Below are 48,780 nucleotides of genomic sequence, written 5' to 3'. Positions count from 1 at the left end.
CCGCGGCGAATCGCCGCGGCCTCATTGCAGCTGGTTTGCGTCGATTTTTTCGACTTGCCCGCACACCTAGCAATTAACCTTTTTCCCTATCGAGCCTATCGCGCGGGAGTCGTTTACGGGCGGCTTCCTAGACTTGCTCATGCGCTAGACCGACCGTGTGATCGAGACCACCGCCCTCGGCGCAGGAGCCGAACGGGCGTGGATCGAAGAGCTGACGCCTGAGGTGCTGGTGGATCCGGTCGCGCGCTTCGTGCAGGTGCATGCGGATTTTTTCGTGCGGCGGGTGATGCCCGCCCTCGAGACGGCCACCAGCCGCATCGCCGCCGCGATCGGCTCTGGTGGCACGCATGGGTCGCCCGGCTCGTCCGGGCCGGCTTCGGCTACCGGGACGTGATGGACATGCCCTGGACGCTCGCGCGGGACTTTTCCGAGGCCGCGGCCCGGCTCGACCGTGAGGCGCAGCTTGCGCAGGCCATCGCGGCCCGAACCGCTCAGGCGGAGGAGAAGGGCTGGAAGGCATGGGTGAGGGAGTTGACCCGTGAAACGTGACTGGGAACTGATCCGCATGATCCTCTTGCGCATCGAGGCCGCACCGGATCTTTCCGGCCGGTACTTTGCCGACCGGTTTCCAGAGTGGCCGGCGGACGCGGTGAATTACCACCTGTGGCTGCTTATCCAGTCCGGGTTGATTGCCGGCCAGTGCAACGCCGATGCGCCGCGCCCAGGGTTCGTTTGTTACGGCGTGGCGCTCACCTGGGCGGGACAGGAGTTCCTCGCCGCTGTCAGAGACGATACGGCATGGAATCGGATCAAGACGCGTCTAGCCGAGCGGGTTGTGGATTTGTCGCTCGATGCGGTGCTTGCTTGCGCGCGGAGAATCGTGGCGGGGGGGTGATGGCGGTCAGCCGAGACGCGCGATGATGTCGAGGAGCCCGAAGACGAGCCAGGCCACGAGACTGATCCCTAGCATCGTGCCGGCCCAGACGCGCGGTGCAGGCGGAAGAAAAGGACTGGAAGCGGTGGGTGGCCAAGGTCAGCGACCAATGATGGCGGCGATGATGCCCAGCAGAGCGCCTCTCGCGGCGCCTGGCAGCGTAAGCCAGACCGCAAGCCAGCCAATGGCGGCTGCCGTCATCGCCCACACGGCCCACGTCTGCCCGCCAACGAACGCGAAGATAACCATCAGCCAGAACAAGCTGCCGAACACCTGAAGTAGGTTTTTACGATCCATGGCCAACAACCTGTCGATCTCGCTCAAGCTCAGTCTACAGGATGACGGCGTGCAGGCCAAGGTCGCCCGCGCGGCTGCCTCCATCGTCGGCCTGCGCCGCGAGGTGGACAAGCTCGCCGATTCCGGCCGTACTGTCAGGGAAAGGCTGGGCGAAGGGATGGATTCGATCTCCCGACAGCTGGCCAGCATGCAGCGCCTGGCGCAGAGCGCGTTCCTGATCTTCCAGGGCGCAGGGCTCGTGGGCGGCATCGCCCGCACGGCCGCCGAATTCGAGTCGCTGGAGGCGGCCATGCGCGTCGTCTTCGGCTCGGCAGAGGCCGCCTCCAGCGAAATGAATCGACTGCGAGCCGAATCCGAGCGCCTGGGCGTGCCGCTGGAGACGCTGGCGCGCTCCTGGCTCGCCTTCGCCGCCGCCGCGCGTGGCACGGCGCTGGAGGGTCAGCAGGCGCGCGAAGTGTTCACGGCGCTTGCCGAAGCCTCCACCGTGCTTGGGCTTTCGCAGGATCAGCTGCAGGGCGCGCTGCTCGCTGTGCAGCAGATGATCAGCAAAGGCACGGTCTCGAGCGAGGAGCTGCGCCAGCAACTGGGCGAACGGCTCTATGGCGCGATGCAAATCGCGGCGCGCTCGCTGGGGATCACCACGGAGGCGTTTTCTGAACTGCTCCAGCGCGGCACGATTCCCAACGGACGCTTCTTACCGGTCTCGCTTAGTTCAATACAGTCGAGCGCAGGCTCTGCGGAGACGGTGCCCAGCATGCTCCGCATGGTCGATGGTATCGCGGCAGAGCTGGGGTCCCTAGCTCTTACAGCAAGGGGCGCGCGAGATAACACGCGCGGGGGCCTGGCTCGGTCGCTACCACGAGGTATCTGTCGCTGACCTCCCTGCGTACGTAGAGGTCGACTCGCCTATAAGCCTCAGCGCGTACGATCTTAGCCTTTCTCGCGCACGAGCAAATCGGCCCATCGTTGCCACCGCGCGTCAACGCGCAGGCTTCGTTTTGGGCCGCAATGCGTCATCCGCGGAAGAGCCTTCAGGAGCCACGCGCTGCCACTTCGAGTGCGCGCAGTTGGGCCGCTACCCGGTCGAGTACGCCATTCACGTACTTGTGGCCCTCCGTGCCACCGAAGGTTTTGGCAAGCTCTACGGCTTCGTTGATCACCACCCGATAAGGGGTCTCGGGATGATGGGCGAGCTCGAAAGCGCCGAGCAACAGGATGCAGTGCTCGATGGGCGAGAGGGCGGACGCCGGCCGGTCGAGGTGGGGCTGGAAGATCGACTCCAGCTCTTTCGCTTCGCGCGCGACGCCGTGAACCAACGCTTCGAACAGCGCGGCGTCAGCGTGAGCGAAATCCTTCTGTGTCCGCATCTGGGACGCGATGGACTCCATGTCATAGCCCGTGAGCTGCCACTGGTACAGAGCCTGAAGGGCATACTCGCGGGCACGTCGGCGTGAAGTCCTCATACAATGCGCCGCAGTAGATTCGCCATTTCGATCGCCACCTGCGCGGCTTCCTTCCCTTTCTGTGCCGTGCGGCGCATCGCCTGGTCTTCGTTGTCGGTGGTGAGCACGCCGTTGGCGATGGGGACTCCGGTATCGAGCTGCACCGACATGATGCCGGACGCGGACTCGTTGGCCACCACCTCGAAATGGTAGGTCTCGCCGCGAATGACCGCGCCGAGGGCGATCAGCGCGTCGTACTTGCCCGTGAGGGCGAGCTTCTGCAGCGCGACCGGGATCTCCAGCGCGCCTGGCACCGTGACGATGAGCACATCCTTCGGCGCAACGCCGCGCTCGCGCAATTCCGCAGTGCAGGCATCGAGCAACCCTTCTGAGACTTCGATGTTGAATCGGCTCATCACGATGCCGACACGAAGCGCCTCTCCTCCCAGCTCCGGAGCGAGTTTTAGGGTATTGTCGTCGCGCGCCATGGCCTTTTCCTGGTCAGTTCCGATCCCCGCGCTCGGGTTGCAAGTAGCCGGTCACTTCGAGCCCGAACCCAACCATGCTGGGCATCTTGCGCGGCGCCGCGAGAAGCCGCATGCGGCCGACGCCCAGGTCCCGCAGGATCTGGGCGCCGATGCCGTAGTTGCGCAGGTCATACTTGACCCGCGGCGGCACGTTCTCTCCGACCGTGCGAGTGCGCTCCAATAGCTCCTGGGAAGATTCGGGACGGTGCAGGAGGACGATGACGCCGGAGCGTGCCGCCGCCACCGCAGCCATGGCCTGGTGGAGTCCCCAGGAATGGGTCGTGCCGCCCACGTCCAGCAGGTCGATGAGGGAGACCGGCTCGTGGACCCGCACCAGCGTCTCCTTGTCGCCTTCGATGCTTCCCTTCACCAGTGCGAGATGGGTCGCCGCGGAGGTTTTGTCGCGATAGACCACCAGCCGGAAGGGGCCGTGCACGGTAGTAAGCGGCCGCTCCAGCAGCCGCTCCACCAAAGTTTCCGTGCTTGCCCGATAATGGATCAGATCGGCGATGGTGCCGATCTTGAGGCCGTGGGTGCGGGCGAACTCGATCAGGTCGGGCAGCCGCGCCATGGAGCCGTCGTCCTTGAGGATCTCGCAGATCACTGCCGCGGGCGTCAGCCCTGCGAGCTGAGCCAGGTCGCAGCCGGCCTCGGTGTGGCCAGCGCGTACGAGCACCCCGCCCCGCTGGGCCATGAGGGGAAAGATGTGGCCCGGCTGAACCAGGTCTTCGGGACGGGCACCGGGGGCTACCGCCACCTGCACGGTACGGGCCCGGTCCGCGGCGGAGATGCCGGTCGTCACCCCCGTCGCCGCCTCGATAGAAACGGTGAAGTTGGTGCCGAGCTGGGAGCGGTTGGCCGCCACCATGAGGGGCAGGTTCAATTGCTTGCAGCGCTCCTCCGTCAGGGTCAGGCAGATGAGGCCGCGGCCGTGCTTGGCCATGAAGTTGATCGCCTCGGGAGTCACGAACTGGGCGGCGAGCACGAGGTCGCCTTCGTTCTCCCGCTCCTCCTCGTCCACCAGGATCACCATCCGGCCCGCGCGGATGTCGGCAATGATGTCTTCGATCGGACTGATGGCCGTTTCGGTCATGGCTGATACGAGTGCAATCGCTCGACGTAGCGCGCGATCAGGTCCACTTCCAGGTTGACCCGCGCGCCCGGGGCCAGGTCCTTGAGCGTCGTGGCTTCCAGGGTGAAGGGGATCAGGTTCACCGTGAACTCGTCGCCTGCCACCTCGTTTACCGTGAGGCTCACGCCGTGCACCGCGATGGAGCCCTTGCGTGCGATGTAGCGGCCGAGGCCCGTCGGCGCGCGCACCGACAGAGTGTGGCACTCGCCGACGCGCTCGAACCGGGTGACGGTCCCCACCCCGTCCACGTGTCCGGTCACCAGGTGACCGCCCAGGCGGTCGTCCAGCCTGAGGGCTTTCTCCAGGTTGACCTCGCCCGGCGCATCCAGGCCGCAGGTACAGGAAAGGGTTTCCCGCGACACATCCACGGTCAGGGTCCCGGGGGCCAAAGCCACCACGGTGAGACAGACGCCGTTCACCGCCACGCTGTCGCCGGTTTTCATGTCGGCAAGATCCAGGTCGCCTGGCGCAATGGAAAGCCGCAGGCCCGCTTCCAGCGGGCTCAAGTGCTTGATGCGCCCTACCGCTTCGACGATGCCGGTAAACATGGGAGAGCCCGACGCAAAGGAAGAAGACTCGCCATTTTATTCCCTGGCCGAAGCCAGACCAACTTCCCCCGGAGCCACCTCGGCCAGCACCCGCAGGTCCTCGCCCACCATCCGCAGGTCCCGCAGCTTGAGCCGCAGCCGCGCGGCGAGATCTTCGAGCGTCGGAAGGCTCGCCACGCCCCGGGCGGCATCCCCGAGCAGGCACGGGGCGAGATAGATCAGGAGCTCGTCCACCAAGGCTTCCCGCAGGAGGGAGCCGTTGAGCTTGGTCCCCGCCTCCACCAGCACCTCGTTGACGCCCCGCCGGCCCAATTCACGGAAAAGCCCCGGGAGATCCACTTTCCCCGAAGCGTTCGGCAGCACGAGGATTTCGGCCCCTTTCGCCCGCAAGCGGTCCATGGCTTCGCGGTCCTCGCGGGCGCAGGCAATCAGGACCGGGCCGCCCGCCAGCACGCGGGCCTGTTGCGGCGTCTCCAGCCGGCTGTCCACCACCACCCGCAAGGGCTGGCGGGGCGTCTCGACGTGGCGCACCGTGAGCCTGGGATCGTCTTCCCGTACGGTGCCGATGCCGGTCAAGATGGCGCAGGAGCGGGCGCGCCAGTGGTGGGCGTCGCGCCGGGCTGCCTCCCCCGTGATCCACTGGCTCCGGCCGTCGGGAAGGGCCGTCCTGCCGTCCAGGCTCGCCGCGATCTTCATCCGCACCCAGGGCCGGCCCCGGGTCATGCGGGAGACGAACCCGATGTTGAGCGAGCGCGCCTCCTCTTCCAGCACGCCGCATTCCACCGCGATCCCTGCCTGCCGCAGGCGCTCCAGGCCCCGCCCGGCCACCCGGGGGTTAGGATCTTCCATGGCGACCACCACGCGTCCCACCGCCGCCGCCACCAGGGCGTCGGCGCAAGGGGGGGTGCGCCCGTGGTGGCTGCAGGGTTCCAGGCTGACGTACGCGGTCGCGCCCCGGGCGCGCTCTCCCGCTTCCCGCAGCGCCAGCGCCTCGGCGTGGGGCTCGCCGGCGCGCGCATGGAACCCTCGGCCGACGATCTCCCCGTCCTTCACGATCAGGCAGCCGACCCGTGGGTTCGGGGTCGTGGTGTAAAGCCCCCGCTCGGCCAGGCGCAGGGCCTCGGCCATGAAGCCGTAGTCCTCGGCGCGGGCCATGACGTCAAGCCCCGCGCTTGGCCCGCGGGCGCCGCACCTCGGCGATCACGTGCTGGAAATCGTCCACGTCCTTGAAGCTGCGATAGACCGAGGCGAACCGGATGTAGGCCACCTTGTCCAGCTTGTAGAGCTCCTCCATCACCATTTCCCCGATCTGCCGGGAGCGGATCTCCCGCATGCCCAGGGACAGGACCCGCTGCACCACGTTCTTGATCGCGGCTTCCACCTTCTCCGCCGGCACCGGACGCTTGTGCAGCGCCCGCATGAAGCCCGTGCGCAGCTTCTCCATGCTGAACTCCGCCCGGTTGCCGTCCGATTTCACCACGGTGGGCATACGCAGCTCCACGGTTTCGTAGGTGGTGAAGCGCTTGTCGCAGCCGAGGCAGCGGCGGCGGCGGCGGATGCTGTAGCCGTCCTCGATCATGCGCGAATCCACGACCTGGGTGTCGGGGCCGCCGCAGAAAGGGCATCTCATGTCAGGAACGAAGGTCAGAAACGAAGCGGGCGGCGCCCGCAAGGGTTCACGGGCCGGGCCTTCATGTTTCGCGCTTCCGCCCGTAGACGGGAAAGCGTTCGCACAGGCGCAGAACCTCTTTCCCCACCCGGGCGATGACCCCTTCATCCTCGGGCGCCTCCAGCACGTCGGCGATCAGGTTGGCGAGGGCTTCGCATTCGATCTCCTCGAAGCCCCGGGTGGTGACCGCCGGCGTGCCGATGCGGATGCCGCTGGTGACGAAGGGCCGCTCCGGGTCGTTGGGGATGGCGTTTTTGTTGACCGTGATGCCGACCCGCTCCAGCGCTTCCTCGGCCTGCTTGCCGGTCACCCCTTTGGGGCGCAGGTCTACCAGGAAGAGGTGGCAGTCGGTGCGCCCGGACACGATGCGGAAGCCCCGCTCCTGGAGCACTTTGGCCATCACCCGGGCGTTGTCGATCACCTGCTCCTGGTACAGCTTGAACTCCTTCGTAGCCGCCTCCTTGAACGCCACCGCCTTGGCGGCGACCACGTGCATCAGCGGCCCGCCCTGAATGCCGGGGAAGATGGCCGCGTTCAGGACCTTGGCGAACTCCGCCTGGGCCAGGATGAGACCGCCCCGAGGGCCCCGCAAGGTCTTGTGGGTGGTGCTGGTCACGAAGTGGGCAATGCCCACGGGACTCGGATAGAAGCCCGCGGCGATGAGCCCCGCGTAGTGGGCGATGTCGGCCAGGAAGTAGGCGTCCACCCGATCGGCGATCTGGCGGAAGCGCTTCCAGTCGATGATCCTGGAGTACGCCGATGCCCCGGCGATGATTATCCGTGGGCGGTGCGCCTCGGCCAGGCGCTCCACTTCGTCGTAGTCGATCTCTTCCGTCTCGGGATGCACGCCGTAGGTCACCGCCCGGAAGGTGCGGCCGCTGAAATTGACCTCCGCCCCGTGACTCAGGTGCCCGCCGTGGGCAAGGGACATGCCGAGGATGGCGTCCCCTGGCTTGAGCATGGCGAGATACACAGCGGCGTTGGCCTGGGAACCCGAGTGGGGCTGCACGTTCGCGTAGCCGGCGTGGAACAGGGTCTTGGCCCGCTCGATGGCGAGCGTCTCGATCACGTCCGCGAACTCGCAGCCACCGTAGTAGCGCTTGCCGGGATAGCCTTCGGCATACTTGTTGGTGAGCACCGACCCCTGGACCGCCAGCACCCGGGGGCTCGCGTAGTTCTCCGAGGCGATCAGCTCGATATGGCTTTCCTGCCGCCCTTCTTCCGCCGCGATGGCCCGGGCGAGCTCGGGGTCGAATTCTTCCAGACTCTGTTGGGAAGCCCACATGGCCCTATCCAGCCATTGCAAAATTGCATATTTTACCATTCGGCCTGCGGTCGAAATCCGCGGCCTCCCTGTTTCCGATCCGCGAAAGAAGGAACCGCCTGATGGGACACTGGCTGAGCCTCGCGCGGCTGATCGACGCGCTGAACGAGCGGGTCGGCCGAGCGGTCCGCTGGCTGGTGCTTGCCACCGCCCTGCTGAGCGCCGCCACCGCCTTCGTCCGCTACGCATTTCACACGAGCTCCAACGCCGCGCTGGAGCTCCAGTGGTACCTGTACGCCCTGATCTTCCTGCTCGCCGCCGGCTATACGCTGAAGCACGACGGCCACGTGCGCATCGACGTCCTGTTCGCCCGGTTCTCCCCCCGGACCCGGGCCTGGATTGACCTCGTCGGCGGGCTTCTCATGCTGCTGCCCATGGCGCTGGCCATCCTGTGGTTCTCCTGGCACTCCTTCGCCCTCTCGTTCCAGATCCGGGAAATGTCCCCCGACGCGGGAGGGCTGCCGCGCTGGCCCATCAAGCTGGCGATCCCGCTGGGATTCGCCTTGCTCGCGCTGCAAAGCGTGGCCGAAGTCATCAAGTGCGCCGCCTACCTGCGGGGGAAAATCCCGGACCCACGCGCGGCCCCTCCCAGCGCCGGCGGGTCCGGGCGGCCGCCTGGGGAGTCCGCCTGATGCCCTTCGAGCTCATGGCCCCGCTCATGTTCGGCGGGCTCGTGGTGCTGCTGCTCACCGGCTATCCAGTGGCCTTCGCCCTGGCGGCCAACGGGCTGCTGTTCGGGCTGATCGGCATCCAACTCGGTTTCTTCAAGCCGGACCTGCTCCAGGCGCTGCCCGAGCGCATCTTCGGCATCATGTCCAACCAGACCCTGCTGGCGATCCCCTTCTTCACCTTCATGGGCCTGATCCTGGAGCGCACCGGCATGGCCGAGGACCTGTTGGACACCATGGGACAGCTCTTCGGCCGGCTGAAGGGCGGCCTTGCCTATGCCGTCGTCATCGTGGGGGCGCTGCTCGCCGCCACCACCGGCGTGGTGGCCGCTTCCGTGATCGCCATGGGGCTCATCTCCCTGCCGGTGATGTTGCGCTACGGCTATTCCCCTGCCCTCGCCTCGGGCGTGATCGCCGCCTCCGGCACCCTGGCCCAGATCATCCCTCCCTCCATCGTGCTCATCGTCATGGCCGACCAGCTCGGCGTGTCCGTGGGGGACATGTACGAGGGGGCGCTGCTGCCGGGGCTCGCCCTGGCGGGCCTGTACCTCACCTACGTGCTGCTGGTCACCCTCCTCAAACCCCGGGCCGCGCCGGCCCTGCCGCCGGAGACCCGCACGGCCCCCGGGCCGGTCCTCGCCCGGCGAGTCCTGGTGTCCCTGGTGCCGCCCCTCACCCTCATTTTCCTGGTGCTCGGCACCATCTTCCTCGGCGTGGCCACCCCCACCGAGGGGGGCGCCATGGGAGCGGTGGGCGCCCTGGCGCTCGCCGTGGCCCGGGGCAAGCTCTCCCTCCCCACGCTCACCCAGGCGATGGATTTCACCGCCCGGCTCACTAGCTTCGTGATCTTCATCTTGATCGGCTCCACCGTGTTCAGCCTGGTCTTCCGGGGCGTGGACGGGGACCTCTGGGTCGAGGGCCTCCTGGGGGATCTCCCCGGCGGCGTGGTGGGCTTCCTGGTGGTGGTCAACGTGATCGTCTTCCTGTTAGCGTTTTTCCTCGACTTTTTCGAGATCGCCTTCATCCTGGTGCCGCTCCTCGCGCCGGTGGCCGAGAAGCTGGGAATCGACCTGGTCTGGTTCGGCGTGCTGCTCTCGGTCAACATGCAGACCTCCTTCATGCACCCGCCCTTCGGCTTCGCCCTGTTCTACCTGCGCAGCGTGGCGCCGAAAGAGGTGAAGACCACCGACATCTATTGGGGCTCGATCCCCTTCGTCCTCATCCAGCTCGTCATGGTGGGCCTGGTGATCGCGTTCCCGGGGCTCGTGCTGGGCCCGGCGGGCCGCTAGGCTTCTGCGGGAACGCGAAGCTGGCGTAGGAAAGTTCCGCCACGTTGAACCACTGGTACTGCTCCTCGCGAAACGCCTTCCACTGGGCGTAGATCCTGGCGAAGACGGGGTTCCTGGCCGCCTCTTCCTCGTAGAGCTCGAAGGCGCTGTTGAGTGCCGCCTTCATCACGTCCTCGGGGAAAGCGCGCAACTGCACCCCCTGCTTGAGCAGTCGCCGGAGAGCCGGAGGATTTTTCGCGTCGTACTCGGCTAGCATGTGCAGGTGGGCTTCCGCGGCCGCTGTCTCGACGGCCTGTTGATAGTCCTTGGGCAGCTTGTCCCATTCCTTGAGGTTCACGTAGAAGGAGACCTGGGGTCCCGGCTCCCACCACCCGGGGTAGTAGTAGAACTTGGCCACCTTGTAGAAGCCGAGCTTCTCGTCGTCGTAGGGTCCGACCCACTCGGTGGCGTCGATGGTGCCCCGCTCCAGGGCTGGATAGACGTCGGCCCCCGCCAGGGTCTGGGGCACCACCCCCAGCCGTGCCATGATCTCGCCGCCGATGCCCGGGATGCGCATCTTTAAGCCCTTCAAGTCCGCCAGGGACTTCACTTCCCTGCGGAACCAGCCCGCCATCTGGGCCCCGGTGCTGCCGCCCGGGAAGTTGATGATGCCGTAATCGCGGAACAGCTCCCGCAACGCCGCGAGCCCGCCACCCCGGTACATCCAGGCGTTCTGTTGCCGGGCGCTCAGCCCGAAGGGCAGACACGTGTCGAAGGCGAAGGCCTTGTTCTTGCCCACGTAGTAGTAGCTCGCCGAGTGGCCGCATTCGACGGTGCCCTGCTGGACGGCGTCCAGCACCTGCAAGCCCGGCACGATCTCGCCCCCGGCGAAGGGCCGGATCTGGAACTTGCCTCCGGTGAGTGCCGCCACTCGCTTGCAGAACGCTTCGGTGGTGCCAAACAAGGTGTCCAGGCTCTTGGGAAAGCTGGAAGCGAGCCGCCAGCGCACCGCGGGCTGGGCCCGGACGATCGCCGGTGCGGCCAGCGCCCCCGCCGCGAGGGTGAGACTTGCGCGTTTCATGAACGAGCGTCGTTTCATCGTTTCCTCCTTGCGGGCGCTCTCGCCCCTCGATCTGTCCCAGCTGGCCGGAGGCCGCCGGCTTACAGGGCCCCCGCTTCCTCGAGCAAGGCGGCGAGGGCCTCCGCCATGCGGCGATAGCCTTCTTCGTTGGGGTGGATGGCGTCCGACTTGAGCCTCGGGGAGTAGAGCACGTCTTTCACCACGTCCTCCTCCAGGGGGATGCGGAATTCCCGGGCGATGTCCCGATAGAAGGGGGGCGGGTCGGCCAGCAGCGCCGGGCGCGGCACCGCCACCAGCACCACGTCGGCGCCCTGGTCGCGGATCAAGCGCACCATGGCCCGCAGGTTCTCCGCCGTCTCCTCTTCCCTCACCTGGCGCAGCATGTCGTTGCCTCCCAGGCACAGGAGCACCAGCCGGGGCTTCACCCCCTCCAGCACCGCGGGAAGCCGCGCCAGGGCGCGGGCGGTGGTCTCCCCCGGCATGCCAGAGCGCACCACTTCCCGCCCGATCAGGCGGCTCAGCACAGCCGGGTAGCTCCGGTCTTCGGGGACACCGGTGCCGAAGGTGAGGCTGTCGCCGAAGGCCAGGACCACGTCCGAGGGAGCCAGGGGCGCAAGGCGGGCGCGCGGCTCGCCGCAGGCCGCAAGGACGATGAGCAACAGCGCCAGGGCGAAAGATGCGCCGACCCCGCGACCACTCGGCACGAAGCTCACTCCCCGGCCACCGTCATGCGCTCGATGAGGACGGTGCCGCACTGCTTGGAGCCGCGCACCACCACGTCGTTGCCCACCGCAACGATGGCGCGGAACATGTCCGCCAGGTTGCCGGCGATGGTGATCTCCTGGACCGGGTAGGCGATTTCTCCCCCCTCGACCCAGAAGCCCGCGGCCCCCCGGGAATAGTCGCCGGTGACCAGGTTGACCCCGTGGCCCAGGAGCTCCGTCACCAGGAGCCCCGTGCCTAGGGTCTTCAGCATCCCGGCGAAGTCGAGGGGCCCGCCCGCGAGGAGAAGGTTGTGGTTGCCCCCCGCGTTGCCGGTGGAGCGCAGTCCCAGCTTGCGGGCCGAGTAGCTGCCGAGGAAGTAGCCCTGGAGCACGCCGTCCTTCACCACGTCCCGGTCCCGGGTCGCCACGCCCTCTTCGTCGAAGGGGGCGCTCGCAAGCCCCCGCTTCAGGTGCGGCCGCTCGCGGATCTGGACGAAGGGGGCGAACACCGGCTCGCCCAGGCGATCCAGGAGGAAGGATGCCCGGCGATAGAGATTGCCTCCGCTCGCCGCCGCCACGAAGTGGGAAAGGAGGCTTGCCGCCACCGGCGCCTCGAACAAGACCGGCGCCTCCCGGGTGGGGAGCCGGCGCGCCCCCAGCCGGGCCACGGCCCGCTCCCCTGCCCGCCGGCCCACCGCCGCCGCTGGCTCCAGGTCCTCCGGGCTGCGGGCGCTGCTGTACCAGTAGTCCCGCTGCATGCCTTCGTCCTGGCCGGCGATCACCGCGCAACTCACCGAGTGGCGGGTTCCCGGGTAGCCTGCCATGAAGCCCAGGCTGTTGGCGTAGATAAACCGGGAGGCCTGGATGGAAACGGTGGCCCCTTCCGAGTTGCGGATCTCCTTGTCCACGGCGAAGGCGGCGTCTTCGCAAGTCTTGGCCAGCTCGATGGCCGACTCCACGGGCAAGGGCCAGGGATGGTACAAGTCCAGGTCGGGGATGTCCCGGGCGAGGAGATCCTCGTCGGCGAGACCCGCGCAGTCGTCGGCGGCGGTATGGCGGGCGATGGCCACCGCCGCCTCCACCGCCTGGCGCACCGCCTCGGGATCCAGGTCGGAAGTGCTGGCATGGCCCCGGCGCTTGTCCAGGAAGACGGTGACACCGAGCCCCTTGTCTCGGCTGTACTCGATGGTCTCCACGTCCCCCATGCGCACGGTCACGGTCTGGCCGTAGCCCACCGAGACCTCCACCTCGCAAGCGCCGGCGCCCTGGCGGCGCGCCGCCTCCAGGGCGTCCCGGGCGATCCCCCGCAACTGCTCCTCGCTGTGGGAAAAGCCGCTTTCGTTCATGGGAGAAGGGCGCTTGGAAAATTCGATATCATATCAGGTCGGAGCGGAGGCCCGGGGCGCTCATGGACCAGGATTTGACCATCAGCAAGACCAGGATGAAGCAGCGCATGCATGAGCTGCAGGCGCTGGGGGAAACCCTCACCCGCCTGAGCGAAGCCCAGCTCGCCCAGCTCGGCCTTCCCGAAACCCTGCTGGAGGCGGTGCAGGAAGCCAGACGCATCCGCTCCTTCGAGGCCCTGCGGCGCCAGATCCAGTACATCGGGCGGCTCATGCGCAGCGTGGACGAAGCTGCGATCCGGGAGCGGCTGGCGGTATGGCAGGGACGCTCCGTTCGCCACACCGCCTGGCTGCACATGGTGGAGCGCTGGCGGCTCCGGCTCATCGAAAACGAGGACCAGGCCCTGACGGAAATCAAGCGGATGTATCCCGCCGCCGACACGGGCCGGCTGCGGACCCTGGCGCGCAACGTCCGGCTGGAGCGGGAAGCGGGCAAGCCGCCGCGGGCGTTCCGCTCCCTGTTCCAGGAGCTCAAGCGGCTGATTCCCGAGCCCGAGGCGAGCGGGGTTCCCCTCGCCAGCGACAAAGGCGATTGAACCTCTTTTCGAGCGAAAAGCCATGACACAAGAACTGGTGATCGGGCTCGTGTCGGTAAGCGACCGGGCTTCCCAGGGGGTGTACCAGGACCAGGGCATCCCGGCCCTGGAGGCGTGGTTTCGCGCCGCCATCAAGAGTCCCCCGTGGCGCACCGTGACCCGCCTCATCCCCGACGAGCAGCCGGTCATCGAAGGGACTCTGCGGGAGCTGGTGGACGAGCAGGGCTGCCACCTGGTCCTCACCACCGGGGGCACGGGGCCCGCGCCCCGGGACGTGACCCCGGAGGCGACCCTGGCGGTGGCCGACCGGGTCATGCCCGGCTTCGGCGAGCAGATGCGCCAGATCAGCCTGAAGTTCGTGCCGACCGCGATCCTTTCCCGCCAGGTGGCGGTGATCCGCAAGGGTTGCCTGATCATCAACCTGCCCGGTCAGCCCAAGTCCATCCAGGAAACCCTGGAAGGACTGAAGGGTTCCGCAGGCGAGGTCATCGTTCCGGGAATCTTCGCCGCCGTGCCCTACTGCATCGACTTGATCGGCGGGCCCTACATCGAGACCCACGAGGAAGTGGTCAAGGCGTTCCGGCCCAAGTCGGCCCGGCGCCCGCCCAGCGGGTAGAAGGCGCTCAGCGCACCTTCATCACCCCCGGAATGCCGTCGAACCGGGCGCCCGTGCCCACCAGTTGGGCGGAGCGCACGGTGTAGACGAAGTTGCGGTGATCCAGGCTGTCCCGGGGCTTGGCCGCGATCTCGGCGTGGGGATAGGCGAAGTAAGGAAGTCCCAGGGCCGCCGGCTGGGGTTTGAGGGACAACCGCTCCCAGTGGTTGAGCACCACCCAGTTCATCTCCCACCCCCCGAAGAAGCGGTTTTTGAGGTCCGCGATACGGGGATCGGTCGCGGGCAGGCCGCTTTCGAAAGCCGCCCGCACCACGTTGGCCGGGTCCACCGGCACCCAGCCCGCCCCCGCCAGGTAAAGCTCGGCCCGCACTTCCTGCCCCTGGCTCACATCCCCGTAGGCCCCCAGGGCGGGAGAGAGCCGGGAACGGTCCAGGGCGATGCCGAAGGCGAGCCGGGCGGGAATGCCGCTCGCGCGGGCCAGGGCCGCTAGCAGGGCGCTCAGGTCGGCGGAGCGGCCGGCGAGTTTCCCGGACTTGAGCATGGCCGCCACGTTCCCCGTACCGCACCCGGGCGCCCGGGGATCGTAGGCCGCATTGGCGATGACCCAGTCGTAGAGGGCCCGGGCCCGCTCCAGGGGGGAACCCGCCCCCTGGGTCGCCTCTTTCGCGAGCTTGCGGGTGCCCTCATCCACCGGGATGAGGCTTGTGCCCGCGAGGAAGGCCCGGGTCTCCGCAGGAAGCGGCCCGGCGCCCGCGGCCTTGCCCAGATCCACCTTCCGGTCCAGGGTCTTCACGATGGTGCTCACCTCGAGAGTGCGGGGACCCGGGCGGGTCCATTCCGCGTAGACCATGGGCACGGCGGTTGCTTTCAAGGGGTCGAAATCGACCTTTTGCGCGTTTCCCGACCAGATCGTGCCCTGATTGCGCTGGTAGATCGAATCTCCCAGCAAGGGGATCGGAATCCACAGGCGGGCGGGCGCTGGGGATTCGGGCAGCTCGATGTGGTAACTCAGCCGGTAGCTGTTCCAGGCCCCCAGGTCGTCCAGGGCCGCCAGGGCCCGGGGCGAAGCCAGCACCGCCGCGGAACCGGCGCCGAGGAGTCTGATAAAATTTCTGCGATTCACGTGCACCTCCCTGTCGCGAACTCCTCCCAAGACCGAGACCCCCGATCCAAGTTTAGCAAGTTTCATTCCCCGTCAAGGGATTCCCGCCATGACCTCCGCCGCCGAAGGACCCCTGCTGGAGTCCATCGAGATCGAAACCGCCCCGCTGCCCCGCTTCGCTGTCGTCTGGATGCACGGGCTAGGGGCCGACGGCCACGACTTCTTGCCCATCGTGGGAGAGCTGGGACTGCCCCCTAAGCCCGGGGTGCGCTTCATCTTTCCCCACGCCCCCCTGCAGCCCGTGACCATCAACGGGGGCTACGTCATGCGGGCCTGGTACGACGTGCTGACCCCGGGCTTCACCCAACGGGAAGACGCGCAAGGCGTGCGCGCCTCCCAGCGGGCCATCGAGGCGCTGATCGCCCGGGAGGTGGGCCGGGGGATCGACCCGGAGCACATCGTGCTGGGAGGATTTTCCCAGGGAGGCGCCATGGCCCTGCACACGGGATTGCGCCATCCCGAGCGCCTCGGTGGGGTCGTGGCCCTGTCCACCTATCTGCCGTTGGCCGAAAGCCTTTCCGCGGAAGCGAGCCCGGCCAACGCCCGCGTCCCCATTTTCATGGCCCACGGGAGCTACGACCCCCTGATCCCCCTCTCCCTGGCCATGGGTTCCCGGGACCGGCTCGTGGCGATGGGCTACCCGGTGGAGTGGCGCGTCTATCCCATGCAGCATTCCGTGTGCATGGAAGAGATCGCCGATATCGGCTCCTGGCTGCGCCGCTGGATGGGAGCGGACTGACCCTCAAGCCCGGCATCTCAGCCTGCCTCGCTATTCACCACCCGGAAGCGGCCTAGGTCGAACTCATCCCCCTGCTCTTCCAGGGCGACGGGGACGAGCAGGCGGGCCTCCCCGTCCAGGCCCATCAGCAACCGTCGCCCAGGCGCGTACAGCCCCCCCTTGAGCACCAGCCGGACCTCGTCCCGGACCGCATCCTCCCCTAGCAGGATGCCCTGCTGGGCTTCCCGGCCCGCCCGGGTCGCCGGGAAAGAGCCCCCTTCCACCGACAGGCTCACCAGCAGCACCCCATGGGCGAGGGTCTCCACCCCCACCTGGGAAGGCCCCCCCCTGCTCAGCCGGCGCACCACCCCCACCCCCCAGCGCTTGGCTCCCTCCGGCTGGAGGGCGAGCAGGGTTCCCACTTGGAGCCGCTCCCCGTCCCTGCGAGCTATTTTGGCGCTGAAGCCGCCGCTGCTGATATTGTCTGCGGTCCAGCGCTGGAGTTTGTCGGCAAGGACCGCTTCGAGCCCGTGCAACGCCTGCAGGATCCGATCGAACCCGGTCACCACCCGCAGGGGCACAGCGGTCCGGTGGCGAGCCTCGCGGCGCAGGGGCGGTTGGGGCGACCAGTGGCGCTCCAAATGCCGCAAAACGTCGATCACCGTGGACGGGTCGAGGGACAAGCCGCCGTCCACCTCGGGCGGAACGCCGCTGCGGGCCACGCTTTCCGCTAGGCGGGGGAGTTGGGACCAGGCCTCCCCCGGGCTGATGAACACCCGATGGGGCTTTTCCCGGGCCGTAGGGCTCACCCGCCCCGGCGGCCCGGGACGTTCCAGATCGAAGTAGTGGACCACGGTAGCACCTTCGTGCCTGGCCAGGCGGAAGTGCTCAGCCAGGTAGCCCGCCAGCCGCTCGGCGATCTCCAGCTTACCGGGGGAGAGGGCATCGGGGGCCGCCAGCCAAAGCATCAGCGCTTTGAGCAGTTCCCGCACGGGCGGGGTGGGTTGGAGAACACCCGGATAGAGTTCCACGGGCGTGTGCAGCAGTCCCCGGCCTTCGCCGAAGAGATAGATCGCCGCAAGCCCTTGCCACACCCCGGGCTCGGGGGCTTGATAGCGCATAAGGGCCCATTTGAGCTGTTGTCCATGGGCGCGAAAACCCCGGGCGAGGGCAAGGGGCAGCAGCGTCGCGTTTTGCGTCACTCGGGCCGAGGAAGCGACCTGGGTGAAAGCCGAACAGTAGGCCTGCGCCAGGGTGGACCAGAACGCGGCGAGGAGGCTTCCCAGGCGGTGCTCCTGGAAAGGCCCCGTGCCCGCCACGGCGAGGAAATCCCAGGTCATTCGCCGCTCCCGGCTCTGGGCCGCCTCGTCCAGGAGGCAATAGCGCTGGAGGCGCTCGCCAGCCCCGAAGCCCTCGGTTTCAGCCACCGAGCGGATCCAGTGGGTGATTTCCTCTAGGGCTCCGAAGGCATCCCGGGACGCCAGCTCCGCCAGGATGCGCCGCGTTTCCTTGAGCTGTGCCATCGGGTGATCGGGCTTGCCGCCGAAGCGTCTCAGCATCTTCGTCTCCCTTATTGAGCTTCCGGTAAATGGTTGACAAACCATTTACCGCAGTCCCTTTCCCCTCTTCCACCGGGAGAGGGGAAAGGGGAAAGGGCCGAGCGTCCGTCAGGTGTTTAGAGGACGCCCGCTACACCGCTTCCCTCAAGGCGGCCCGCCGCCCACGCTCCACGTCCACCTGCGCCAGAACGGCCATGCCCGCCAGGAAAAAAATCCCCATGGAGAGCATGGCGAGCCGGTGGTCGCCCTCCGTGACCCAAGTGATGATTCCGTAGGTAATGGGGCCCAGGATCGCCGACAGTTTGACCGCCAGGCCCCATAAACCGAAGAATTCCGCCCGGCGCGTGGCCGGGCTGAGGTAACCTACTAGGGCCCGTCCCGCCGACTGGGCGCTCCCGAGGCAGAAGCCGGCCAGGTTCGCCACGGCCCAGAAGAAGCTCCGGGTCTCGGCCCACCAGGCGAGCACCGCGGTCGCCAGCCAGCCCAGCAGGATCAGGGTTACGGCCGCCTTGTGGCCGATCCGGTCCTGGACGTAGCCGAAGGCGAAGGCGCCCGCAGCGGCGGTGACGTTCACCACCAGGATCAGGACCAGGGTCTCCTGGGTGCCGAACCCCATGGCCTGCTGGGCGTACACCGCGGCCAGGGCCACCACGGTCTGGATGCCCGCCTGATAAAACACCACGCACAGGAGAAACCAGCCCAAGTCGCGGAAATCCCTCGCCCGGGCGAGGGTCTGGCGAAGCCGGGCGAGGCTGTCCCGGGCGAGGCTCAAGGGGCCCGCCGCCTGGGGTCTCGCCCGCTCCCGCAAGAAGGCGAAGGTGGGAATGCTCGCCAGGGCGAACAAGCCAGCGGTGATCCCCATGGTGACGGGCACGAACTGTTCCGGCGTCTGCCCCCGAGCCTCCGCCCAGGACACGTAGCCCAGGCACGCCCCGAGGCTCGTCAGTCCCCCCAGGTAGCCCAGGGCCCAGCCCCAGCCGGACACTTTGCCGAGGGCCCGGCCCCGGGCCAGCTCGGGAAGAAAGGCGGCGATGAGGTTCTCGCCGCTGCCGAAGAAGAAGTTGCTCAGGATGACGAGGGCGGCGCCGAGGGCGAGATCGCCTCGGCCCACCAGGGCCAGGGCCGCCGTGAAAGCCACACACCCCGCGGTAGTGAGGAGCAGGAGGGGCTTTTTCATCGCCCGGGCATCGGCCAGGGCGCCGATCAGGGGCGCCGTGGCGATGATGAGCGCATAGGAAATTCCGAGGCTCACGGTCCAGGCGAAGCTCCCCCAGGGGGCGTTTTCCGCCACCACGGCCACGAAGTAGGCGTTGAACACCGCGGTGATGACCACCGTGGTGTAGCCGGAGTTGGCGAAGTCGTACATGGCCCAGGCCCAGACCTCGATGGGCCGCACGCCGGGGGCGAGGGTCAGGCCGGGCGGAGAGGCGTCGGGTTCGGGGGTGCGGTTCATGGCGGACCGACGGCGCCCCGCCATTATGGCACAGGGGTGCCGCCCTTCCGCTTCCGGGCCGGGGGAATCAAGACGAAGGTCGCCAGCACCACCAGGGCGAAGCCCACGTAGAGTAGGGTGAACACCCAGGGGGGTGCGTCCCAGTAGAGCACCGCGTGCAGGATCCGGGCGATGAAACCCTTCTCCGTCTCCCGTCCCCGCAGGGCGTCCTCCCAGACGGTGAGGGGGCACAGGACGCCCAGGAGCGCCTCGCTGGCCACGAACAGGATCGCACCCAGGTGGGTGACCCGGAACCAGAAGTGGCGAGCGAGGGCCCAGCCCCGCCAGGCGCCGACCCAGACGAAGGCCAACCCGCCCACCACGAACAGCACGAACAAGACATGGACGACGAGGATGAGGTCGGCGAGCCAGTCCATGGCCGCCCCGCGGGAAAATCAGCCGCCGCGGGCCACCGGCCGGGCGGGATCCGCGCACCACTCGCTCCAGGAGCCGGGATAGAGCCTCGAGCCGGCGAGCCCGGCCACTTCCATGGCGAGCAGGTTGTGGCAAGCGGTCACCCCGGAGCCGCACTGGTGGACCACGGCGCCCGGGTCGGCGCCTCGGAGCAGGGAAGAAAACGCCTGCTTGAGCTCCGCCGCCGGCTTGAAGCGTCCATCGGGGCCGAGGTTCTCCATGAAGTACCGGTTGACGGCGCCGGGAATATGGCCGGCCACGGGATCCAGGGTTTCGTTTTCCCCGCGGAAGCGCTCCGGGCTGCGGGCATCCAGCAGACGCACGGCGGGATCCCCCAGGTGGGCTTCAACGTAGGCCGCGTCCACCGGCGCCGCGCCCGGGCGCTGCACGAAGCGCGCCGGCGGCCGGGCCCTCGATTCGGTGCTCATGGGCTTTCCCTCGGCCACCCATCGGGCGTAGCCCCCGTCCAGCACCGCCACAGCCTCGTGGCCCATCCAGCGCAGCATCCACCATAGCCGGGCGGCGAACGGCCCGGGGCCGCCGTCGTAGGCCACCACCTGCCTCCCCTCGCCCACCCCCAGACGGCCCAGGCGTTGCGCGAACGCCTCCGGGTCCGGCAAGGGATGCCGGCCGTTGCGGCCAGTTTTCGCGCCCGAGAGGTCTCGCTCCAGGTGCAGGTGGATGGCCCCCGGGATATGGCCGGCGGCGTAGGCCCGCTCCCCCGCCGCCGGATCGAGGAGATCATGGCGGCAGTCGAACGCGATCCAGGCGGGATCGTTCAGGTGGCGGGCCAGGGTCTCGGTGGAAACCAGGGTGGTGTAGGGCATCGGCTTTCTCCTGGGCGGGCCGGGTCGCCTTCTACCGCACCGCCCCGCCGCCGGTCCCCGGTGCCTCCCCTTCCGCCGCACCGCCTTCCGTCACCCAGGCGTAGGCCGCGTCGTAATCGTCGAATACCCGGATGTCGGCGTCCACGAACAGCCGCTGCAGCCAGGCGCTCCAGGCGATCCACTGGTTCGAGGTCACGATGGCGATGCGGCCAAAGTCGCGGGCGTGGTCCCGGGAGAACTTCACCTCCTCCCACGCCACGTCCAAGGTATAACGCACCATGTCCCGCAGGTCGAGCAGGAGGTTCGCCTGCCCGTGGAACTTGATCTCGTAGAGCAGGTGCTCCTCGAGCTCCTTGAAGTCGGCCAAGGTGAACTCGCCCAGCACCGCCACGTTGACCAAGCTGTCGGACTGCTCGATGGTGATCATGGGGCATCCCCTCGCATGGGGCCAAGTTTATGGAAGACCTGTCGCACCGGCAAACCTCCGCCGCCTACCGCCTACTTCTTTAGGGCCGGTTCCAGCTCCCGCCGCAGGAACTCGTGCAGATGAATCATGCCGTCCTCCAGCGGCGACTGGTACGGCCCTGCGTCGTCCTGGCCCTGCTCGTACAGGGCCTTGCGCCCCCGGTGCAGGAGGGTGCAGATCTGGGCGTCCTCGGCTGCCGACTCCAGGTAGGCCGCTTGGTGGGCCTCCTTGAGCTCGGTCTCGAAATAGGCCACGTCCTCGGGATAGTAGAATTCCACCACGTTGGTGGTGTGATCGGGCGAGCGCGGAACCAGGGTGCTCACCACCAGGCAGTGGGGATACCATTCCATCATGACGTTGGGGTAGTAGATGGCCCATAGCGTCCCGTACTTGGGCATCTCGCCCCCGGTGTAGCGCAGCAGCGCGTCGCGATAGCGGGCGTATTTGGGCGAGCCGGTCTTCTGCAACTGGTTCTTCACGCCCATGTACTGGATCGACCAGCGCGGCCCGAACTCCCAGCGGAAGTTGCCCGCGTCGACGAAGTCCCGCAGGCCCGGATGGAACGGTTCCACGTGGTAGAGCTCCAGGTAGATTTCGAGAAACGTCTTCCAGTTGAAGGGGCACTCGTCGATCACGGTGCGGTCGTAGACATAGCCGCTGAAGTCGTAATCGGCTGCCGCGCTGAAGCCCTCGAGATCTTCGGCCGGGTCCCGGGACCCGGCGAAAAGCATCCCGTTCCAGCGCTTCAAGGGGGTCTTGGGCAGCGATGCGCAAGGCGTGGGGGCGAATTCCGGCGCCCCCAGCAGCGTTCCGTCCAGGGCGTAGGTCCAGCGGTGCAGGGGGCAGACGATGTGGCGGGCGTGGCCCCGGCCCTCCAGCAACAGGCCCTGGCGGTGGCGACAGACGTTGGACATGAGCTCCACGCCCCGTTCGTTTCGCACCAGCATTTTGGCGTGGCCCATCCACTCCAAGGTGAGGTAATCGCCGGGATTAGGCACCATCAGCTCGTGGCCCACGTACCCGGGGCCCTGGTCGAACAGGAGGCGGCGCTCCAGTTCGAACATCCCCGGATCGAAGTACCAGGCCATGGGTAGGGGTCGGGTGCTCTTGGCGAGTTCGTCCAAGTTGGAGATGTCGCTCATGGGGGACGAATCCTCCGTGGAGAAGACTCGAAAAGCGCCATGGTAACCAAAATGCCCGCCCCTGGCGCGCCTGCCGGGAGCGGCCATCCCGAAGCGCCGTCCGCGGCTTCGTTGACCGGACGATCCCGTGTAGGCTATGTTTGCAACTTCGTGTGAACCTCCCGATGGCTCAGCCCCCCGACCGCCCGGCCGCGACCGAGCCCCCAGTCCAAGGGACGGCGCCAGCCAGCTTCGAAGCGGCCCTCGCCGAGCTGGAAGCGATCGTGGCCCGCATGGAAGAGGGCCAGATATCCCTGGAAGAGTCCTTGGCGGCGTACAAGCGCGGGACCGAGCTGCTGCAGTATTGCCAGGCTCGGCTCAAGGACGCCCAGCAGCAAGTGCGTATGCTGGAAGCCGGCACGCTGCAAGACTTCCAAGTGGACGACTCCCGCTAACCGCCCGCGCCTCGCCCGCGGGTCCGAACGAACTCGAGTTTTGGCCATGCCCGGAACGAACAGCGATTTCCAGTCCTGGGCGCGCAGCCGCCAGGCCCTGGTGGAAGAGGCCTTGAACCGGTTGCTGCCGCCGGCGGAGGTGGCGCCCCAGCGGCTGCACCAGGCCATGCGCTACGCGGTTCTGGGAGGCGGCAAGCGGGTGCGACCGCTCCTGTGCTACGCCGCAGGCGAGGTGAGCGGGGCCGACCTGGAGCGTCTGAGCACCGCTGCGGCTGCCTTGGAGCTGATCCACGTCTATTCGTTGGTGCACGATGACCTGCCCTGTATGGACGACGATGTCCTGCGCCGGGGAAAGCCCACCTGCCACGTGGAGTACGACGAAGCCACCGCCCTCCTCGCGGGCGATAGCCTCCAGAGCTTGGCGTTCCAGCTCCTGGCCGAATACCGAGTGGCCGATTCCCCCCAGACCCAGCTCAAGATGCTGGAGCACCTGGCCCGGGCGGCCGGCTCCCGGGGCATGGCGGGCGGCCAAGCCATCGACCTGGAAGCCACCGGTAAAACCCTGACGCTCCCCGAGCTGGAATTCATGCACATCCACAAGACCGGGGCGCTGATCCGGGCTTCCGTGATCCTGGGAGCGAACTGCGGCCGGGCGCTTTCTTCCAAGGACATGGACCGGCTGGACCACTTCGCCAAGCGCATCGGCCTCGCTTTCCAGGTGGTCGACGACGTGCTCGACGCCCAGTCCACCACCGCCACCCTGGGCAAGACCGCCGGCAAGGACGCCCGCCAGGGCAAGCCCACCTACGTGTCCACGGTGGGGGTGGAGGCCGCCCGGGCCATGGCCCTGGAGCTGAAGCGGGAGGCGGTGGAAAGCCTCGCCCCCTTCGGCGAGCGGGCCCGGCGGCTGCGGGAGATCGCCGAGTACATCGTGGGCCGCGAGTTCTGACCTTTCTCCCATGTTCGAGTTGCTGAAGAGCGTCAACGACCCCAAGGACCTGCGCGCCCTGTCGCGCCAGGATCTCCATGTCCTGGCGCAGGAGCTGCGGGAATATCTGATCCAACTCGTGAGTCGCACCGGCGGCCACCTCTCCTCCAACCTGGGCACAGTGGAGCTCACCATCGCCCTGCATTACGTGTTCGATACGCCCCACGACCGCCTGGTATGGGACGTGGGCCACCAGACCTACGGCCACAAGATCCTGACCGGGCGGCGCACCCTCATGGACCGCCTGCGCATGGAAGGCGGGCCCTCGGGCTTTCCGCGCCGCAGCGAGAGCGTCTACGACACCTTCGGCACCGCCCACTCCAGCACCTCCATCAGCGCCGCCCTGGGCATGGCGGTGGCGGCCCAGCGGGCCGGGGTGAAGCGCCACGTGGTGGCGGTGATCGGCGACGGCGCCATGACGGCGGGCATGGCCTACGAGGCGCTCAACAACGCCGGGGCCATGGACGCCAACCTCCTGGTGATCCTCAACGACAACGAAATGTCCATCTCGGAGAACGTGGGCGCCATGAACCGGTACCTAGTGCGCCTGCTCTCCAGCCGCTTCTACCACCAGGCCAGGGAGGCGGGGCGCAGGATGCTGGAGAAGCTGCCCCCCGTGCTGGAGCTGGCCAAAAAGGCCGAGGAGCACATGAAGGGCATGGTGATGCCCGGTACCCTGTTCGAGGAGCTGGGCTTCAACTACATCGGCCCCATCGACGGCCACGACCTGGACACCCTGATCGAGACCCTGGACAACATCAAGCGCCTGGAGGGTCCCCAGTTCCTGCACATCGTGACCCGCAAGGGAGCCGGCTACAAGCTGGCAGAGGACAATCCTATTCTGTACCACGGGGTGAGCAAATTCGACCCGGCCCAGGGCATCCAGTCGGCCAAAGGCGGGGGATCCCCCACCTACACTCAGGTTTTCGGCGACTGGCTGTGCGACATGGCGGCGGCCGACTCCCGCCTGGTGGCCATCACTCCGGCGATGCGGGAGGGTTCTGGGCTGGTGCGGTTCTCGGAGCTCTTCCCCGACCGCTACTTCGACGTGGGCATCGCCGAGCAGCACGCCGTCACTTTTGCCGCGGGGCTCGCCTGCGAGGGGCTCAAGCCCGTGGTGGCCATCTATTCCACTTTCCTGCAGCGGGCCTACGACCAGTTGATCCACGACGTGGCGATCCAGAACCTGCCAGTGGTCTTCGCCATCGACCGGGGCGGGCTCGTGGGCGGGGATGGGGCCACCCACAACGGGGCCTTCGACCTCACCTACCTGCGCTGCATCCCCAACATGACCGTGATGGCGCCGGCCGACGAAAACGAGTGCCGGCGCATGCTCTACACCGCGTTTCAGATGGACACGCCCACGGCGGTGCGCTACCCGCGGGGCAGCGGCCCGGGCGTGCCGGTGGAAAAGGAGATGCGCAGCCTTCCCATCGGCAAGGGCGAGGTCCGGCGCCGGGGCCGGCGGGTGGCCCTGCTTGCCTTCGGCGCCATGCTGGCGCCCAGCCTGGAGGCAGCCCAGGCGCTGGACGCGACAGCGGCCAACATGCGCTTCGTGAAGCCCCTGGACGAAGCCCTGGTCCTGGAACTGGCCGCCTCCCACGAGCTGCTGGTGACGGTGGAGGAAAACGCCATCGCCGGGGGCGCGGGCAGCGCGGTGCTGGAGTGCCTGGCGCGCCATGGAGTGGGGGTTCCCGTGCTCCAGCTCGGGCTCCCGGACCGATTCATCGACCATGGCAACCCCGCCCAACTGCTCAAAGGCTTGGGTCTCGACGGGGAAGGGATCGTGGCCACCGTGCGGCAGCAATTACCCGAGTAGTTTACTCAGAAATTACCCGGCCGGTATAATATTGCCGTTCTCCTTAGAGAAAGCCCGTTCCATGAACCGCAAAGCCGAATTTCCGTTGATGCCCGATGTCCAGAGCAGCCCGGACTCGCGGCACCTTGCCATCGACCGGGTGGGCATCAAAGGAATCCGCCACCCGGTGCGGGTCGCCGATAAGAGCGGCGGGGTGCAGCACACCGTGGCCACCTTCAACATGTACGTGCACCTGCCCCACAACTTCAAGGGCACCCACATGTCCCGCTTCGTCGAGATTTTGCACGGCCAGGAGCGAGAAATCTCGGTGGAATCCTTCGAGTCTATGCTGCGCAGGATGGTGCGCCGGCTGGAGGCGGAAGCCGGCCATATCGAGATGAGCTTTCCCTACTTCATCAACAAGTCCGCGCCCGTCTCCGGGGTGCAGAGCCTGATGGACTACGACGTCACCTTCACAGGAGAGATCCACCGCGACGAGTACCGCTTCGCCATGAAGGTGGTAGTGCCGGTCACCAGCCTTTGCCCGTGCTCGAAAAAGATCTCCGATTATGGCGCCCACAACCAGCGCTCCCACGTGACTGTCACCGCCCACACCAAGGGGTTCGTGTGGATCGAGGAGCTAGTGCGCATCGTGGAAGACCAGGCCTCCTGCGAGCTCTACGGCCTGCTCAAGCGCCCCGACGAGAAGTACGTGACGGAAAAAGCCTACAACAACCCGAAGTTCGTGGAGGACATGGTGCGCGACGTGGCGGGCGTCCTTAACCGGGATCCGCGCATCCTCGCCTACGTGGTGGAGTCCGAGAACTTCGAGTCGATCCACAACCACTCCGCCTACGCGCTGATCGAGCGCGACAAGAAAGTCCCCGGCGGGCTCCTCTGACCCCGGATCCGCCGGAAGCGTGGACGCTCTCCCCTTCGATCCAGCCTCCCTCCAGGCTCTCACCTTCGACGTATTCGGCACCGTCGTCGACTGGCACGGCGGCGTGGTGCGGGACGGCCGGCGGCTCGCCCGCGGCCGCCGCCTTAAAGTGGACTGGAGCGCCTTCGCCAACGCCTGGCGCGCCAAATATGCGCCTTCCATGGACCGGGTGCGACGCGGGGAGCTGCCCTGGACCAAGATCGACGACCTGCACCGGATGGCCCTCGAGGAAACGCTGCAGGAGTTCGGCATCGGCTCCTTCACCGAGGAGGAGAAGGCCCAGCTCAATCTAGCGTGGCACCGGCTCGATCCCTGGCCGGACGCAGCCAAGGGACTGCGCCGGCTGAAGAAACGCTACATCGTCGCCACGCTCTCCAACGGCAACGTGCGGCTGCTGGTGGACATGGCCAGGCGCGCCGGGTTGCCTTGGGACTGCATTTTCTCCTCCGAAATCTTCCGGCGCTACAAGCGCGACCCAGAGGTCTACCTGGGTACCATCGACATGCTGAGCTTAAAGCCCCATCAGGTCATGATGGTGGCGGCCCACCAGGACGATCTGCGGGCCGCCCACGCCGTGGGCATGCGTACGGCCTTCGTGCGGCGGCCCCTGGAATACGGGGATCCGGGGAAGAAGGATCTGACCCCGGAGCCCGTGTTCGACCTGGTGGTGGACAGCCTGGAGGAGCTGGCGGAGCGGCTGGGAGCCTGAGGGCAAGACCCGGGGAAGTATCCAGGCTAGAAGCGCTTTTTCAGGGTCAGGGTGCTGCCCTCCTGGCGCATCTCCACCCGGTTGAGAAAGCTCATGCCCAGCAGGATGACCGGCAGGCTATCGCCTTCCTGGACCGCCGCGTCCACGTTGCGCAGCAGAACCTCTCCCACGCGCACCTCGTCCAGCTTGATCAGGTAGATCGGCACCGGCCCGTTGGCGGTGGACGCGTAGCGCTGCACGCCCCCTTGATAGTGGAGGCCGATGCGTTTCGCCTCCCGGCTGGGAATGGTTACCAGGGTCGCCCCGGTATCCACCACGAACTGCACCGGGGCGCCGTTGATCTGCCCGTTGGCGATGAAGTGGCCGCGCCCGTCGGAGATCAGGGTAGCACTGGCCCGGTCGCCGGTGGGACCGCCGCCGGTGACCGCCTGGCCCAATCCCACCGAGCGGCGCACCCCGTCCACTTCGATCACCGCCCGGGCGCTGTCGGCAGCGAGGAGCTTCACTCCCTCGGGCGTCGTCTCGCCTTCCCGCACCGTGCGCGGCTTGCCGCCGTTTACCACCATCACCGCCCGTCCCTTGGACAGGCCCACCACCTGGACATCGGTCGCGTAGGCAGCAAAGGGCGCCCATAGGACGAGCAACAGAATTCGACTAAAATGCCGCGACTTCACGAGCGAGACCCGGAGTCAGGGATGAAACCTGTCGCCATCTTTCGCCACCACCCCGCCGAAGGCCCGGGGTATTTTGCCACATACCTGGAACGCCACGGTATCGCCTGGACACTCGTCCGCATCGACGCCGGCGATCCCGTTCCCGCGGACCTCGCTAGGTTCTCCGGCCTCGCCTTCATGGGAGGGCCCATGAGCGTGAACGACGATCTGCCCTGGATACCGCCCGTGCTCGAGCGGATCCGCACCGCCGTGGAGCGCGGCATGCCGGTGCTGGGCCATTGCCTGGGCGGCCAGCTCATGGCCAAGGCCCTGGGCGGTCGGGTCACGCGGGCGCCGCAAAAGGAGATCGGATGGGGCGAGGTGACCCGCGCCGCCAACGCCGCGGCCGAGGAATGGTTCGCGGGACTGCCGGAGCGCTTTCTGTCCTTCCACTGGCACGGGGAGACGTTTTCCCTCCCTGAAGGCGCGACCCACGTGCTCTCGAGCCCCTTGTGCCAGAACCAGGGCTTCGCCCTCGGCAACAGCATCGCTTTGCAGTGCCACGTGGAAATGACCGAGGAGCTGGTGCGCGCCTGGTGCCAAGCGGGCAAGCGCGAGATCGAGGCCTCCCGCTCGAGCCCTGGCGTGCAGCCGCCGGAGGCCATGCTGCAAGACTTGGAGTCCCGGGTGAGCGCCCTGCACCGGGTCGCCGACGCAGTCTACGGGCGCTGGATCCGCAAACTGCAGGGATAGACAGCCATGTCGGCCACGCTGACCGCCCGCCGCTCCTGGCGCAATCAACTGCGGGACTGGATCGAAGGACCCCAGGTGCAGCGGCTGGTGACCGCCCTCATCGTGGTCAATGCCGTGACCCTGGGCATGGAGACCTCGCCCGCCCTGATGGCCGCCGCCGGTCCGCTGCTGGTGGCGCTGGACGCGGCCATCCTTTCCGTTTTCGTCGTGGAGATCGCCTTGCGCGTGATCGCCCGGGGCCCGGGATTCTTCCGCGACCCATGGAGCGTGTTCGATTTCGCGGTGGTGGCCATCGCCCTCGTCCCATCGAGCGGCCCCTTCTCGGTGCTGCGGGCCCTCAGGATCCTGCGGGTGCTGCGGTTGCTCTCCATCGTGCCGTCCATGCGGCGGGTGGTGACGGCGCTCCTCGCCTCGATCCCCGGCATCGGCTCCATCGCCGTGATCCTGCTCATCCTTTTCTACGTGTTCGCGGTGATCGCCACCAATCTGTTCGGCCAGGCCTTCCCGGAGTGGTTCGGCTCGATCGGCCTCTCCATGTACACTTTGTTTCAGGTGATGACCCTGGAGAGCTGGTCCATGGGAATCGCCCGGCCGGTGATGGAGAGATATCCTTACGCTTGGGCGTTTTTCATCCCCTTCATCCTGACCGCCACCTTCACTATGCTGAACCTGTTCATCGGCGTCATCGTCAACGCCATTCAGGTGCAGGAGAAGGAAATCCGGGAGGAAACCACCGCCGCGGTGGAGCACGCGGCGCGGGAGGTGGTGAGCGCCTCCCGGGCCGAGATCGAATCCCTGCGGGAGGAGCTGCGGGCGTTGCGGGCCCTGCTGGAGGCGCGTCTGCCCGCGGGCGCCGGCCAGAGGCAAGCGCCTAATCGCGGTAATTGGTGAACTGCAGGGGAAAGTCGGTCACCGACTTGCGCACGAGCTGGATCGCTTCCTGCAGCAGGTCCTTCTTCGCGCCGGAGACCCGTACGGCGTCGCCCTGAACGCTGGCCTGGACCTTGAGCTTGCTGTCCTTGACGAGCTTGACGATTCTTTTCGCCAGGTCGCTGTCCACCCCGACCCGGACGGTGACGACCTGCTTGACCTTGTTGCCACCGATGGCCTCCACCTTCTCCCGCTCCAGGCAGCGTACGTCGACGCCCCGTTTGGCGAGCTTGGCGAGCAGGATGTCGTTCACCTGGCCCAGCTTGAACTCGTCATCGGCATAGAGGGTAAGCTGGTACTCCGCCAGCTCCACCCGAGCGTCGGAGCCCTTGAAATCGAAGCGGGTGGAAATTTCCTTGTTCGCCTGGTCCACGGCGTTGCGCAGCTCCTGCTTGTCCACCTGGGAGACGATATCGAACGAGGGCATGGCCAATTTCCCCAAACAAGAAAGATAAGATCTGTGGCCCCATCATCTTCTGCTCTTCAGCTTCAGTTTCGCCGCGATGCGCATCCGTAGGGCGTTCAGCCGTATGAAGCCGGCCGCGTCGGCCTGGTTGTAGGCGCCCCGATCCTCTTCAAAGGTGGCGATAGTGGGATCGAAGAGGGAATCGGTGTCGGAGCCCCGACCTACCACGATCACGTTGCCTTTGTAGAGCTTTAAGCGCACCCAGCCGTTCACCGTCGCCTGGGAGGCGTCGATCAGCTCTTGCAGCAGCCGCCGCTCGGGGCTGAACCAGTAGCCGTTGTAGATGAGGGAGGCGTAGCGGGGCATGAGCTCGTCCTTGATATGGGCCACCTCCCGGTCCAGGGTAATGGACTCCATGGCGCGATGGGCCTTGAGCAGGATGGTGCCGCCCGGCGTCTCGTAGCAGCCTCGCGACTTCATGCCGACGTAGCGGTTCTCCACCAGATCGAGACGCCCGATGCCGTGCTTCGCTCCCAGCCGGTTGAGCGTGATCAGCACCTGGGCAGGCGTAAGTTTGCGGCCGTTCACCGCCACGCAGTCGCCATGCCGGAACTCGAGCTTCACGTACTCCGGCTTGTTGGGCGCCCGCTCCGGCGCCACGGTCCAGCGCCACATGGATTCCTCCGGCTCCTTCGCCGGATCTTCCAGGATGCGCCCCTCGTAGGAGATGTGCAGCAGGTTAGCGTCCATGCTATAGGGGGACCCCCCCTTTTTTTTCATTTCCACCGGGATGCCGTGCTTCCTGGCGTAGGCCATAAGCTTTTCCCGAGAGGTGAGGTCCCATTCCCGCCAGGGGGCGATCACTCGGATGTCGGGCGCGAGCGCGTAGTAGCCCAGCTCGAAGCGCACCTGGTCGTTGCCTTTGCCGGTGGCGCCGTGGGCTACCGCATCTGCCCGGGTCCTGCGCGCGATCTCGATCTGGCGTTTGGCGATCAAGGGCCGGGCGATGGAGGTGCCGAGCAGGTACTCGCCCTCGTAGACGGCGTTAGCGCGGAACATGGGAAACACGAAGTCCCGGGCGAACTCCTCCTTGAGATCCTCGATGTAGATCTCCTTGACACCCAGCTTCTTGGCCTTCGCCCTGGCAGGCGCGAGCTCCTCTCCCTGGCCGATGTCGGCGGTGAAAGTCACCACCTCGCAGCCATAGGTATCCTGGAGCCACTTGAGAATGACGGACGTATCCAACCCGCCGGAATAGGCGAGTACCACCTTTCTAACTTTGTTCATTTCGCTTTTGCTACGGATTAAAAATCGCCTGCCTGCCCCCCTTACCCATCCTCCAGGCGCCCGAGCAGCAGGTATTCCATGAGCGCCTTTTGGGTATGCAATCTGTTCTCCGCTTCGTCCCACACCACGCTTTGGGGGCCGTCGATCACTTCCGCGGTCACTTCCTCGCCCCGGTGGGCCGGCAGGCAGTGCATGAAAAGCGCATCGGGCCTGGCGAGCCGCATCATGCGGGCGTCCACCCGCCAGCGCTCGAACGCTTTGCGCCGCGCCTCGTCCTCCGCCTCGAAGCCCATGCTGGTCCACACGTCCGTGGTCACTAGGTCCGCGCCCCGGGCGGCGTCCATGGGGTCGGGGAAATGCTCGTAACGGCTCAGGTCGTCGATTCCGGCCCGCTCCGGCTCCACTTCGTAGCCCGGAGGGCTGGATACCTGGAGCTTGAAATCGAAGATGGCCGCTGCCTGCAGCCAGGTACGGCAGACGTTGTTGGCGTCGCCGATCCAGGCCACCGTCCTGCCCTGAATGGGGCCCCGGTGTTCGATGAAGGTGTAGATGTCCGCCATGATCTGGCACGGGTGGTATTGATTGGTGAGGCCGTTGATGACCGGTACCCGGGAGTGGGCGGCGAAGCGCTCCACGGTGGCCTGCTCGAAGGTGCGGATCATCACCAGGTCCACCATCCGCGACACCACCTGGGCCATGTCCTCCACCGGCTCGCCCCGTCCGAGCTGGGTGTCCCGGGTGTTGAGATAGATGGCCGCACCGCCGAGCTGGTGCATTCCCGCCTCGAACGACAGCCGCGTGCGGGTCGACTGCTTCTCGAAGATCATCGCCAGCGTGCGGTCGGTCAAGGTCTGGTGGGGCTCGTAGCGCTTGAACTTCTCCTTGATGTAGCGAGTGCGGCGGAACAGGTACTCGAACTCCGCGCGAGTGAAGTCTTTGAGCTCCAGGAAGTGTTTGATCGGCATCTCAGCTCGCGGCTTCGCGCGCCTCGTCCCGGAGAAATTCGGTCACCACGGCTACCACCGTGTCCACCACCTGCTGCGCCTGGGCCCGGTCGATGACCAGGGGCGGCAGCAACCGGATCACGCTGTCCGCCGTGACGTTGATGAGCACGCCGGACTCCATCGCCCATTGCACCAGCTCCTGGCAGGGCCGGTTGAGCTCAATGCCGATCATAAGGCCCTGCCCCCGCACCTCCACCACGCCGGGAATTCCGGAGAGGCGCTCCCTGAACGCCTGCAGCATGTACTCCCCCATGCTGGCCGCGTTGGCGAGCAGACCTTCCTCCTCCATGACCGCCAGGGTGGTCAGCGCTGCGGTGCAAGCGAGGGGCCCGCCGCCGAAGGTGGAGCCGTGGGTGCCGGGCTTGAACACACCCGCCGCGGCGCCCCGGGCGAGGCAGGCGCCCACGGGAACGCCGGAGCCCAGGCCCTTCGCCAGGGTCATCACGTCGGGGAGCATGCGGGTGTGCTGGAAGGCGAACCAGCGGCCGGTGCGGCCGATGCCGCACTGCACTTCGTCCAGCATGAGAAGCCACCCGAACCGGTCGCAGACGGCCCGCAGCCGCTCCAGGTAAGTCGCCTCCGGAACCTGCACCCCGCCCTCCCCTTGGAAGGGCTCTACCAGCACCGCCACCACGTTGCGGTTGTGCTCCCCCACCTGCTCCACTGCCCGCACGTCGTTGTACGGCACCCGCGCGAACCCCCCCAGCAGGGGCTCGAACCCGGCCTGAACCTTGCGGTTGCCGGTGGCGGTCAGGGTGGCCATGGTGCGCCCGTGGAACGCCCGCTCCATGACGATGATGGTGGGGGTTTCGATGCCCCGCCGGTGGCCGTAGAGGCGCGCCAGCTTGATGGCCGCCTCGTTGGCCTCGGCCCCCGAATTGCAGAAAAAGGCGTTGTCCATCCCGGACAGGGCGCACAGGCGTGCGGCCAGCTCCTCCTGCAGCGGGATGCAATACAGGTTGGAAGTGTGGATCAGGGTCTGGGCTTGCCGGCACAGGGCCTGGGCCAGTCTGGGATGGGCATGGCCGATGCCGCACACCGCCACGCCTGCCACTGCGTCCAGATAGCGCCGCCCTTCCGCGTCCCAAAGCCAGACGCCCTCCCCGCGGGTGAACGCCACGGGGAGTCGAGCGTAGGTATCCATCAGGTATTGCGACATCGCCGCACCAAAAAAGCAAATGCACACGGAAGCTTCCGCCGCCGTGTGCCCAAGTCGCACAATCCACCATATTGTGGCGGCAAGGGGGTCGCGGTGCAAGGGTCCGCCCCGAGCGCCGCCTCCGGCCCAGGCTCTGCGGACCGGGAGGGGAAAGGCGCCCCGACTCCCTGGCGCACGTCAGCGCCGGATCCGGCGCAAGCCCTTCTCCTCGCTGCCGGTGAGCACCCGCACGCAGGGCAGGTAACCGTCGTAGACGATGCCGTGCAGCTCCACCTTCTTGGGCGAGCGCAACAAGCCCACCAGGTACTGGACGATGTCCTGGGTGATCACCTGCCCGGGGACCAGGACCGGGATGCCGGGCGGGTAGGGCACGATCTGGTCGCAGGACACCCGGCCCGCGAGCTCCCCGTTCACCCGGTCCTTCTCGTCCAGCAGCGGCGCGATTTCCCCGCCGCAGTAGAAAGCGTCCCGCGGCAGGTATTTGAGCTGGGTGAAGCGGGGGATGTCGGGGGTCTGGTACAGCCGTTGGGGCGACCGCCCCTCCCGAGCGATGCGCATCAGGGCGTCGTAGAGCCGAGAGCACTTGCTGCGGGTCGTGCCGATGGTGAGGAGCAGCGTCAGGGTGTTGAAGGTGGACTTCTCCACCTGGATGTTGTAGCGGTCGAACAGCTCCCGCTGCAGCTCCTCCACCGTGAGCCCGCAGCGGGAGATGTCCACGGTGACCTTGGTCGGATCGAGCCTCACGTTGTCGTTCTTCACTTCCTCGGGCAGCAGGTCGTCCAGCTCCAGCACCCGGAACACGCCGGTGGAATTGATCTGTTCCCGCAGCTCCGCGGCCAGCTCCAGCGTGCGCTTGAGGAGCTTGTAGCCCTCCATCACCGCCTGCTTGCGCCCCACGTCCAGGCTGGCGATCATGGCGTACTGGGGGCTCGTGGAAGTATGCATGTTGAAATTCTCCCGGAACAGGTGCTCGTTGAAGTCCGGGTCGTTGACGTGGATCATGCTGGCCTGGGAAAAGGCGGAAAGCACCTTGTGGGTGGACTGGGTGGCGTAGTCCGCCCCCGCCTCGAGGGCCGTGGGCCGCAGGGAAGGATGGAAGCGGGCATGGCCGTACCACGCCTCGTCGATGATCACCTTGATGTTGCAGGCGTGGGCCGCCTCCACGATGGGGGCTAGGTCGTAGCGCAGCCCGTCGTAGGTGCACGAGGTGAGGATCATGGCCTCTGCGTCCGGATGCTCCTCGATCGCCTTCAGGATGGTCTTCTTGGGCACCGGCCCGTAGACTCCGTACTTCTTGTTGACCGAGGAGTCCATGTAGATGGGGTGGGCCCCGGACAGCACCACGCCGTGGTGCACGGATTTGTGGCAGTTACGGTCCAGGAGCAGCTTCTCCCCCGGCGCCAGCAGGGTCTGGAAGATCACCTTGTTGGCGGTGGAGGTGCCGTTGGTGGCGAAGAAGGTGCGCCGGGCCCCGAACGCCTTGGCCGCCATCTCCTGGGCGTCCCGGATCACCCCGGTGGGCTCCATGAGGGAGTCCAGCATGGGCACCGACACCGAGAGGTCGGCGTCGAAGATGTGCTCGCCCATGAACTCGTAGAAATCGTTGACCCAGGGGCTGCCGCGCAGGGAATCGCCCGAGGAATGGCCGGGCGTGTGCCAAGCGTCCTTGGCCATGAGCACGTAGTTCTTGAGCTGGTCGTAGAAGGGCGTGCGCGCCTTCTCCTGGATCTGGGCGGAGAGGATCCGGTACCAGCCGTTGTAGTCCCGTTCTTCGCGGTAGAAGTAGCCGTCCACCGCCTCGCTGAACAGGGCGTCCACCACCTCGTCCTCCTGCTCCTGGGAAATCAAGATGTAGACGTCCAGCTCGGGCCGGAAGCGGGTGATGCGTTGCACCAGCTCCAGCGCCGACATCTGCAGCGAGCGCTGGCCGTTGGATTCGGCCTTGAGGGTGTAGAGCCGGTCGTCCACCACCACCGCCTGGATGTCCCCGTCCTCCTCGATCTGGTGCAGGGCTTCCAGGGCCGTGGTGACGCCGACGAAAGTCAGCCCGTAGGGATTTTCCAGGGTGCGGGCGGCCGCGTTGAGGCCCTTGATGATTTCCTTGAGGACCAGGTTCTCGTCGTTGATCACCAGGACGCGGCTGACCGGCTTTTTCATAGGGTGGAACGACCCCCTTACCGCAAAAATGCGCCTTTATGCGCCAAAACTCGGGCGAACGCAACCCCTCCCTCCCGCGAGGGGCGGCCTGCAACCAAAATCGTTATACTTGAATCCAAAAGATTGAGAGATTGCCCAGGCAGCGCAGGGATCTCCCCTGGCGCCCGGTCCAGGAGACCGCACCGGATCGACTTTCCCGCTTATGCGAACCCGCCTCGCCTTGCTGCTGCCCCTCCTGCTGGGGGTGCTGGCGTGGACCGCCGGCGCCGTCCCCAAGGAGGAGCCCGAGGTCGCCCCCGAGAAGAAGGCGCGGGCTCCGGTGGTGGTCATGTCCTTCCAGGGGCCCATCGGCCCGGCCATCGCCGACTATGTCTCCCGCGGGCTCGGCTTTGCCCAGCGGGAAGGGGCCGAGCTGGTGGTGCTCCAGATGGACACCCCGGGGGGCCTCGACACCTCCATGCGCCAGATCATCAAGGACATCCTGGCTTCCCCGGTCCCGGTGGCCGTCTTCGTCGGCCCTCGGGGCGCCCGCGCCGCTAGCGCGGGGACCTACATCCTCTACGCCAGCCACATCGCCGCCATGGCCCCAGGCACCAACCTGGGCGCCGCAACCCCGGTGCAGATCGGCGGCGTGCCGGAACCCCAGAAACCCGAGCAGCCGGCCGGCGAAAAAGACAAGGAGACGAAGGACGAGAAGAAGGGGAAAAAGGCCGACGACAAGGGGCAAAAGAGCGAAAAGCCCCCTTCCTCGGCCGACGCCATGCGGGCCAAGCAGATCCACGACGCCGCAGCCTACATCCGCGGCCTTGCCCAGCTCCGGGGACGCAACGTGGAGTGGGCAGAAAAAGCGGTGCGGGAAGCCGTGAGCCTGTCGGCCGAGGAGGCGGCCAGGATCAACGTGATCGACCTGGTGGCCGACGACGTCACCGACCTGCTCAAGAAGCTGCACGGCCGGGCGGTGGAGGCCGCGGGGCAGAAGCGCGTCCTGCAGCTCGCCGAGGCGTCGCGGCTGGAGTACCTCCCCGACTGGCGCACCAAGCTGCTGGCCGTCATCACCGATCCGAGCGTGGCCTACATCCTGATGCTGATCGGCATCTACGGCCTGTTCTTCGAGTTCTCCAACCCCGGGTTCGTGCTGCCCGGGGTGGTGGGCGCCATCTGCCTGCTGCTCGCCCTGTTCGCCTTTCAACTGCTGCCGATCAACTACGCGGGCCTGGCGCTGATCCTGCTCGGGCTCGCCTTCATGATCGGGGAGGCGTTCCTGCCCAGCTTCGGCGTGCTGGGCATCGGGGGGCTCATCGCGTTCGTGATCGGCTCTATCATGCTGATCGACACCGAGGTGCCGGGCTACGGCATCCCCTGGGAGCTGATCGGGATCTTCACCGCCATCAGCGCCGCGTTCCTGGCCATCGTGCTGAGCATGGCTTTCCGGGCCCGCAAGCGGCCGGTGGTAAGCGGCGCCGAGGAAATGGTGGGTGCCTTGGGCGAGATGCTGGAAGACGCTCCCGGCGGAGAGGGGCTGGCGCGGGTGCACAGCGAGATCTGGCGGGTGCGGGCCGCGCAGCCCTTGCGCCGCGGCCAGCGGGTGCGCGTCACGGCCATGAAGGACCTGGTGCTGGACGTGGCGCCGGTGGATTCCAACTGACGAAGGGAGGAAAGAAACAATGCCTTTGTTTCCGGAAATCGGTTTAGGCGGCTTCCTGATTCTCCTCGCCGTGCTGGTGATCGCCTCGTTCCGCATCCTGCGGGAATACGAGCGGGGCGTGGTCTTCATGCTGGGACGGTTCTGGAAAGTGAAGGGCCCGGGCCTCATCCTGGTGATCCCCGGCATCCAGCAAATGGTACGGGTAGACCTGCGCACGGTCACCATGGACGTGCCGAGCCAGGACGTGATCTCCCGCGACAACGTCTCTGTCAAGGTCAACGCAGTCATCTACTTCCGGGTCGTGGATCCGCAGAAGGCCATCATCCAGGTGGAGAACTTCCTGGTGGCCACCAGCCAGCTCGCCCAGACGACGCTGCGGGCGGTGCTCGGCAAGCACGAGCTGGACGAGATGCTGGCCGAGCGGGAGAAGCTCAACGTGGACATCCAGCAGACCCTGGACGTGCAGACGGACGCTTGGGGCGTGAAGGTGTCCAACGTGGAGATCAAGCACGTGGACCTGAACGAGTCCATGGTGCGGGCCATCGCCCGCCAGGCGGAGGCCGAGCGGGAGCGGCGGGCGAAGATCATCCACGCCGAAGGGGAGCTGCAGGCGGCGGAGAAGCTGCTCCAGGCTGCCCAGATGCTGGCGCGTCAGTCGGAAGCGATGCAGCTTCGATACATGCAGACCCTGACCCAGATCGCCGGCGACAAGTCCCACACCATCGTGTTCCCGCTGCCGGTGGACATCATCTCCCTCATGACCGAGACCATGAGGCGGGCCAGGGAGCAGCGCCCGGTCGCCTAGGCCACCTCCAAAAGCGAGCGGCCCGGAAGATTCCGGGCCGCTCGCGCTTCAACCCTTGAGCCGCGGGGTAACTCAGGTCATGGCCTTGATGGCGTGGGCCAGCCGGCTCTTGTACCGGGCTACGGTGTTCTTGTGAACGATGTCCTTGTCCGCGATCCGGTCCACCGTGCTCATACACTGGCGGAACTCCGCTTCGGCGGCCGCCTTGTCCCCCGCCTGGATGGCCTTGCGGACTTTCTTGATGGCGGTGCGAAACTCGGAGCGCAGGGACATGTTGCGCAGGCGCCGCCTCACGGCCTGCCGGGCCCGCTTGCGCGCTTGTGCGGTATTGGCCATGGAAAAATGCCTAAGGTCCTGTTGGAAAGGGGCGAATGATAAGGAAATCGGCCCGCTTTGGCAAGGCGCGGGGAAAGCCCTTCTGGGCGAATCCGGGAACTAGAACGCCATCCGCCCTCGCCCGCCCGGTGTCTCTGGATTATCATCGCTCGAGCCTTCCGCCCTCGGCCGAGCGTCCCCGCTTCCTCCATGAATCTTCTGCGCGCCGTCGCCACCGTGAGCAGCATGACGCTGCTCTCCCGGATTCTCGGCTTCGTGCGCGACGTGATCATCGCCCGGGTGTTCGGCGCGGGGCTCGCCACCGACGCTTTTTTCGTCGCCTTCCGCATTCCCAATCTGCTGCGGCGCCTGTTCGCTGAGGGGGCGTTCTCCCAGGCCTTCGTACCGGTGCTGGCGGAGTACCGCAACCGCCATGGCCACCAGGCGATGCGGGAGCTGGTGGACCGGGTGGCGGCGGTGCTCGGTCTCGCCCTGGCGGTGGTGATCCTGCTTGGGGTGGCCGCCGCCCCCCTCATCATCTACGTGAGCGCCCCCGGCTTCTCCGCCACGCCGGAGCGTTTCGAGCTGACCGTGCAGCTCCTGCGCATCACCTTTCCGTACATCGGCTTCATCTCCCTGACCGCCCTGGCCGCCGGCGTCCTCAACACCTACAGCCGCTTTTCGGTGCCCGCCTTCACGCCGGTGTTGCTCAACCTCTCTTTCATCGCCGGCGCTCTGTGGCTCGCCCCCCTCCTCGATCCGCCCGTCCTGGCCCTGGCCTGGGCGGTGTTCATCGGCGGCCTGGCCCAGCTCCTGTTCCAAGTCCCCTTCCTGGTCCGGCTCGATCTGCTGCCCCGCTTCCGCTGGCGCCCGGACGATCCCGGCGTCCGGCGCATCCTAGAGCTCATGGCGCCGGCCCTTTTCGGCGTGTCCATCGGCCAGTTGAGCCTCCTCATCAACACCATCTTCGCTTCGTTCCTGGTCACGGGCAGCGTCTCCTGGCTCTATTACGCCGACCGCTTGATGGAGTTTCCCACCGGGCTCCTGGGCGTGGCCCTCGGCACGGTGCTGCTGCCGAGCCTCTCTAAGCACCACGCCGACCGGAATCCCGAGGAATACTCTAGGCTCCTCGATTGGGGGTTGCGCCTCACCGCGGTCCTCACCCTGCCCGCGGCCGTCGCCCTGGCGGTGCTTTCCGCGCCCCTGATCGCTACCCTGTTCCACCACGGCCAGTTCGGCGCGGAAGACGTCTGGATGACCCGGCGGGCGCTCGTCGCCTACAGCGTGGGCCTGACCGGGCTCATCCTGGTCAAGGTGCTGGCACCGGGTTTCTACGCCCGCCAGGACATCCGCACGCCGGTGCGCGCCGCCGTGGTGACCCTGTTCGCCACCCAGGCCATGAACCTGGCCTTCATCTTTCCCCTAAAGCACGCGGGCCTGGCGCTGGCGATTAGCCTGGGGGCCTGCTTGAACGCGGCGCTCCTGTACCGGCAGCTACGCCGGCAGGGGATCTACCGGCCCGGGGCGGGCTGGGGGTGGTTTCTCGCCAAGATCGCCGCGGCGCTCTCGGCCATGGCGGTCGTGCTGTGGTTCGGAGCGGGGCCCGACGCCGCGTGGCTCGCAATGTCCGCAATGCAGCGCACCGCCCGGCTGGCGGCCGTCATCGCCACCGGGGCGGCCACCTATTTCGCCACCCTATGGCTGCTCGGGTTCCGGCTGGCCCACTTCTCCCGGCGGGCCGCCCATTGAGCCTTCGGTCAATGGTTGAAAAACCATCGAACTCAAGCGCCCCTCGCCTGCTTGAGCAGGCTCCTCACGGTGCTCGAAACTACCACTTCGCCGCTGCGGGCGTAGCGCTCGTGGTTGTCCTCGATGTCCTTCAAGTCGTAAAGGTAATTCACCATGATCCCCAGGGACTGCTTGAGGCCCTTGGGAGAGGCGTCGGCCAGCCAGTTGATCCGCTCCAGGCGCGCCCCGTTGCCCAGGTGAAAGCGCGCCACGGGATCCATCGGGCGGTTGCCCTCCTTAACTTCCACCAGGTAGCGGGCGCAAAGGCGGACGAGGGGGGCCCGCAGGGCCTCCTGGGCCGGCGCCTGTTGCACCCATTCGTTTCCGGACAAAAGCTTGCGCAGCCCCGTCTCCGCGTCCGCCTCGCCGCTCGCCTCCGCGACGCGCTTCGCCTCCGGGGCCGTCAGAACCGGCTCGGGTTTCTCCAGGAGCGCCGTCAGCCAGCGGCGGAAGAAGGGCACGGGCGACAGGGTGGCGAAGGTCTTGAGGTTCGGCAGCTCCTCTCGCAGGTCGTCGATCACCCGCTTCAGCAGGAAATGGCCGAAACTCACCCCCCGCAGGCCCGGCTGGGTGCTGGAGATGGAATAGAACACGGCGGTGTCCGCCTTGCGGGGATCGACGGCGGGCACCCGCTCGTCCAGCAGGGCGTGGATGCTGGCGGCGATGCGCCGCACCAGCGCCACCTCGACGAAGATCAAGGGCTCGTCGGGCATGCGGGGATGGAAAAAGGCGTAGCAGCGGCGGTCCCCGTCCAGCCGGTGCCGCAAGTCGCTCCAAGAGCGGATCTCGTGGACCGCCTCGTAGGCGAACAATTTTTCCAGCAGCATCGCGGGAGACTCCCAGGTGATGCGCCGCAGGTCCAGGAAGCCCACGTCGAACCAGCTCGCCAGCAGCCCCTCCAGTTCCCGGCCCAGGACGGAGAGCTCCGGCGCATCCCGCACCAAGCGCAGCACGTCGGCCCGTAAGTCCACGAGGAACTTCACTCCCTGGGGGAGGGCGTTGAACTGGGTGAAGATGCGAAGCCGGGGCGGCTGCAACGCCTCCGCCAGCCGGGCGGCAGCCAAGGCCCGGTCGCCTTCAGGCGTGCGCCGGTAAGCGTCGATGGCCCGATCCACCGCCGCCAGGTCGGGACCGAACTCCCGGGCCAGGAGTCGCAGAAACTCCCGCCGCCCCGGATCGGGAAGGGCGAGATAGGTCTCCCCGATCTCGGCCGCCCGGGCCCGAGCGGAGACCTGGCCCCCCACTTCCTGGACGCACTCGGTGAGGGTATGGCGCAGGCGCGCAAGCTGGCGCGGGCTCAGATGGCGGGCCGCGTCCGCCTCCTCATTCCCGCGGGCCGAGGAGGCGACCTCCTGCCACAGTTCCCGCAAGCTTCTCCAGCCTCGGGCCAGAAATCCTGAACGCTCGACGTCTTCCACGGGATGCTCCGTCATCGCGGGCGTGCGCCGCTGCTTCCCGCCGGCGGCGGTCGAACCCGCTTCGTGAACCTAAGCAACGCCCATGCCCGCCAGGAAGACCGGGGAAAGCGCCCCAGGGTTCCCTCGGGGGTGGATCAAAGCTCGAAGCCCGAGGCCCGGCGCTCAAAGCTGGTAGTCGCTGCCGCGTCCGGCCAAAGTGGCCTCCACCACTTGCCGCGACAAATGGGGGGCGAAGAGTTGGATGAAGTCATAGATGTAGCCCCGCAGATACGCCCCCCGCCGCAGGGCGATGCGGGTCACGCTGGACTCGAACAGATGGCTCGCGTCGAGGGCTTTGAGACTCTTGTCCTCTTGGGGATCGTAGGCCATGCGGGCCACGATGCCAATGCCCAGGCCCAGCCTCACGTAGGTCTTGATCACGTCCGCATCGATAGCGGTCAGCACCACGTTGGGCTTCAAGCCCCGTTGCTCGAACGCCCGCTGGATCTGGGAGCGCCCGGTGAAGGCGAAGTCGTAGGTGATGAGGGGATAGCGGGCGATCGCCTCCAGGGTGAGCGTCGATTCCTTGAGCAGAGGGTGACGGGGTGGCGTCACCACGCAATGATTCCACTGGTAGCAGGGCAGCGTCACTAGTTTGTCGTAGAGGGCGAGGGATTCGGTGGCGATGGCCAGATCCGCCTCCGCCGCGATGACGGCTTCGGCGATCTGCTGGGGGTTGCCCTGCTTGAGGCTCAACCTGACCTGGGGGTACTGGGCGCGGAATTCCTGGATCACCGGCGGAAGCGCATAGCGGGCCTGGGTATGGGTGGTGGCGATCACCAGGTTGCCGCTCGCCTGGGCGCTGTATTCCTCACCCACCCGCTTCAGGTTCTCCACTTCGTCGAGAATGCGGCGGGCGATGGCGAGGGCCGCCTCCCCGGGCGGGGTGATCTCCGTGATGCGCTTGCCTTTGCGCACGAATAGCCGCACGCCCAGCTCCTCTTCCAGCATCCGGATCTGCTTGCTGATGCCAGGCTGGGAGGTATAGAGGGCGTTGGCCGCCTCGGAGACGTTCAGGCCCTGCTTGGCCACCTCGCAGAAATAACGCAACTGCTGCAGCTTCATGTCAGGTCAAATACCAGTAAGTTATTAAAGTCTAACACAATATTCTTTGCCAGTATTAACCCTCCTGCTACCATGCTCACGGCCCTAGAGCCGGCGACTCTTGTTTCGCCTTCTCGAGAAGCGAAAAACAGAATCCGTGGTCCGGTGTACGGCGAGATGAATCGGCGCCCGGAGGACGAAAGGGCGCCCCGGGGCGAGGAAGCGCCGCTCCCGAGGCGGCCCAGGGACCGGGAAAGAATGCGCGGCAAAGTCTATTTCGTAGGGGCCGGACCAGGGGCCCCCGACCTGATCACGGTGCGTGGAGCGCGCCTTCTGGCCCAGGCGCACATCGTGTTCCACGACGCCCTGGTGCACCCGGACATCCTGGCGTTGGCGCCGCAGGCGAGGATCGTGAACGTGGGCAAGCGCCACAACGGCGCGGCGGTGGACCAACGCTTCATCCATCGCAGCCTGGCCCAGGCGGCGCGCCGCTGTGCCGTGGTCGTGCGCCTCAAGGGAGGCGACCCAACCCTGTTCGGCCGGCTCCAGGAGGAAATCGAAGCCCTTGAGTCCCAGGGAATCCCGTACGAGGTGGTCCCCGGGGTCACCGCGGCCACCGCGGCCGCCGCCGCTCTGGGCGTCTCTCTTACCCGACGGGGATCCGGCCGCAGCATCGCCCTCGTGACGCCCCGCGTCGGCCGGGGGGAGACCCCGACCGACTGGGCCGCTGGGGCGGCCGCGGCGGACACCTTGGCCATCTACATGGGAGCGAGCCAGGCGGCCCAGGTCGCCGCCACCTTGATTGCCCAAGGAAAACCCGCCGCCACGCCCGTCGCCCTGGTAGAAAACGCCACCCTGGACGGGGAGCGCCATCTCCTGACTACCCTCGGAGCGCTCCTGGAGGGCATTCCCCTGGAGACCCAGGGCCCAGTCCTGATCCTGGCAGGCCGGGCGGCCGAAGCCCTCGCTGCACGAGCTCTCCAGACGGAAACGCTTCCCCTTCCCCTCTTGCTGTCCCATTGAGCCCGCGGTAAATGGTTGACTAACCCCTTACCCTTGTCGAGGGCCGAGCGTCGTCAAGCATTTTTTAGGATGCCGGTTAAGGCAGGCCCCCCTTCGCCCCAAAAAGCTGGACCAGCGGGGCGAAAACACGCTATCATTCAAGCTTTTATTCCATTCGATGGTCATCCGCCGCGGCATACCGCGCGCCTCGATCGGACCCCTGGCCCTCACGATCGGGAATTTCGATGGGGTCCACCTGGGCCACCAGGCCATGCTCTCGCGCCTGGTGGCGGCGGCGCGCGCCCTGGGAATGCCCGCCTGCGTGATGACCTTCGAGCCCCATCCGCGGGAGTTCTTCGCTCCCGACCAGGCGCCCGCCCGGCTCACCAGCCTGCGGGAGAAGCTGGAGCTGCTGGGCCGCACCGGCATCGACCGGGTGCAGATCGTGCGCTTCGACTACCGTTTCGCCCAGGTGAGCGCGGAGCTTTTCGTCACCCAGGTGCTGCACCAGGCGCTGGGGGCCCGCTGGGTACTGGTGGGAGACGACTTCCGTTTCGGCGCCCGGCGGGCGGGCGACTTCGCCATGCTGGTTCGCCTGGGCCGGGAGTTGGGCTTCCGGGTGGAAGCCATGTCCACGGTGAGCGTGGGGGGCTTACGGGTTTCCAGCACCGCGGTGCGCGAGGCGCTGGCCCTCGGGGATCTGGACACGGCGCGCCGGCTCCTCGGCCGGCCCTACAGCATCAGCGGCCGGGTGGTGGACGGCCAAAAACTGGGCAAGAAGCTCGGCTTTCCCACCGCCAACGTGCTCATGAAGCACAATCGCCCGCCCCTCATGGGCATCTTCGCGGTAGAAGTAGAAGGCATCGAGGCGCGGCCGATGCGGGGGGTGGCGAGCCTGGGAATGCGACCCACCCTCCATGACCAGGGGCGCCCCACCCTGGAAGTGCACCTGCTCGATTTCGACCGCCTGATCTACGGCAGGCACCTGCGGGTCAACTTTCTCGCCAAGCTGCGGGACGAGGAAAAGTATCCGGACCTGGAGAGTCTCGCTCGCCAGATCGCCCGCGACGTGGAGCAGGCCCGCCAGCTTTTTGCCGCTATGGACCAGACCCAGCCCGCGGTGCGCTAACCGCCCGACGGCCGCCCGTTCAATGAAAAGACACCCTCGCCCATGACCGACTACAAAAAGACGCTGAACCTTCCCGAGACTCCCTTCCCCATGCGCGGCGAGCTGGCCCGGCGCGAGCCCGCGATGCTCAAACGCTGGCAGGAAAAGCGCCTCTACCAGCGCCTCCGGGAAGCCGCCCGCGGCCGGCCGAAGTTCATCCTCCACGACGGCCCGCCCTACGCCAACGGGGACATCCATATCGGCCACGCGGTCAACAAGATCCTCAAGGACATCATCATCAAGAGCAAGGCGCTGGCGGGATTCGACGCCCCTTACGTGCCGGGATGGGACTGCCACGGGCTGCCCATCGAGCATCAGGTGGAAAAGCAGCACGGGAAGCATCTGCCGCCCGCCCGGTTCCGGGAGCTGTGCAGGCAATACGCCGCCGCCCAGGTCAAGCGCCAGAAGGCGGACTTCATCCGCCTGGGGATCCTGGGGGACTGGGATCATCCCTACCTCACCATGGACTACAAGACGGAGGCCGACATCATCCGCGCTTTCGGCCAGATCCACCGCAATGGCTACCTCCAGCGGGGGGAGCGGCCGGTCAACTGGTGTCTGGAATGCGGATCCGCCCTGGCGGAGGCGGAGGTGGAGTACGAGGACCGCACGTCTCCCGCCATCGACGTGGCCTTCCCGGTGGCGGACCTCGGGACCCTCGCCCGGGCGCTGGGCTTGCCCTCCTTGAGCGAGCCCGCCTACGCCGTGATCTGGACCACCACGCCCTGGACCTTGCCGGCGAACCAGGCCGTCGCCGTGCACCCGGAATTCACTTACGCGCTGATCCAAACCCCCGGGGGACTGCTGATTCTGGCCCAGGACCTGGCGGAAGCGTGCATTAAGCGCTACGGATACGAATCGGTGGAAGTCTTCGCCCGCTTCAAGGGCGCACGCCTCGAGGGCATCCCCCTCAGGCACCCGTTCTATGATCGGCGGGTGCCCCTCATCTGCGCGGAGCATGTCACCCTGGAGGCGGGCACGGGCCTGGTGCACACGGCCCCCGCCCACGGCCTGGAGGACTTCGTCATCGGCAGCCGCTACGGCTTGCCGGTGGACAACCCCGTGGGCGACGACGGCCGCTTTTCCCCCGCCATGCCCCTGGTGGGGGGGCTCTCGGTATGGGACGCCAACCCGGTGATCATCGAAGTGCTAGAGAAAAACGGGGCACTGCTGCACCGGGAAACCGTCCGGCACAGCTATCCCCACTGCTGGCGCCACAAGACCCCCATTATCTTCCGCGCCACCACCCAGTGGTTCATCATGATGGACACCGACACCCACCGCGGGCCGGACGGGGCGCCGCGGGAGCATCGGAGGCTGCGGGAGGTGGCCCTGGAGGCCGTGGCGGCGACCCGCTTTTTCCCGAGCTGGGGCCGGGCGCGGCTGGAGGCCATGATCCAGAACCGCCCGGACTGGTGCGTCTCCAGGCAGCGCAATTGGGGCGTGCCGATCCCTTTCTTCGTGGACCGGGAATCCGGCGAGCTGCACCCGCGCACCCTCGAGCTGCTGGAGGAGGTCGCCCGGCGGGTGGAGGCGCGCGGCATCGAAGCCTGGTTTTCCCTGGATGCGACGGAGCTGCTGGGACCGGAGGCGGATCGCTATCAGAAGCTCACCGACATCCTGGACGTGTGGTTCGATTCCGGCGTGACCCACGACACGGTGTTGAAGCGGCATCCCGAACTCGCCCATCCGGCTGACCTCTACTTGGAGGGCTCCGACCAGCACCGGGGCTGGTTCCAGTCGTCCCTGCTTACCGGCGCGGCCATCGACGGCCGCGCCCCTTACCGGGCGCTCCTCACCCACGGCTTCGTGGTGGACGGGGAAGGCCACAAGATGAGCAAGTCGCGGGGCAACGTGATCGCCCCGCAAGAGGTGGCGGGAACCCTGGGCGCCGACATCCTGCGGCTGTGGGTGGCAGCCACCGATTACTCCGGCGAGCTTTCCATCTCCGACGAGATCCTGAAGCGGGTGGTGGAGATGTACCGACGCATCCGCAACACCCTGCGCTTCCTGCTGGCCAACGTGTCCGACTTCGATTCCCGCCGCCATAGCCTGCCCGTGGAGGAATGGCTGGAGATCGACCGCTACGCCCTGGCGCTGCTCGCCGCCCTTCAGCGCTCAGTGATAGACGACTACGAGCGCTACGAATTCCACTTGATCGTGCAGAAGCTCCATCACTTTTGCTCCGAGGAGCTGGGAGCCTTCTATCTCGATATCCTCAAGGACCGGCTTTACACGACGGGGCGCGACAGCAGGCCGCGCCGCGCGGCGCAGACCGTCCTGCACCACATGGCCCACAGTCTGCTGCGGCTATTCGCGCCCATCCTGTCGTTCACCGCCGAGGAGGCTTGGGAGGTCCTCACCGGCGCGCCCGAGGACAGCGTGTTCCTGCACCAATGGCACCAGCTTCCTGAGATCCCGGATCCGGAGCGGCTCATGGCTCGCTGGGCCAGGATCCGGGAGGTGCGCTCGGCCGTGCAAAAGCACCTGGAGAACCTGCGGGTCGAGGACAGGATCGGCTCCTCCCTGCAGGCCAGCGTGGAGATCCGCGCCCGGGGCGAGACGTACGACGTCCTCGCCTCCCTGGGAGACGACCTGCGGCTCGTGCTCCTCACCTCCCACGCGGTCGCGGTCCGGGTCGACCGGGCCGAGGACGAAGGCGTTTCGGCGGTGCCGATCCCCCATCCCAAGTGCGAGCGTTGCTGGCATTATCGCGCCGACGTGGGCTGCCACCCCGACCACCCCACCCTTTGCGGGCGCTGTATCGCGAACCTTTTCGGCGCCGGCGAGCCCCGGGTTTATGCGTGAGCGACAAATCTACCGGCAAGGGGGCGGCCGGTCCTACCGCACGGCGGCGCTGCTGGTGGCGGGGATCGTCCTGGTCGTGGACTTCCTGACCAAGCGCTGGATCGAGGCGAGCTTCGCCCCTGGCGCCGTGGTCCCGGTGACCCCCTTCTTCAACCTGGTACTGACCTTCAACCGGGGCGCCGCCTTCAGCCTATTCGCCGACGCGTCCGGCTGGCAGCGGGAATTTTTCATCGGCATCGCCGTGGCCGCGTCGGCCTCGATCCTTTACCTGCTCCGTCGCCACCGGGGAGAGTTTCTCTTCTGCCTGGCCCTGGGACTGATCTTGGGCGGGGCGCTGGGAAACCTGTGGGACCGGATCACCCTGGGTCACGTGGTGGATTTCCTCGACTTCCACCTGGCCGGCTACCACTGGCCCGCCTTCAACGTGGCGGATGCGGCGATCACATGCGGGGCGATGACGCTGCTGTGGGACGCCTTCCGCGGAAGCCGGAGGCGCCGGTGAGCATGTCCGGCCGGCGGGTGGCCTGCAGCGGCGACCGGGTAAGCCTGCACTATCGGCTCGCGGCCGCCGACGGGACCGAGATCTCGACCACTTTCGGGGAGACCCCCGTCCTCCTCACCTTGGGCACGGGCGAGCTTCACTCGAGCCTGGAGCGGATCGTGCTCGGCCTCGCCCCGGGCGAGCGGCGGACGGTCTTTCTCGCGGCGGCGGAAGCCTTCGGCTTGAGCCGGCCCGAGCTGGAGCAGACCCTTCCCCGGGAAGTCTTTCCCGCCGAGGTGGCGCCGGAGCCGGGCCGGCTCCTGGAGTTCACCCTCCCGAGCGGGGATACCTTGTCCGGCGTCGTGTGTCGGGTGGAAAAAGACACGGTCACCGTGGATTTCAACCACCCTTTGAGCGACTGCGACGTGATTTTCGAGGTGGAGCTGGTGGAAATCCTGGAATAGCCGCGCCGCGACCGGGGTATCCTCCGGCGCCGGCATAGGCTAGCATCGACTTTTGCAACCTTTCGGATCACTTTTATGGACGTTCTTCTCGCCAATCCCCGCGGTTTCTGCGCCGGCGTCGACCGGGCGATCGAAATCGTCGAGCGGGCGCTCGCTCTCTATGGCGCGCCGGTTTACGTGCGCCACGAAGTGGTCCACAACCGCTACGTGGTGGACGACCTGCGTCGCAAGGGGGCGATCTTCGTGGAAACCCTGGAAGAAGTGCCTCCGGGCAGCGTGGTCATCTTCAGCGCCCATGGCGTGTCCCAGGCGGTGCGTCGTGAAGCGCAGGCCCGGGATCTGCGAGTGCTGGACGCCACCTGCCCGCTGGTGACCAAGGTCCACGTGGAAGTGGCCCGCATGCGGGCCCAGGGGCGGGAAATCGTCATGATCGGCCACCGCGGCCATCCCGAGGTCGAGGGCACCATGGGGCAGTGCGAAGGCGGCATCTATCTGGTCGAATCCGTCGAGAACGTGGAGCGGCTTCGAGTGGCGGACGAAAACAACCTGGCCTTCGTCACCCAGACCACTCTCTCGGTGGACGACACCCTGAAGATCGTGGCGGCGCTGAAAAAGCGCTTCCCACGCATCGTGGGCCCCCGCAAAGACGACATCTG

52 protein-coding genes (1 of these 52 only partly in view) are annotated in these 48,780 nt (G+C 67.0%); 25 read left to right on the top strand and 27 right to left on the bottom strand.

Going from position 1 to position 48,780, the window contains the following annotated elements:
* Positions 1-157: 157 nt before the first annotated feature.
* From ACTFO6_RS00825 to ACTFO6_RS00815, 3 genes are read left to right on the top strand one after another with little or no spacing between them, the layout of a single operon-like run.
* Positions 158-394, top strand: a complete 237-nt coding sequence (locus ACTFO6_RS00825; RefSeq protein WP_439932560.1) for a hypothetical protein — start codon at positions 158-160, stop codon at positions 392-394.
* Positions 395-399: 5 nt separating this feature from the next.
* On the top strand, positions 400-549 hold the full coding sequence (locus ACTFO6_RS00820) for a hypothetical protein (protein ID WP_439932559.1): 150 nt from the start codon (positions 400-402) through the stop codon (positions 547-549).
* Positions 539-895: a DUF2513 domain-containing protein gene (locus ACTFO6_RS00815; RefSeq protein WP_439932558.1), complete on the top strand. Its 357-nt coding sequence runs from the start codon at positions 539-541 to the stop codon at positions 893-895. The genes ACTFO6_RS00820 and ACTFO6_RS00815 overlap by 11 nt, the downstream gene beginning before the upstream one ends.
* Before the next feature lie 138 nt (positions 896-1,033).
* Here ACTFO6_RS00815 and ACTFO6_RS00810 read toward each other — a convergent pair whose 3' ends face one another.
* Positions 1,034-1,231, bottom strand: a complete 198-nt coding sequence (locus tag ACTFO6_RS00810) for a hypothetical protein (RefSeq protein ID WP_439932557.1) — start codon at positions 1,229-1,231, stop codon at positions 1,034-1,036.
* Here ACTFO6_RS00810 and ACTFO6_RS00805 point away from each other — a divergent pair.
* Positions 1,230-2,108 (top strand): tape measure protein, encoded by an 879-nt coding sequence (locus tag ACTFO6_RS00805; RefSeq protein WP_439932556.1) that lies wholly within the window; start codon positions 1,230-1,232, stop codon positions 2,106-2,108. The two genes, ACTFO6_RS00810 and ACTFO6_RS00805, sit on opposite strands and share 2 nt — an antisense overlap.
* 154 nt (positions 2,109-2,262) lie before the next feature.
* Here ACTFO6_RS00805 and nusB read toward each other — a convergent pair whose 3' ends face one another.
* The 7 genes from nusB to glyA all read right to left on the bottom strand — a co-directional run bounded on the left by nusB (position 2,263) and on the right by glyA (position 7,834).
* The gene (gene nusB / locus ACTFO6_RS00800; protein ID WP_439932555.1) at positions 2,263-2,694 is read right to left on the bottom strand and encodes a transcription antitermination factor NusB; all 432 of its coding nucleotides are present in this window, start codon (positions 2,692-2,694) and stop codon (positions 2,263-2,265) included.
* Complete coding sequence (gene ribH, locus ACTFO6_RS00795) at positions 2,691-3,161, bottom strand: 6,7-dimethyl-8-ribityllumazine synthase (protein WP_439932554.1); 471 nt, start codon at positions 3,159-3,161, stop codon at positions 2,691-2,693. The genes nusB and ribH overlap by 4 nt, the downstream gene beginning before the upstream one ends.
* Before the next feature lie 13 nt (positions 3,162-3,174).
* Positions 3,175-4,293 carry a bifunctional 3,4-dihydroxy-2-butanone-4-phosphate synthase/GTP cyclohydrolase II gene (gene ribBA / locus ACTFO6_RS00790; protein WP_439932553.1) on the bottom strand — a complete coding sequence of 373 codons (1,119 nt, stop codon included), beginning with the start codon at positions 4,291-4,293 and terminating at the stop codon, positions 3,175-3,177.
* Positions 4,290-4,880, bottom strand: coding sequence for a riboflavin synthase (locus ACTFO6_RS00785; RefSeq protein WP_439932552.1), 591 nt, complete (start codon positions 4,878-4,880; stop codon positions 4,290-4,292). The genes ribBA and ACTFO6_RS00785 overlap by 4 nt, the downstream gene beginning before the upstream one ends.
* A 36-nt stretch (positions 4,881-4,916) precedes the next feature.
* On the bottom strand, positions 4,917-6,035 hold the full coding sequence (ribD, locus tag ACTFO6_RS00780; RefSeq protein ID WP_439932551.1) for a bifunctional diaminohydroxyphosphoribosylaminopyrimidine deaminase/5-amino-6-(5-phosphoribosylamino)uracil reductase RibD: 1,119 nt from the start codon (positions 6,033-6,035) through the stop codon (positions 4,917-4,919).
* 4 nt (positions 6,036-6,039) lie between these two features.
* Positions 6,040-6,510 (bottom strand): transcriptional regulator NrdR, encoded by a 471-nt coding sequence (gene nrdR, locus ACTFO6_RS00775; protein WP_439932550.1) that lies wholly within the window; start codon positions 6,508-6,510, stop codon positions 6,040-6,042.
* 61 nt (positions 6,511-6,571) lie between these two features.
* On the bottom strand, positions 6,572-7,834 hold the full coding sequence (gene glyA, locus ACTFO6_RS00770; RefSeq protein ID WP_439932549.1) for a serine hydroxymethyltransferase: 1,263 nt from the start codon (positions 7,832-7,834) through the stop codon (positions 6,572-6,574).
* Positions 7,835-7,935: 101 nt separating this feature from the next.
* Between glyA and ACTFO6_RS00765 the strand changes: the two genes are divergently transcribed.
* Positions 7,936-8,505 (top strand): TRAP transporter small permease subunit, encoded by a 570-nt coding sequence (locus ACTFO6_RS00765; RefSeq protein WP_439932548.1) that lies wholly within the window; start codon positions 7,936-7,938, stop codon positions 8,503-8,505.
* Complete coding sequence (locus ACTFO6_RS00760) at positions 8,505-9,830, top strand: TRAP transporter large permease (protein WP_439932547.1); 1,326 nt, start codon at positions 8,505-8,507, stop codon at positions 9,828-9,830. Before ACTFO6_RS00765 ends, ACTFO6_RS00760 begins: the two co-directional genes overlap by 1 nt.
* Here ACTFO6_RS00760 and ACTFO6_RS00755 read toward each other — a convergent pair.
* The 3 genes from ACTFO6_RS00755 to pmbA all read right to left on the bottom strand — a co-directional run bounded on the left by ACTFO6_RS00755 (position 9,772) and on the right by pmbA (position 12,940).
* Positions 9,772-10,908, bottom strand: a complete 1,137-nt coding sequence (locus tag ACTFO6_RS00755) for a TRAP transporter substrate-binding protein (RefSeq protein WP_439932546.1) — start codon at positions 10,906-10,908, stop codon at positions 9,772-9,774. The two genes, ACTFO6_RS00760 and ACTFO6_RS00755, sit on opposite strands and share 59 nt — an antisense overlap.
* 62 nt (positions 10,909-10,970) lie before the next feature.
* Positions 10,971-11,594 (bottom strand): arylesterase, encoded by a 624-nt coding sequence (locus ACTFO6_RS00750; protein ID WP_439932545.1) that lies wholly within the window; start codon positions 11,592-11,594, stop codon positions 10,971-10,973.
* A 5-nt stretch (positions 11,595-11,599) separates the two neighbouring features.
* The gene (pmbA, locus tag ACTFO6_RS00745) at positions 11,600-12,940 is read right to left on the bottom strand and encodes a metalloprotease PmbA (protein ID WP_439932544.1); all 1,341 of its coding nucleotides are present in this window, start codon (positions 12,938-12,940) and stop codon (positions 11,600-11,602) included.
* Positions 12,941-13,002: 62 nt separating this feature from the next.
* On the opposite strand from pmbA, the gene yjgA reads away from it, so the two are divergent.
* Positions 13,003-13,533, top strand: a complete 531-nt coding sequence (gene yjgA / locus ACTFO6_RS00740; RefSeq protein WP_439932543.1) for a ribosome biogenesis factor YjgA — start codon at positions 13,003-13,005, stop codon at positions 13,531-13,533.
* Between the two features lie 22 nt (positions 13,534-13,555).
* Entirely contained in the window at positions 13,556-14,149 is a 594-nt protein-coding gene (gene mog, locus ACTFO6_RS00735; protein ID WP_439932542.1) for a molybdopterin adenylyltransferase, read from the top strand.
* Between the two features lie 7 nt (positions 14,150-14,156).
* Here the strand turns inward: mog and ACTFO6_RS00730 are convergent, their stop codons facing one another.
* Positions 14,157-15,272, bottom strand: a complete 1,116-nt coding sequence (locus ACTFO6_RS00730) for a transglutaminase-like domain-containing protein (protein ID WP_439932541.1) — start codon at positions 15,270-15,272, stop codon at positions 14,157-14,159.
* An 88-nt stretch (positions 15,273-15,360) separates the two neighbouring features.
* Between ACTFO6_RS00730 and ACTFO6_RS00725 the strand changes: the two genes are divergently transcribed.
* Positions 15,361-16,050 (top strand): alpha/beta hydrolase, encoded by a 690-nt coding sequence (locus ACTFO6_RS00725; RefSeq protein WP_439932540.1) that lies wholly within the window; start codon positions 15,361-15,363, stop codon positions 16,048-16,050.
* A gap of 17 nt (positions 16,051-16,067) precedes the next feature.
* On the opposite strand, the gene ACTFO6_RS00720 is transcribed toward ACTFO6_RS00725, so the two are convergent.
* From ACTFO6_RS00720 to ACTFO6_RS00695, 6 genes are all read right to left on the bottom strand, one after another.
* The gene (locus ACTFO6_RS00720) at positions 16,068-17,588 is read right to left on the bottom strand and encodes a hypothetical protein (RefSeq protein WP_439932539.1); all 1,521 of its coding nucleotides are present in this window, start codon (positions 17,586-17,588) and stop codon (positions 16,068-16,070) included.
* A gap of 130 nt (positions 17,589-17,718) precedes the next feature.
* Positions 17,719-19,041, bottom strand: a complete 1,323-nt coding sequence (locus ACTFO6_RS00715; protein WP_439932538.1) for an MFS transporter — start codon at positions 19,039-19,041, stop codon at positions 17,719-17,721.
* 23 nt (positions 19,042-19,064) lie between these two features.
* Positions 19,065-19,457, bottom strand: coding sequence for a DUF2784 domain-containing protein (locus tag ACTFO6_RS00710; RefSeq protein WP_439932537.1), 393 nt, complete (start codon positions 19,455-19,457; stop codon positions 19,065-19,067).
* Between the two features lie 18 nt (positions 19,458-19,475).
* Positions 19,476-20,321, bottom strand: a complete 846-nt coding sequence (locus tag ACTFO6_RS00705; RefSeq protein ID WP_439932536.1) for a sulfurtransferase — start codon at positions 20,319-20,321, stop codon at positions 19,476-19,478.
* A gap of 31 nt (positions 20,322-20,352) precedes the next feature.
* Positions 20,353-20,748 carry an STAS/SEC14 domain-containing protein gene (locus ACTFO6_RS00700; protein ID WP_439932535.1) on the bottom strand — a complete coding sequence of 132 codons (396 nt, stop codon included), beginning with the start codon at positions 20,746-20,748 and terminating at the stop codon, positions 20,353-20,355.
* A 71-nt stretch (positions 20,749-20,819) separates the two neighbouring features.
* Entirely contained in the window at positions 20,820-21,929 is a 1,110-nt protein-coding gene (locus ACTFO6_RS00695) for an aromatic ring-hydroxylating oxygenase subunit alpha (protein ID WP_439932534.1), read from the bottom strand.
* Positions 21,930-22,093: 164 nt separating this feature from the next.
* On the opposite strand from ACTFO6_RS00695, the gene ACTFO6_RS00690 reads away from it, so the two are divergent.
* The 5 genes from ACTFO6_RS00690 to ACTFO6_RS00670 all read left to right on the top strand — a co-directional run bounded on the left by ACTFO6_RS00690 (position 22,094) and on the right by ACTFO6_RS00670 (position 26,798).
* Complete coding sequence (locus ACTFO6_RS00690; protein ID WP_439932533.1) at positions 22,094-22,363, top strand: exodeoxyribonuclease VII small subunit; 270 nt, start codon at positions 22,094-22,096, stop codon at positions 22,361-22,363.
* Positions 22,364-22,409: 46 nt separating this feature from the next.
* Positions 22,410-23,312: a polyprenyl synthetase family protein gene (locus ACTFO6_RS00685; RefSeq protein ID WP_439932532.1), complete on the top strand. Its 903-nt coding sequence runs from the start codon at positions 22,410-22,412 to the stop codon at positions 23,310-23,312.
* A 10-nt stretch (positions 23,313-23,322) separates the two neighbouring features.
* Positions 23,323-25,170 carry a 1-deoxy-D-xylulose-5-phosphate synthase gene (gene dxs / locus ACTFO6_RS00680; RefSeq protein WP_439932531.1) on the top strand — a complete coding sequence of 616 codons (1,848 nt, stop codon included), beginning with the start codon at positions 23,323-23,325 and terminating at the stop codon, positions 25,168-25,170.
* Positions 25,171-25,231: 61 nt separating this feature from the next.
* Positions 25,232-26,050, top strand: coding sequence for a GTP cyclohydrolase FolE2 (folE2, locus tag ACTFO6_RS00675; RefSeq protein WP_439932530.1), 819 nt, complete (start codon positions 25,232-25,234; stop codon positions 26,048-26,050).
* Between the two features lie 19 nt (positions 26,051-26,069).
* Positions 26,070-26,798: a haloacid dehalogenase type II gene (locus tag ACTFO6_RS00670; protein WP_439932529.1), complete on the top strand. Its 729-nt coding sequence runs from the start codon at positions 26,070-26,072 to the stop codon at positions 26,796-26,798.
* A gap of 26 nt (positions 26,799-26,824) precedes the next feature.
* Here ACTFO6_RS00670 and ACTFO6_RS00665 read toward each other — a convergent pair whose 3' ends face one another.
* A complete protein-coding gene (locus ACTFO6_RS00665; RefSeq protein ID WP_439932528.1) occupies positions 26,825-27,442 on the bottom strand; it encodes a retropepsin-like aspartic protease family protein in 618 nt (205 codons plus the stop codon).
* A gap of 51 nt (positions 27,443-27,493) precedes the next feature.
* Here ACTFO6_RS00665 and ACTFO6_RS00660 point away from each other — a divergent pair, with 51 nt between their 5' ends.
* Positions 27,494-28,204 carry a type 1 glutamine amidotransferase gene (locus tag ACTFO6_RS00660; protein WP_439932527.1) on the top strand — a complete coding sequence of 237 codons (711 nt, stop codon included), beginning with the start codon at positions 27,494-27,496 and terminating at the stop codon, positions 28,202-28,204.
* A 6-nt stretch (positions 28,205-28,210) separates the two neighbouring features.
* Positions 28,211-29,095, top strand: coding sequence for an ion transporter (locus ACTFO6_RS00655; protein WP_439932526.1), 885 nt, complete (start codon positions 28,211-28,213; stop codon positions 29,093-29,095).
* On the opposite strand, the gene ACTFO6_RS00650 is transcribed toward ACTFO6_RS00655, so the two are convergent.
* The 5 genes from ACTFO6_RS00650 to ACTFO6_RS00630 all read right to left on the bottom strand — a co-directional run bounded on the left by ACTFO6_RS00650 (position 29,076) and on the right by ACTFO6_RS00630 (position 35,147).
* The gene (locus ACTFO6_RS00650) at positions 29,076-29,561 is read right to left on the bottom strand and encodes a YajQ family cyclic di-GMP-binding protein (protein WP_439932525.1); all 486 of its coding nucleotides are present in this window, start codon (positions 29,559-29,561) and stop codon (positions 29,076-29,078) included. The two genes, ACTFO6_RS00655 and ACTFO6_RS00650, sit on opposite strands and share 20 nt — an antisense overlap.
* Positions 29,562-29,603: 42 nt before the next feature.
* Positions 29,604-30,827, bottom strand: coding sequence for an argininosuccinate synthase (locus ACTFO6_RS00645; protein WP_439932524.1), 1,224 nt, complete (start codon positions 30,825-30,827; stop codon positions 29,604-29,606).
* A 41-nt stretch (positions 30,828-30,868) separates the two neighbouring features.
* Positions 30,869-31,792, bottom strand: a complete 924-nt coding sequence (argF, locus tag ACTFO6_RS00640) for an ornithine carbamoyltransferase (protein ID WP_439932523.1) — start codon at positions 31,790-31,792, stop codon at positions 30,869-30,871.
* Between the two features lies 1 nt (position 31,793).
* Positions 31,794-32,990, bottom strand: coding sequence for an aspartate aminotransferase family protein (locus ACTFO6_RS00635; protein WP_439932522.1), 1,197 nt, complete (start codon positions 32,988-32,990; stop codon positions 31,794-31,796).
* Between the two features lie 177 nt (positions 32,991-33,167).
* Positions 33,168-35,147 (bottom strand): aminotransferase class I/II-fold pyridoxal phosphate-dependent enzyme, encoded by a 1,980-nt coding sequence (locus tag ACTFO6_RS00630; protein ID WP_439932521.1) that lies wholly within the window; start codon positions 35,145-35,147, stop codon positions 33,168-33,170.
* Between the two features lie 202 nt (positions 35,148-35,349).
* Here ACTFO6_RS00630 and ACTFO6_RS00625 point away from each other — a divergent pair, with 202 nt between their 5' ends.
* Positions 35,350-36,792 (top strand): NfeD family protein, encoded by a 1,443-nt coding sequence (locus tag ACTFO6_RS00625; protein ID WP_439932520.1) that lies wholly within the window; start codon positions 35,350-35,352, stop codon positions 36,790-36,792.
* 19 nt (positions 36,793-36,811) lie between these two features.
* Positions 36,812-37,597, top strand: coding sequence for a slipin family protein (locus tag ACTFO6_RS00620; RefSeq protein ID WP_439932519.1), 786 nt, complete (start codon positions 36,812-36,814; stop codon positions 37,595-37,597).
* Between the two features lie 72 nt (positions 37,598-37,669).
* On the opposite strand, the gene rpsT is transcribed toward ACTFO6_RS00620, so the two are convergent.
* Positions 37,670-37,933, bottom strand: coding sequence for a 30S ribosomal protein S20 (rpsT, locus tag ACTFO6_RS00615; RefSeq protein WP_439932518.1), 264 nt, complete (start codon positions 37,931-37,933; stop codon positions 37,670-37,672).
* 189 nt (positions 37,934-38,122) lie between these two features.
* Between rpsT and murJ the strand changes: the two genes are divergently transcribed.
* Positions 38,123-39,661: a murein biosynthesis integral membrane protein MurJ gene (gene murJ / locus ACTFO6_RS00610; RefSeq protein ID WP_439932517.1), complete on the top strand. Its 1,539-nt coding sequence runs from the start codon at positions 38,123-38,125 to the stop codon at positions 39,659-39,661.
* A gap of 32 nt (positions 39,662-39,693) precedes the next feature.
* Here murJ and ACTFO6_RS00605 read toward each other — a convergent pair whose 3' ends face one another.
* Positions 39,694-41,118, bottom strand: a complete 1,425-nt coding sequence (locus ACTFO6_RS00605) for a malonyl-CoA decarboxylase (RefSeq protein ID WP_439932516.1) — start codon at positions 41,116-41,118, stop codon at positions 39,694-39,696.
* Between the two features lie 162 nt (positions 41,119-41,280).
* Entirely contained in the window at positions 41,281-42,222 is a 942-nt protein-coding gene (cysB, locus tag ACTFO6_RS00600) for an HTH-type transcriptional regulator CysB (protein ID WP_439932515.1), read from the bottom strand.
* Between the two features lie 237 nt (positions 42,223-42,459).
* Here cysB and cobA point away from each other — a divergent pair, with 237 nt between their 5' ends.
* From cobA to ispH, 6 genes are all read left to right on the top strand, one after another.
* A complete protein-coding gene (cobA, locus tag ACTFO6_RS00595; protein ID WP_439932514.1) occupies positions 42,460-43,224 on the top strand; it encodes a uroporphyrinogen-III C-methyltransferase in 765 nt (254 codons plus the stop codon).
* Between the two features lie 157 nt (positions 43,225-43,381).
* Positions 43,382-44,332 (top strand): bifunctional riboflavin kinase/FAD synthetase, encoded by a 951-nt coding sequence (locus tag ACTFO6_RS00590; RefSeq protein WP_439932513.1) that lies wholly within the window; start codon positions 43,382-43,384, stop codon positions 44,330-44,332.
* Positions 44,333-44,374: 42 nt separating this feature from the next.
* Complete coding sequence (gene ileS / locus ACTFO6_RS00585; RefSeq protein WP_439932512.1) at positions 44,375-47,179, top strand: isoleucine--tRNA ligase; 2,805 nt, start codon at positions 44,375-44,377, stop codon at positions 47,177-47,179.
* Entirely contained in the window at positions 47,172-47,681 is a 510-nt protein-coding gene (lspA, locus tag ACTFO6_RS00580) for a signal peptidase II (RefSeq protein ID WP_439932511.1), read from the top strand. Before ileS ends, lspA begins: the two co-directional genes overlap by 8 nt.
* Positions 47,682-47,683: 2 nt before the next feature.
* Entirely contained in the window at positions 47,684-48,124 is a 441-nt protein-coding gene (locus ACTFO6_RS00575; protein ID WP_439932777.1) for an FKBP-type peptidyl-prolyl cis-trans isomerase, read from the top strand.
* A gap of 75 nt (positions 48,125-48,199) precedes the next feature.
* A protein-coding gene (gene ispH / locus ACTFO6_RS00570; RefSeq protein ID WP_439932510.1) for a 4-hydroxy-3-methylbut-2-enyl diphosphate reductase crosses the window boundary here: on the top strand, positions 48,200-48,780 show its 5' portion. It continues 358 nt past the right edge of the window; 581 of the gene's 939 nt are visible here — the first part of the coding sequence; the start codon lies at positions 48,200-48,202; its stop codon lies beyond the right edge, outside the window.

Source organism: Pelomicrobium sp. G1 (assembly GCF_051905455.1).
Taxonomy (GTDB): Bacteria; Pseudomonadota; Gammaproteobacteria; order Burkholderiales; family UBA6910; genus Pelomicrobium.
Note: the sequence above shows the minus strand (reverse complement) of the source record. Positions and strands in the feature narration are given on the sequence as shown.

Coding starts and splice junctions, on each gene's coding strand:
- ACTFO6_RS00820 (WP_439932559.1), top strand. CDS start 400: ATGCCCTGGACGCTCGCGCGGGACTTTTCCGAGGCCGCGGCCCGGCTC.
- ACTFO6_RS00805 (WP_439932556.1), top strand. CDS start 1,230: ATGGCCAACAACCTGTCGATCTCGCTCAAGCTCAGTCTACAGGATGAC.
- ACTFO6_RS00810 (WP_439932557.1), bottom strand. CDS start 1,231: ATGGATCGTAAAAACCTACTTCAGGTGTTCGGCAGCTTGTTCTGGCTG.
- nusB (WP_439932555.1), bottom strand. CDS start 2,694: ATGAGGACTTCACGCCGACGTGCCCGCGAGTATGCCCTTCAGGCTCTG.
- ribH (WP_439932554.1), bottom strand. CDS start 3,161: ATGGCGCGCGACGACAATACCCTAAAACTCGCTCCGGAGCTGGGAGGA.
- ribBA (WP_439932553.1), bottom strand. CDS start 4,293: ATGACCGAAACGGCCATCAGTCCGATCGAAGACATCATTGCCGACATC.
- ACTFO6_RS00785 (WP_439932552.1), bottom strand. CDS start 4,880: ATGTTTACCGGCATCGTCGAAGCGGTAGGGCGCATCAAGCACTTGAGC.
- ribD (WP_439932551.1), bottom strand. CDS start 6,035: ATGGCCCGCGCCGAGGACTACGGCTTCATGGCCGAGGCCCTGCGCCTG.
- nrdR (WP_439932550.1), bottom strand. CDS start 6,510: ATGAGATGCCCTTTCTGCGGCGGCCCCGACACCCAGGTCGTGGATTCG.
- glyA (WP_439932549.1), bottom strand. CDS start 7,834: ATGTGGGCTTCCCAACAGAGTCTGGAAGAATTCGACCCCGAGCTCGCC.
- ACTFO6_RS00765 (WP_439932548.1), top strand. CDS start 7,936: ATGGGACACTGGCTGAGCCTCGCGCGGCTGATCGACGCGCTGAACGAG.
- ACTFO6_RS00760 (WP_439932547.1), top strand. CDS start 8,505: ATGCCCTTCGAGCTCATGGCCCCGCTCATGTTCGGCGGGCTCGTGGTG.
- ACTFO6_RS00755 (WP_439932546.1), bottom strand. CDS start 10,908: ATGAAACGACGCTCGTTCATGAAACGCGCAAGTCTCACCCTCGCGGCG.
- pmbA (WP_439932544.1), bottom strand. CDS start 12,940: ATGAACGAAAGCGGCTTTTCCCACAGCGAGGAGCAGTTGCGGGGGATC.
- yjgA (WP_439932543.1), top strand. CDS start 13,003: ATGGACCAGGATTTGACCATCAGCAAGACCAGGATGAAGCAGCGCATG.
- mog (WP_439932542.1), top strand. CDS start 13,556: ATGACACAAGAACTGGTGATCGGGCTCGTGTCGGTAAGCGACCGGGCT.
- ACTFO6_RS00725 (WP_439932540.1), top strand. CDS start 15,361: ATGACCTCCGCCGCCGAAGGACCCCTGCTGGAGTCCATCGAGATCGAA.
- ACTFO6_RS00720 (WP_439932539.1), bottom strand. CDS start 17,588: ATGCTGAGACGCTTCGGCGGCAAGCCCGATCACCCGATGGCACAGCTC.
- ACTFO6_RS00715 (WP_439932538.1), bottom strand. CDS start 19,041: ATGAACCGCACCCCCGAACCCGACGCCTCTCCGCCCGGCCTGACCCTC.
- ACTFO6_RS00710 (WP_439932537.1), bottom strand. CDS start 19,457: ATGGACTGGCTCGCCGACCTCATCCTCGTCGTCCATGTCTTGTTCGTG.
- ACTFO6_RS00705 (WP_439932536.1), bottom strand. CDS start 20,321: ATGCCCTACACCACCCTGGTTTCCACCGAGACCCTGGCCCGCCACCTG.
- ACTFO6_RS00700 (WP_439932535.1), bottom strand. CDS start 20,748: ATGATCACCATCGAGCAGTCCGACAGCTTGGTCAACGTGGCGGTGCTG.
- ACTFO6_RS00695 (WP_439932534.1), bottom strand. CDS start 21,929: ATGAGCGACATCTCCAACTTGGACGAACTCGCCAAGAGCACCCGACCC.
- ACTFO6_RS00690 (WP_439932533.1), top strand. CDS start 22,094: ATGGCTCAGCCCCCCGACCGCCCGGCCGCGACCGAGCCCCCAGTCCAA.
- ACTFO6_RS00685 (WP_439932532.1), top strand. CDS start 22,410: ATGCCCGGAACGAACAGCGATTTCCAGTCCTGGGCGCGCAGCCGCCAG.
- dxs (WP_439932531.1), top strand. CDS start 23,323: ATGTTCGAGTTGCTGAAGAGCGTCAACGACCCCAAGGACCTGCGCGCC.
- folE2 (WP_439932530.1), top strand. CDS start 25,232: ATGAACCGCAAAGCCGAATTTCCGTTGATGCCCGATGTCCAGAGCAGC.
- ACTFO6_RS00660 (WP_439932527.1), top strand. CDS start 27,494: ATGAAACCTGTCGCCATCTTTCGCCACCACCCCGCCGAAGGCCCGGGG.
- ACTFO6_RS00655 (WP_439932526.1), top strand. CDS start 28,211: ATGTCGGCCACGCTGACCGCCCGCCGCTCCTGGCGCAATCAACTGCGG.
- ACTFO6_RS00650 (WP_439932525.1), bottom strand. CDS start 29,561: ATGCCCTCGTTCGATATCGTCTCCCAGGTGGACAAGCAGGAGCTGCGC.
- ACTFO6_RS00645 (WP_439932524.1), bottom strand. CDS start 30,827: ATGAACAAAGTTAGAAAGGTGGTACTCGCCTATTCCGGCGGGTTGGAT.
- argF (WP_439932523.1), bottom strand. CDS start 31,792: ATGCCGATCAAACACTTCCTGGAGCTCAAAGACTTCACTCGCGCGGAG.
- ACTFO6_RS00635 (WP_439932522.1), bottom strand. CDS start 32,990: ATGTCGCAATACCTGATGGATACCTACGCTCGACTCCCCGTGGCGTTC.
- ACTFO6_RS00630 (WP_439932521.1), bottom strand. CDS start 35,147: ATGAAAAAGCCGGTCAGCCGCGTCCTGGTGATCAACGACGAGAACCTG.
- ACTFO6_RS00625 (WP_439932520.1), top strand. CDS start 35,350: ATGCGAACCCGCCTCGCCTTGCTGCTGCCCCTCCTGCTGGGGGTGCTG.
- ACTFO6_RS00620 (WP_439932519.1), top strand. CDS start 36,812: ATGCCTTTGTTTCCGGAAATCGGTTTAGGCGGCTTCCTGATTCTCCTC.
- rpsT (WP_439932518.1), bottom strand. CDS start 37,933: ATGGCCAATACCGCACAAGCGCGCAAGCGGGCCCGGCAGGCCGTGAGG.
- murJ (WP_439932517.1), top strand. CDS start 38,123: ATGAATCTTCTGCGCGCCGTCGCCACCGTGAGCAGCATGACGCTGCTC.
- cysB (WP_439932515.1), bottom strand. CDS start 42,222: ATGAAGCTGCAGCAGTTGCGTTATTTCTGCGAGGTGGCCAAGCAGGGC.
- cobA (WP_439932514.1), top strand. CDS start 42,460: ATGCGCGGCAAAGTCTATTTCGTAGGGGCCGGACCAGGGGCCCCCGAC.
- ACTFO6_RS00590 (WP_439932513.1), top strand. CDS start 43,382: ATGGTCATCCGCCGCGGCATACCGCGCGCCTCGATCGGACCCCTGGCC.
- ileS (WP_439932512.1), top strand. CDS start 44,375: ATGACCGACTACAAAAAGACGCTGAACCTTCCCGAGACTCCCTTCCCC.
- lspA (WP_439932511.1), top strand. CDS start 47,172: ATGCGTGAGCGACAAATCTACCGGCAAGGGGGCGGCCGGTCCTACCGC.
- ACTFO6_RS00575 (WP_439932777.1), top strand. CDS start 47,684: ATGTCCGGCCGGCGGGTGGCCTGCAGCGGCGACCGGGTAAGCCTGCAC.